This is a genomic window from Mycobacterium sp. NGS51 (assembly GCF_059812525.1).
Map to the genome: position 1 here is coordinate 1 of NZ_JCALCV010000024.1, position 57671 is coordinate 57671.

Consider the following 57671-nt stretch of genomic DNA (forward strand, 5'->3'; position numbering starts at 1 on the left):
TCCCGACAAGGTGTTGCAGCGATCACTTGAGCCTGAGCGGCGTGTCGGCCGGGAACACGCACGCTCGCGGGAGGGTGGGGCTCCAGTAAGCTGGCAAACCGTGCAAAAGCGCCGCCGCAGGCTGGGAGTCATGGGTGGGACATTCGATCCCATCCATAACGGCCACCTGGTCGCGGCCAGCGAAGTTGCCTACCTGTTCGATCTCGACGAAGTGGTGTTCGTGCCGACCGGCCAGCCCTGGCAGAAGAGTCGACAAGTGAGCGCCGGCGAAGACCGCTACCTGATGACAGTCATCGCCACCGCGGCCAATCCCCGCTTCTCGGTGAGCCGCGTCGACATCGACCGCGGCGGGCTGACCTATACCAAGGACACGTTGCGGGATCTGCACACGCTCAATCCCGACTCCGACCTGTTTTTCATCACCGGGGCCGACGCGCTCGCGTCGATCCTGTCCTGGCAGGACTTGGAGGAACTGTTCGCGATAGCGCGGTTCGTCGGAGTCAGCCGGCCCGGTTACGAGCTGGCCCGCGAACATCTCACCGACGTCCTTGACGGGCTGCCGGACGACGCGCTGAGCCTGGTCGAAATCCCGGCACTGGCAATCTCGTCCACAGACTGCCGGCGGCGCGCGCAGGAGTCCCGGCCGCTGTGGTACCTGATGCCCGACGGCGTCGTGCAGTACATCTCCAAACGCGAGCTCTACCGCAAACCCCAGGACCAGTCATGACTGCCAGCCAAGAAGCCATCGACATGGCCACAGTGGCCGCCGGCGCCGCCGCCTCGAAGCTCGCCGACGACGTCGTCGTCATCGACGTGTCCGGCCAGCTGGTCATTACCGACTGCTTCGTGATCGCCTCGGCGTCCAACGAGCGACAGGTCAACGCCATCGTCGACGAGGTCGAGGAGAAGATGCGCCGGGCGGGCTACAAGCCGGCGCGCCGCGAAGGCACCCGCGAAGGCCGCTGGACGTTACTGGACTACATCGACATCGTCGTGCACATCCAGCACCAGGATGAGCGTGACTTCTACTCACTGGACCGCCTGTGGCGGGACTGCCCGGTGATCACCGTGGACTTGGAGAGCACACCGTGAGCGTGCGCCGGCTGGTCATGCTGCGCCACGGGCAAACCGAGTTCAACGCCGACACCCGGATGCAGGGCCAGCTGGACACCGAACTGAGTGAACTCGGCCGCGCCCAGGCTCTCGCCGCGGCCGAGGCGTTGGGCAAACGCCAGCCGCTGCTGATCGTGTCGTCGGATCTGCGGCGCGCCTACGACACGGCGACGGCATTGGGGGAGCAGACCGGTCTGCCGCTGCGCGCCGACAATCGGTTACGGGAAACCCATCTCGGCGACTGGCAGGGGATGACCCACGCCCAGATCGACGAGATCGCGCCAGGGGCCAGATTGGCGTGGCGCGAAGACGCTTCCTGGGCGCCGCACGGCGGGGAAAGCAGAGTCGACGTCGCCGCGCGCAGTATGCCGCTGGTGGCCGAATTGGTATCCGGTGAACCGGAATGGGGCGCCGACGAGCGTCCGGTGGTACTGGTCACCCACGGCGGTTTGATCGCCGCTCTGACGGCAGCATTGCTGGGGCTGCCGGTTGCCAACTGGCCGGCGTTGGGCGGAATGGGCAACGCCAGTTGGACGCAACTGTCCGGCCATTCGAGCGACGACGGCATCAGCTGGCGCCTTGATGTGTGGAACGCTTCGGCACAGGTCGCGGGCGATGTCCTCTGAGCCCGCTCCGGTATTGCTGATCTTCGCCGATTCGCTGGCCTATTACGGGCCGACCGGCGGTCTACCCGCCGACGACCCCCGCATTTGGCCCAATATCGTTGCGGCGCAACTTGGGTGGGACATCGAGCTGATCGGCCGCATCGGCTGGACCTGCCGAGACGTCTGGTGGGCGGCCACCCAGGACCCGCGGTCCTGGGCGGCGCTGCCCCGCGCAGGCGCAGTCGTCTTCGCCACCGGCGGGATGGATTCGCTGCCGTCGCCGCTGCCGACCGCGCTGCGCGAGCTCATCCGCTATGTACGCCCGCCGTGGCTGCGACGCTGGGTGCGCGACGGCTACGGCTGGCTGCAGCCGCGGCTATCCCCGATGTCACGGGCCGCGCTACCCCCGCGCCTCAGCGCCGAATACCTCGAATTGACCCGCAGCGCAATTGATTTCAATCGACCGGGTATTCCGATCGTAGCGTCGCTACCGTCGGTGCACATCGCCGAGACGTACGGCAAGGCCCACCACGGCCGCGCAGGTACCGCCGCCGCGATCACCGAATGGGCCCAGCAGCACCACATCCCGCTCGTTGACTTGAAAGCCGCCGTGGCCGAACACATCATGAGCGGCCGCGGCAACCCCGACGGCATCCACTGGAATTTCGAAGCTCACCAGGCGGTCGCCGAACTGATGCTCAAAGCACTGGCCGAGGCCGGTATCTCAGGCGAGAAGCCGCGCTAAGCCCATGGCTGTCGTAGTGGTTACCGACTCGTCGGCGCGGCTTCCCGACGACGTCCGCCAAAAGTGGGCGATCCGCCAAGTGCCGCTGCATATTCTGGTCGACGATGCCGATTTGCGCGACGGCGTCGACGAGGTGCCCGACGACATTCACCTGCACGGCGGGGCAACCACTGCCGCGGCCACCCCCGCCGAATTGTCCGAGGCGTACCAGCAGGCACTTGCCGACAGTGGTGGTGACGGCGTAGTGGCGGTACACCTTTCGGCGGCGCTGTCTGGAACCGTCGGCGCCGCCGAAGCCACGGCAGCCGGCCTCGGCGACGGTGTGCGGGTCGTCGATTCGAAGTCCACCGCGATGAACACCGGTTTCGTCGCACTGGCCGCGGCCCGAAGCGCAGCCGACGGCGCCGATCTGGATGCCGTTGCGCGCGCCGCTGCTGCGGCGGTGCGCCGCAATCACGGATTCATCGTCGTGCACCGATTGGACAACCTGCGTCGCAGCGGACGCATCGGCGGCGCTGCCGCCTGGTTGGGCACCGCACTGTCCCTCAAGCCGCTGTTACGCATCGACGATGGCAAACTGGTTCTGGCGCAACGGGTTCGCACCGCCAGCAAGGCGGTGGCAACCATGATCGACCGCGTCTGCGCGGTGGTCGGGGAGCACTCCGCAGCCATCGCCGTGCACCATGTCGCCAACCCCGACGGCGCCGCCGAGGTGGCCGCGGCACTGGCCGAGCGGCTGCCGTCCTGTGAACCGGCGATGGTGACCGACCTGGGGCCGGTACTGGCGCTGCACGTCGGCGCCGGCGCGCTGGCGGTGTGCGTCGAAGTAGCCGAGGAGCCGGCTTAACGCTGTGTCTGCACAGCCAACGGCGCGGTATCGTCGCTGAGCCGGTCCGGGGGTGGCCGCCGCCGCGCATTGTCGCCGCGGGGATGCACGATCTGCGGCCACCAGAACCAGCGTCCGAGCATGACGGCGACCGACGGCATGAATAGCGCGCGCACCACCAGGGTGTCCATCAGCAGGCCGAGGCAGACGGTGGAGCCGAACTGGCCGAGCACCCGCAATTCGCTGCCCAGCATCGCTGCCATCGTGAATGCGAACACCAGGCCCGCGGCGGTCACCGTGCCGCCGCTGCCGCCCATCGCCCGGATATACCCGGTCTTGAGCCCGGCGTGGATCTCCTCTTTGAACCGGGAGACCAGCAGCAGGTTGTAGTCGGATCCGACGGCCAACAGGATGATGATGGACAGCACCATCACGATCCAGTGGATGTGGATGCCGAAGAGGTCCTGCCAGATGAGCACGGACAGTCCGAAGGCCGCGGCGATCGAGCTTCCCGCGGTGCCCACGATCACCAGCGCGGCGACCAGGCTTCGAGTGATCAGCAGCATGATCATGAAGATCAGCGTGAGCGCCGAGACCACCGCGATCATCAGGTCGTATCTGGCGCCGTCGTGCATGTCCTTGAACGTCGCGGCGGTACCGCCGAGGTAGACCTTGGCATCCGACAGCGAGGACTGCTTGAGCGCTTCTTGCGCCGCAGTGCGCACCGGGGCAACCCGTTCGATTCCCTCCGGGCTCATCGGATCACCCTGGTGGGTGATGAAGAAGCGGGCGGATTTGCCGTCCGGCGACAGGAACTGCCGGAGCCCGACCTGGAAGTCCGGGTTGTCGAACGCTTCTGGGGGCAGGTAGAAGAGGTCGTCGTTTCGGGAGTCATCGAAGCTCTGTCCCATGACGATCCCGGTGTCGCTCAACGCCTCCAGCTGGTTGATCATCGCGGTGAAGGTGCTGTGCAGTGTCAGCGTCAGCGAGCGGGTGGTTTTCAGCGATTCGATCTGCGGCGGCAGCACCGTGAGCAGCTCTTGCGTCACGGCATCGAGGTCGTCGAAGTCGTCGGCGAGCGTGTGGAACTTTTGATCGAGTTCGTCGATGCCGTCCAGCGAGTCCCATATTGACTTCAACGAGAAGCAGATGGGGATGTCGAAGCAGTGTTTCTCCCAGTAGAAGTAGCTGCGGATCGGCCGCCACATGTCCTCGAAATTCGCGAAGTTGTCCCGCAATTCATCGGTGATCTCGGTCAGTTCATGGGTGTCGATGTTCGTGCGGTGCGTCGCCGCACTGAGCCGGGTCTGGATCTCCAACGTCTTCTGCAGATAGTCGATGGTGATTCCGAGTTGATCCGAAATCTTCAGCACGTCGGCCAGGCGATCTTTGAGGTAGTCCATGTTCTGCATGAGGGTCTGGCCCTGCACGCTGTTCTGAAATGCAATGGAGCTGTGCTGAATCGGAATCCCCAACGGTCTGGTGATGTCTTGGATCATCGCGATGCCCACGGTGCGGATGACGTTTCGGGCTACCTTGTCCAACACCAGCATGTCGGCCGTATTGCGCATATCGTGGTCGGCCTCGACCATCAACATGTCGGGGTTCATCCGGGCCTGCGAGAAGTGCCGGTCCGCAGCCGCGTACCCGAGGTTGGCCGGGGCTGATGTCGGCAGATAGTGGCGGTCGTTGTAACTCGTCGAGTAGCCGGGCAAGGCGACCATGCCGATGAGCACGACCACGCCGCTTGCGGCCATAACCGCGCCAGGCCAACGCACGACCGCGGTGCCGACCTTCCGCCACAGCTTGCTCTTGGCGGGCCGCTTGGATTCGAAAAGACCGAACCGGCTGCCGACGAAGACAACAGCCGGTCCCAGCGTCAGACCGGCCGCCACCACGACCAGCATTCCGATCGCCACTGGCGGCCCCATCGTGGAGAACCAGGGCAGCCGAGCCAGGCTCAGGCAGTACGTCGCTCCGGCAATGGTCAGACCCGACCCCAGCACAACCGGGGCTACTGAACGAAATGTCGTGTAGTAGGCGGTTTCCCGATCCTCGCCGGCCCGGTGTGCTTCCTGATAGCGGCCGATCAGGAATATTCCGTAATCCGTTGCGGCCGCGATCGCCAGCATGGTGAGGATATTCGCGGCGAACGTGGTCAGCCCGAATGCGTTGGCGTTGCCCAGCACCGCGATAATTCCCCTGGCCGCGCTCAACGCGACAAAGGTCATAAACAGCTGGACCAGAGTGGTGACGAACGAGCGGTAGACCAGCAACAGCATGAGCGCGATCGCGCCCAGGGTGAACAGCGTGATCTTCGCCAGGCTCTTGTTCCCGATGATGTGCATGTCGTCACTCAGCGCCGCCGGGCCGGTGACGTAGCCCTTCACTCCTGGTGGTGCGGGTGTTTTGTCCACCACCTCACGGACGGCGTTGACGGAGTCATTGGCCTCTGTGGTGCCCTGGTTGCCGGCGATGTTGATCATCACGTAGGCGCTCTTGGCGTCGGCGGACTGCACGCCCGCTGCCGTCAGGCGATCGCTCCAGAAGTCCTGGATGTGCTGGACATGCTCGGGGTCCTGCGACAGTTGGCGAATGATGTCTTCGTAGTAGCGGTGCGCGGCATCACCGAGCTTGTCCTGGCCTTCCAGGACGACCATGATCGTGCTGTTGGAATCGAATTCCTTGAAGTTGTGGCCGAGCCGCATCATCGAGACCATCGACGGCGCATCCATCGGCGCCATCGGTGCCGAGTGTTCCTCGCCCACCACTTCCAGTTGCGGGACCGCGACATTGACGACGACGGTCAACACCACCCAGCCCAGGATGATCGGCACCGCGAACAGGCGGATGAAGTGCGGGATGACCGGTCGACGGGGGCGCGTGTCAGTTGTCTGGGTCATGCGGACTTCACCAGGCAGAAGGTCTGGGCCTTGACTCCGTGGACCGTTTTCTCCTCCCGGACCACACCGTCAACGGTGATCCGGCAGCCGATTCGATCGCCGTCGCCCTGCGCCACGATGTTGGCGCTGACCGAGGGCAACGTCGTGGTCACCGTGTACGACCACGGCACCGGCGCGCCGTTGATTTGGTGGGTGTTCGCCTCGGCGTCCCAGTAGTTGATGTTGGCGGTGGTCCCGGCGGGGCCGAAGACCTCGTACTTGACGTCCTTCGGATTGAACTGCACGATCTCGATCCCGGCGCCGGCACCCGCGTTGAGGTCCTCGGAGCCGAAGATGCGGTGCAGCCGTAACACGATGAGTCCCGAGACGGTGAGCACGACCACCAGGACCAGGGGTATCCACGCGCGTTTGGCCATGTTGGCGATTGGAATCGCTCTCACCGAATCTCCTCCCGCTCACCGATCAGCGACCGTTCGCACGAGTTCTGTCGCCACAGCGCGGCTCGGCAGCAGGCTGTCCGACAGCGCGGGTGGTGCGATCCACATGCTCTCAGATGCGCTCGGTTCCGTCGGTTGTGACCTCCGATACCGCCGAACCTTCGCACGGCTAAGAATCGTAGAGGATACGGTACGGCAGCGTTCCGTCCCCCTCGCCGCTACACCGCGGCGCGACCGGTGACCGGTGGCAGGTCGGCCAGCGTCACAATCCCCGGCTTGGCCGCCACCACAGCAGGGACGGCGTTGGTGACCGGCATCGCTGTGTAGATCATGCCCAGACCCATGAATCCCGGCTCCGTCCAATCCTTGGGCGGCAGACAATGAATCACGGTGCGCATATTGGGCAGGCCGAAAACTTGAATGACATGCCCGTGCTCCAGTGGTTTCGGCGGTGTGACGTGGGCTCCCATGATCCAGTTGAATCCGACGCTGACGACGTTCTTGTTGCCGACCCAGCCGCGGTGATACCCATAGACGCTGCCGACCGTTCCGGCCGGAATCTTCATGAAGCCCAAATCGGTGTCGGCGGTGGCGGCGGTGAATTTGACGTCGAACGTCATCTTGTCCAGCGTCGCCCCGATCGCGTCGGCCATCATCGCGGCCGCCTCGGCGAACACTTCGCTTTCCCGGCGCACGCTTTCGGCCAGGCCCGGGGTGTCGGGATCTTGGGAGAAGCCCATGGCGGTCTGGGTGCCCGCCGATTCGTAGGTCGAGCAGTCGACCGATTCGGTGATGCGGATCTCGTCGACGCGCTCGCAGGACGCGCTGAGCACCATGCCCACCATGTTCGTCATCCCCGGGTGTGCGCCGCTGCCGAAGATCGTCGACCCACCCCGCTCGCAGGCGTCGACGATGCGTTGCCGGTCCTGTGGGGTTTGCTTGCCGCCGGTGATCCAGGCCGCGCTGGAGCACACGTTCACTCCGGCCTCGAGCAGGCGCACCAGGTCGTCGATGTTGGGCCACAACGGGTTATAGCAACAAGCATCGGGTTTCAGCGCGATTAGCGCGTCGACGTCATCGGTGGCCGTGATCCCGGTCGGCTGCGGCCAACCGGACAGTTCGGCGGCGTCGACACCGATTTTGTCCGGCCCGTGCGCATACACGCCGACCAACTCCATATCGGGTCGGCCGATGATGGCGTGCAGCGATCGTCGTCCGATGTTGCCGGTGGTCCACTGGATCACGCGCAGCGGTGCTGTCATCTGACTCCTCGGTGTGGGCAGTGCCAACGACGATATCCGGATGCGATGCGCAGGGGTTTGTGGCACCGTCGAACCTCGTGAACGACGCCGCACCTCCCGGACTGACCTTGCGCAGCGCCACCGATGACGACTGGCCGGCTATGGGGTTGTTGGCCGCTACTGGTTTCGGTGATCACGGCGGTCCCGGCTCGTTGACGCTTTGGCGGACCCTGCTGGCCCGCGACGGCATTGTGCTGATCTGTGACGACTTGCTGGAGCAGGCCGTCGTCGGCATGTCGCTCTATCTCGACCTGCAGTTGACCGTGCCGGGCGGAGCGGTGCTTCCCACTGCCGGGGTCAGCCTGGTCGTGGTTGCACCCACACACCGCCGACGGGGGTTGTTGCGGGCGATGTACACCGAATTGCATCAGCGCATCGCCGATGCGGCGTATCCGATCGCGGCGCTGACGGCCAGCGAGGGCGGCATCTACGGGCGGTTCGGCTACGGCCCGGCCACGATCAAACACCAGCTCTCGGTCGACCGCAGCCGCGTCGGCTTCCACGCTGACGCCCCGGACCCGGGCGGGGTTCGGCTGGTCAGGCCTTCCGAGCATCGCGACGAATTCGCCGCAATCTACGAACGATGGCGGCTACAGACTCCTGGCGGGCTGGCGCGCCCGCAACCACTCTGGGATGAGCTGCTGGCCGACCGGGAGGGCGCCCGCCGCGGCGGAACCCCCTGGTTCGGGCTGCTGCACCCCGACGGATATGCCCTTTACCGCGTGCACGACGACAATCAGCGAGTGGCTCGGGTAGCCGAGTTGAGGGCCGCGACCAACGACGCGCACGCCGCCTTGTGGCGGGCACTGCTCGGTCTGGACCTGATGAAGTCCGTCGCCACCGCCACCCATCCGGCCGACCCGTTGCCCTACCTGCTGACCGACACCCGGCTTGTCCGCACCACCGGGGGCCAGGACGACTTGTGGCTGCGGCTCATGGACATTCCGACCGCGCTGGCAGCCCGTAGTTACCAGACCGACCTTTCTGCGGTGGTTGAGGTCGCCGATGGATTCCGCTGCGACGGCGGACGATTCGCGTTGGATATCCGCGACGGCCGGGCGCGCTGTACGGCCAGTGACGCCCCGGCAGACATCGAGATGGATCTTGATGTGCTGGGCAGCCTCTATCTGGGTGTGCATCGCGCGCCGGTGTTGGCGGCGGCCAACCGGCTGCGCGCTAAGGATTCCGAGCTGATCGGTCGCCTCGACGCGGCGTTTGTCAGCGATGTCCCCGCCGAGTTGGGCTTCGGCTTCTGAGCGGGGCGCCGCTGTCAGTCGGCGATGTTGAATGCGGCGACGACCTTGGTGGGGCGCACGCGCACCAGCAGTTCGCCGGGAACGGCGTTGCGGCGGCCGAACTCGATCGCGCGATGCGTTCCCATGTAGCGTCCGCCGATCCGGGTGGCGATGTCGAGTAGCTCTGCCGCATCTTCGGTGACGCCGGCAACCCCTTGCACCTGCACGAACGAATAGGGCGGATGCGGGTCGTCCACGCAGATCACGACACGTGAATCACGCTGCAGAGCACGACCTTTGGCAGTGTTGCGGCCGGTGTTGAACACCAGCTCGCCGTTGTCGACGATGAACCACACCGGGGCCACCAACGGTCGACCATCGGATGCCGCGAATCCCAGCATCCCGGTGCGGGTGCCTGCCGACAGGAATTCGGTGACTTCCGAGGAGAATTCGGTCATGCCTACAGGGTGACGATGTCGTAGTCGCCGACGTGGTCGATGAGGACGTGCAACTGGTCCTGTGACGAGCCCAGCGTGCGCTCGATCGCCGTGAGCCGGGCCGCATAGTGGCCGACCGGATATTCGGCGGTCATGCCGATACCGCCGTGCAACTGGATCGCTTCTTGGGCGATATGCCGCCCTGACCGACCGATCTGCAATTTCGCCCGTGCCCCGATCAACGGGTCGAGTGTGCCGCCGGCGATCGACATCGCGGCATAGAAGTTCATGCTGCGAGCCAGTTCCAGTGAGACGTACATGTCGGCGGCGCGCTGGGTCAGCGTCTGGAAAGTGTTCAGGGTGACGCCGAATTGCTTGCGCGTCTTGAGGTAGTCGGTTGTCAGCCGAAGCGCTTCCTCCATGGCGCCGACCGCCTCGGCGCACAACGCCGACTGGATGCGCACGATTGCATTCTGGATGGCCGCCGATGCGTCGACCGCATCGCCGAGCGGCTCGCCGGCAGCCTGGTCCAGGTCGATCTGGGCACCGCGCGCACCGTCGAACGTCTGGTACGGCCGTCGGGTGACGGCCCCGTTGCCGTCCACATCGGAGACCAGGAACAAGCCGGTTCCGCCGTCCGGCAAGGCGGCGTTGACAATCAGGGTGTCGGCGCAGTCGCCGGCGAGAACCGGGTTCTTCTGCCCGCTCAGTAGCCATGAGTCACCTTGTTGCACAGCGGTTGTCGCAGTCCCGGTCCTGGGCTCGAGGTGAGCGAACGCCAGCAGCCTTTCACCGGACGCGACGTCGTCCAGCACCTGCTTTTGGGTATCAGTGCCCAGCTCGGCGATGATCGCGCCGGGCCCCAACGCAGCGTGCACGACCGGTTCGGGAGCCAGCCGGCGCCCAATTTCGGTGAGTACCACCATGATCTCGATCTGGCCCGCCTCGGCTGGATCGAATCCCAAGCCGAGGATCCCGGTGTCGGCCAACTGGCTCCACACTTCGCGGCTCCAGCCCAAATCGGTGCCGACAACCTTCAGGCGGCTCTCCGGGTCGTAGGCTCGGGACAGCAGGTCGCGGGTGGTGTCGCGGAGCAGCGTCTGCTCGTCGCTGAGTTGAAAGTCCATGACAACCTCACAATCCCAGGATGGTGGACGCGATGATGGTGCGCTGCACCTCGTTGCTTCCGCCGTAGATCGACGTCTTGCGGTAGTTCAGGTAACGCGGTGCACTCCCTTGCGCCCACCCGGGTGAGGCGATGCCGTCGCCGGCATTGAACGGCAACGCATCCGGCCCGGCCACCTCCATCAGAAGTTCGGTCGTGGTCTGCTGTAACTGGCTGCCACACAGTTTCAGCACCGACGATGCCGGGTTGGGCTTACCGCCCGACGAGCCCGACGCCACCCGCATCTGGGTGAGCTCCAGTGTCAGCACCTCGTTTTCGGCTTCGGCGAGACGGGCCGCGAATAGCGGATCGTCGAGCAGACCGGTCTCGGTAGCACGCTGCTTGACCTCGGCGAGGCGAACTTTGGTCCGGCCCACCTGCGCGATCCCGGTCCGCTCGTTGCCCAACAGAAACTTCGCATAGGTCCAGCCCTGGTTTTCTTCTCCCACCAGCTGATCGGCGGGCACCCGGACATCCTCGAAGAACACCTCGTTGACTTCGTGGCCGCCGTCGATCAACTTGATCGGCCGCATCGTGATGCCCGGGGTGTCCAAGTCGATCAGCAGAAACGAGATCCCGGCCTGCTTCTTGGGGGCCTGCGGGTCGGTGCGTACCAGGCAGAAGATCCAGTCCGCGTACTGGCCCAGGGTGGTCCAGGTCTTTTGCCCGTTGACGACATAGCTGTCACCGTCGCGCACCGCAGTGGTGCGCAGCGACGCCAAGTCGGAGCCGGCTTCGGGCTCGGAAAAGCCTTGACACCACCAAATGTCCAGGGCCGCGGTCGGCGGCAGGAAGCGCTGCTTGGTCTCCTGGGAACCGAACTCGGCGATCACCGGCCCGACCATTTTGGCGTTGAAGTTCAGCGGCTCGGGTACCGAGGCCAGCTGCATCTCGTCAAGCCAGATCTGGTGTTGAGCCGGCGTCCAGTCCTTGCCGCCCCATTCCACGGGCCAGCTGGGCACTGCCAGGCCGTGATCGTTGAGGATCTTGTGGCTGGTGGCGAGATCATCGCGGCTGGGCGGTAATCCCAGGCGGCTCCGCTCCCGAATGTCCGCGGGGATCTGCGTGGTGTAGAAGGTGCGAAGCTCGTCGCGGAATGCGGCTTCGTCCGCTGTGAGCGCCAATTGCACGGGTGTCTCCATCTGTTGGGAACTCTGTTCAGCACGTTAGCCGGTGGCCTCCTAGCGCTCTGCTGCGCCCGCGCCCGGCTCTCAGAGTGACTCCGCGAGTGCCTGCAATGTTTGGGCCGACGTGTACCGCGGTGTCCAGCCGAGCTGGGTTTTGGCCTTGTCGGTGGCCATCACCACCGATGTGCGGGCGATGTGCAGCCATTCCGCGGCCGAGGGAACGAACGGCAGTCGGGCGATCACCGTCGACGCGGCCGTCGCCGCAGCGGCGGGCACCCGCACTGGTCGGCCGCCGAGCGCCGCGGCCAGCTCGGAGACCGACAGCACTCCGTCGCCGGCGATGTTGTAGGCGCCGGGCGGAGCCGAACTGGTGGCGGCCAGCACAATGGCGGTGGCGACGTCATCGTGGTGGACCAGTTGTAACGGGTTGCCCGGGTCGGGAACCGGGGGTTTGAGCAGGGGCATCCGCCGGATCGCAGCGCCGGCATACGGAATGCGGTTCCACGGCATGGCGTCGACCAACGCGTGCGCCTGCGGGCCCGCGACGATGCAGGGCCGCAGAACGTAGACCTCCAGCGGTGTCCCTGCGGTGATCTCGTCGAGCGCGGCTTCGCAGGCCGCCTTCTGCTGGGAGTAATAGTGCTCGGGTGAGCCCCGCGCTGGTACGTCTTCGGTCAGCGGGACGGGGTTCTCGCCGTGATAGCCGTAGGCGGCTACCGACGAGCTGTACACCAGACGGCGCGGCTTCTCGGCGGCGGCCCCGGCCGCGCAGGCTTCGAAGACATTCCGGGTGCCTTCGAGGTTCACCCGTTCACTTTCCTGGCGGGATCCCATGATGATGAATGCCAAATGCACCACCACGTCAGCCTCGGCGACCAAGGCGTCCACCGCGTTACGGTCCAGGATGTCGCCTTGCAGATAGATCGTCTTGGACCAACCCCGCGACGACGGCTCGAAGGGCCGGCGCGCCATGCCGACAATGCGGTCGACGGCCGGGTCGCGCTCCAGCGCCGTCACCGCCGAGGTGCCGATTTCGCCGGTAGGTCCGGTAACCGCGACAGTGAGTCCCACGTCAGCTCCGGTGGCGGCCGGATCGCTTGCGCCACCAGATAATCCCGACCACGCTGACACCGGCGACCGAAGCCACGATGGCAACCGGCGGCTTGACTGCCGCCTTCTTCCTGTCGAGCTTGGTCGTCAGCGCGCCCACGGTGTCGCCGAGCTCACCGCGGGTGTGGTCGATATCGGCCTGGATCTGGTCGATGCGGGCGTCGGGTCCCGGCTCAGCTGGAGTCACGGGCGGCTTCCTTTACGGGCCGCGCGCCGGATGTTCAAACCCATAGTCGCCCGGCTACCCGCATGCTCGATCGCCAAACCTGCCGGCGACGGTTGTGCACAGTTCCGGCTTACTCCACAGTGGGTCCTCGGCAGCGCTGCGACGGCGCTGCGCCGACGGTCGGCGCACCTACCGTCGGCGCATGCGAACAGAATTGCCTGCCGAGCGGCTGCACCGGCGACTCGGCGCCCGGCCCGACACGGAGCCTGATGCGACCGACGACGGCGACGACGACCCGAATTCCTTGCTGCCGCGCTGGGTTCCGGACAGCACGGCACACAACGCCGGTTTGTTGGCCCGGATCCGCGCCGATCCCGGTCGTGCCGGCGCCATTGCCCTGGCGGTGGTTGCCGCGATCGCGGTACTGGTCACCGTGTTCACCCTGGTACGCGACCAGCCGGTGCCCGTGGTGTCGGCCAAGCTGCCACCGGTGGAGATGGTGTCGAGCCGCAGCCCGAGCGCCACCGCAGCGGCCGGCCCGGCCCAACCGGTGATCGTCAGCGTGGTCGGTCTGGTGCACACGCCCGGACTGGTCACATTGGCGCCCGGCGCACGGATCGCGGACGCGCTGAAGGCGGCGGGCGGCGCGATGGACGGCGCGGACACCATCGGGTTAAACATGGCCCGACAGGTCGGCGACGGCGAGCAGATCGTGGTCGGTATCGCCCCGCCCCGCGGCCAGCCGACCGCGTTGGGCAGCTCGGTCAATCCGGGTTCGGCGCCGGCAACGCCCGTCGCACCCGGGAAACCATCCGGGGCGACATCGGCCAAGTCCGGTGAGGTTATCGATCTGAACACCGCGACGGTCCAGCAACTGGACACCCTGCCAGGCATCGGACCGGTGACTGCCGCCGCGATCGTGGCGTGGCGTGAAGCCAATGGCAAGTTCAGCAGCGTCGACCAGCTCGCCGAAGTCGACGGTATAGGGCCGGCGCGGCTGGACAAGTTGCGCGCGCTGGTCCGTGTCTAGCGCCCGTGCAGCATCCGTTGTTGGCCGATGTGCCGGCCGCGCGGCTCGACGTGCGTTTGGTGCCCGCTGCACTGGCCGGGTGGGTAGTCACCGCCGCCGGGATCGTCTGGCCGATCGGCAATGTCGTTGCCGCACTGTGCGTGGTGAGCGCTGCCTCGGGAGCACTGCTGGCGCGCAAGCCACACCTGCGGACCGTCGGCATCAGCCTGACCGCAATTGGGGTCGTGGGCGCGGGGTTCGGCTTCGCAATCGCATTACGCGCAGCGGCAGTCGCTCACCACCCAATTACTGCGGCGTTCGGGACGGCCGCGAAAGTGACGGTCATACCGAGCGAAAGCGCGCTGCCGCTGGGCCGCGGCCGGCTGATGTTCCGCGCGAAGCTGCAGCGCTTCGCGGGCGACGAGATATCCGGTCGGGTAGTCGTTTTCGCGCCGGCGCACGCGTTCGGCGAGGTGATGGTGGGCCAGCCGGCGCAGTTCCGGGCGCGGATCACCCGTCCCGCCCGCCATGACCTGACGGTGGCGGTGCTCAACGCGATCGGCGAGCCGACCATGGGGCGTGCCGCGCCGGTGTACCAGGCTGCGCATGGCGTGCGCGCTCAGTTTGCCGGCACAGCGCGCCGAGTGTTGCCGACCGACCAAGCGGCGATGTTGCCCGCCCTGGTCCTCGGCGACACCTCGCAGGTCACCCCTGCGACGAGCCGAGAGTTCCGGGTGGCGGGGCTGACGCATCTCATGGCGGTATCCGGGGCGAATGTGACGATCGTGTGCGGCGCGGTGCTGTTTTCGGCACGCCTGATCGGGCCGCGGTCAGCGGTGGCCCTCGCCGCTTGTGCGCTGGTGGTGTTCGTCGTCGTGGTGCAACCCACTGCCAGCGTGTTGCGCGCCGCCGTGATGGGCGCCATCGCGCTGGTGGGTGTGCTGTCGAGCCGGCGGCGCCAGGCGATTCCCGCACTGTCGGCCGCCGTGCTGGTGTTGATGGTTGCCGCTCCTCAGTTGGCGGTCGACGTTGGTTTCGCGTTGTCGGTGGTGGCGACGGCGGCGCTGGTGGTCATTGCGCCGGTCTGGTCGCGGCGGCTGGTGTCGGCCGGCTGGCCTAAGCCGCTGACCGACGCGATCTGTGTGGCGTGTGCGGCGCAGCTGGTGACTGCGCCGCTGGTCGCCGGGATCTCCGGCCAGGTCAGCCTGGTATCCGCAGCAGCCAATCTCGCGGTGGCGGCGCTGATCGCGCCGATCACCGTGATGGGTAGTGCCGCAGCCGCGCTGTGCCTGCTCTGGCCGGCCGGTGCACAGCTGCTGATCCGGTTCACCGGTCCAGAGCTGTGGTGGGTGTTGCACATCGCGCACTGGGCGGCCGCGGTACCGGCCGCCAGCGTGCCGGTCCCGGCCGGGTTACAAGGCGTCGTGCTCGTCAGCGCCCTCGCGGTGCTGACCGTGGTGCTGTGGCGCTGGCGGTGGTTTCGGGTGGCGGCTGCGGTCGGCGCCGTGGGCCTAGTGGCCTGGTCGCTGTCGGGCTTGGTGCCGACGGGGTCGCTGTCGGCCGGGCGTGACACGATCGAGTGGTGAGCCAGGCGTTGCACCTCGTACTGGGTGACGAGGAATTGCTGGTCGAGCGCGCCGTCGGCGAAGTGCTGCGTGCCGCGCGGCAGCGGGCCGGCACCGACGACGTGCCAGTGAGCCGGCTGCGGGCCGGCGAAGTCGACACTTACGAACTCGCCGAGCTGCTGAGCCCGTCGCTGTTCGCCGACGAGCGGGTCGTGGTCCTCGAAGCCGCCGGTGAGGCCGGTAAAGATGCCGCTGAATTGATTGCCGCCGCTGCCGGCGACGTCCCGTCCGGCACGGTGCTCGTCGTCGTGCACTCGGGTGGCGGGCGGGCAAAAGCGTTGGCCACTCAGTTGCAGTCGTTGGGCGCGCAGGTGCATCCGTGTGCGCGAATCACCAAAGCCGGCGAGCGTGCCGATTTCGTCCGCAACGAATTTCGCTCGCTGCGGGCCAAAGTCGACCAGGATACGGTCACCGCGCTGCTCTACGCCGTTGGCTCTGATGTGCGTGAACTCGCCTCGGCCTGTTCACAATTGGTGGCCGATACCGGAGGTCGCGTCGACGCCGCCGCGGTGCGCCGCTATCACAGCGGCAAAGCCGAGGTGAAAGGTTTCGACATCGCCGACAAGGCGGTGATCGGCGACGTCGAAGGTGCCGTGGAGGCGCTGCGGTGGGCGATGATGCGCGGCGAGCCGCATGTGGTGCTGGCCGATGCGTTGGCCGAGGCCGTACACAGCATCGGGCGGGTGGGCTCACAGTCCGGTGATCCTTACCGGCTGGCGGGCGAACTCGGGATGCCGCCCTGGCGAGTGCAGAAGGCGCAGAAACAGGCCCGGGGTTGGTCACGTGACATGGTGGCGACGGCGATGAGGCTGGTTGCCTCGCTGAACGCCGATGTCAAGGGCGCGGCGGCCGACGCAGATTACGCGCTGGAAGCCGCGGTGCGGACGGTTGCCGAATTAGCCGCCGGTGACGACGCGGGCCGGTCGGTCCGGAGTGGAGGTTCCGGCCGGTTACGGGGACAAGCCGGATAGTTGTGCAGCGCTACCGCCCGGAGCGGTAGTTCAGAGCTTGTTGAAGGCGCGGGCCAGCGCCGACTTCTTGTTGGCGGCCTGGTTCTGGTGGATGACGCCCTTGCTGGCCGCCTTGTCCAACTTGCGGTTGGTCGACACCAGCAGTTCGGCAGCCTTGTCCTTCTCGCCGGCCTCGGTGGCCTCGCGAAACGCGCGGACAGCCGTGCGAAGCGACGACTTCACCGATTTGTTGCGCAGCCGGCGGCGCTCATTGGTGCGGTTGCGCTTCTGCTGCGACTTGATGTTGGCCACGCGTTAGTTCCTTCGTCGATCTCGATGGGGGTTCAGGCTCCAGGTGCCGGGCAGCTGGGCAGCGAATGACCAGGTTATCAGCCGATGGGCCGCTCTCCCAAAGCCGAGCCCAGCACTGCGCGACCAACGCTACCGCCACGATGCGCCGGTCGACAGCTCGCCCACGTCGATCTCACCACTACCGCGGGCCAGATCACCGGCGCTGACCTGCTAAAACGCTGCCGCGCTCGGGTGCCGCGCCGGGTGAACCGCGCCGGCGCGGCCGCACGTCAGCCACCCGGCCCGACGTCGACGCGGTGTAGGTCGTCGCCAAGCTCGATCCGGCCGTCGAACTCCGTTGCGGCCAGTGCCCGCCACTGGTCTTCCTGCCCCGGCCCGATGGCCGGCACGTAGTGCGTCAGCACCAGGGTGGCGACCCCGGCGCGCTTGGCGGTGGCGGCGGCCTGCTCGACCGACGAGTGGTAGTCGCAGATGTCCTTGATCCGCTGCTGTGGCAACTGCATGATGAGGTCTTCGCGAATCACGGTGTGCACTAAAGCGTTAGCACCAGAGCTCAGCTGGTCGAGGCTTTCACAGGGCACCGTGTCCCCGGCCAGCACGACCGACGCACCGTCGGATTCGATCCGAAACCCGATAGTGGGCGCCACCGGCCGGTGATCGGTGGGAGCCACCCGGATCGTGACACCGTCGTGGGCCCACACCGAGCCTTCGGTGTGCTCGTGTACCTCGACCGGCGGCGGCGCGGTCAGATCGGCGTGGTGGGCGATCCGGTACCCGATGTCGTGGCCGAACGCTTTCAGGGTGGCCTCGACGACCTCTGCGGTGCCCGGCGGCCCGATGATCGGCAGCGGCGCTGGTTCGGAGCCGAAGGTGCTGACCCAGCGGGTGATCAGGACGTCGCCCAGATCGGCGATGTGGTCGCTGTGCAGGTGGGTGAGCAGTAACGCCGATAGCGCGTTGGCGCCCACGCCGACTGCCGCTGCCCGCTGCAGCACTCCGCGCCCGCAGTCTGTCAAAAACAGCTGTCCGCCGGCTCGCACCAAGGTGGCGGGCCCGGCTCGGTTGGGGTCGGGGATAGGGCTTCCGGTACCAAGCAGCGTGATCTCGATCATGACGTCAGGTATGTCACACATTCCGGGCGTTCGCCCTCGTAATCGAGGATTTGCCTGTGCCGCTTGCGATTTCAGTTGTCATCGTGCGCTCGACACATCACCTTGGATCCCGGGCGGATTCCAATCCGTGCGGCGGCGGCCAGCTCGCACCGCGCGGTCGGCGTCGCTCTGCGGAGCGGGTTCGTGTCTGGTCGCTGGCGGTGATTTTCGCCGGTCGCTTTCGCACCGACGGAGATGTCCGTAGCCTGGTGTGAACCGGATCACAACGCGGGAGGCCTCGATGCGGATTGCAGATGTGTTGCGAAACAAAGGTGCGGCGGTGGTCACCGTCAACCCCGACGCGCCGGTGACCGAACTGCTTGCAGGGCTGGCCGGGCACAACATCGGCGCAATGGTGGTGGTTGGGCCAGACGGCGTCGCCGGCATCGTTTCCGAGCGCGACGTCGTACGTCAGCTGCACACCCACGGCGCTTCGGTACTTTCTCGGCCGGTCTCGAAGATCATGACGGCCGTCGTCGCCACCTGCGGCAAGGCAGACACTGTGGACAGCATCAGCATGCTGATGACCGAAAACCGGGTGCGGCACGTGCCGGTACTGGACAACGGAGAGCTGATCGGGATCGTCAGTATCGGTGATGTCGTGAAGACCCGGATGGAAGAACTCGAGGCCGAGCAGGCCCAGCTGCAGTCCTACATCACCCAGGGCTGACCGGCTCGCGTCAGCTCCACGAATAGTCGGCCCGCAACCGGGCGGCCACCACATCGAAAGTGTCGCGCTGCAAAATGGCGCCCTCGCGACGGATTCCCTCCTCGGGTACGTCGAGCACCCGATCCAACCGGACCCAGCTCTCCCGGCCTTCGTCGTCCCAGCTCCCGCTGCCGATGCCGACCCAATCGGGATCAGCGGCGTGCCGTTGCTGGCTGGACATCATCAGTCCGAGCAAGGTGCGACGGTCGCGGCCCACCACCAGCACCGGGCGGTCCTTGCCTCGGCTGGGGTCGTCCTCGTAGACCACCCAGGTCCACACGATTTCGCCGGGATCGGCCCGCCCGTCCAAATCGGGGGCATAGACCAGCTTGCGGGCCCGGTGCGCGGTCGGGACGCTGTTATTGGTCACTGGGCGGCCGAGGGTGATCTCAGCCGGTGGCGATGACTCGCCGCCGGCGAAGACCTCCATGCCGATCCTGAGGCCTTGCTGAATGCCGCGCTGCATCGTCGGCGACCTCTGCAGCTGGCGGATGAACTTCGGTGCTTCGTTGAACACCAGGTTCTCCGCGAAGCGCTGCAACGTCTTCCACTGTGGCTTGCGTGGGGACGCCATGTTCGCAGCATAGGCGAGAGCGGCCCGGGCCGACCGGCTCGTCGGAACCGTGGGCCTCCTGAGCAGGCCCACGTGGGTCTCCGCCACGGCCGCAGCATTCAGCGGGTTTGCCCGACGAAATTGTACGTGCGTCCAACAAATGGCCACACCCTGCCTCCCCAGCCGACGATGAGATCCCGGCACGAGTTTTCTCACGAATCTTCGATATTCCTCTCAGCTGACTATTAGGCTCATGCGCGGTTGGTAACCAAACCTTTGTGCACTGAGGGTTGGCCTTATCTGTTGAGGTGAGGCAGTGAAGTGGGTTGCTCGGCCCCCGCGCAGGGGGCGCGGGAGGGAGGGGGTCGGGCAACGCATGTCCGGCGGTTTGCATCGCCCGTAACCCGCCGGACGGGGGTCTCCGGCCCCGGCCGCGTTCGCGCGACCGGGGCCGGAGTTATTTCCGCCTCGTCACGTCGGTGCGAGCGGCGCCCGGCGCGATTGTGTCTCGACCTGGTTGCCTCGATACCCTGGATGGACGCCCACGTATGAGTCCACCAGGAGATTCCCATCAGCAGTTTCGCCGACCAAACGTTCACCGCGCCGGCGCAGATTCGGAACTTCTGCATCATCGCCCACATCGACCACGGCAAATCCACGCTGGCCGACCGGATGCTGCAGCTCACCGGCGTCGTCGATGAACGGTCGATGCGCGCGCAATACCTGGACCGGATGGACATCGAGCGCGAGCGCGGAATCACCATCAAGGCGCAGAACGTGCGGCTGCCCTGGCGGGTCGGCGACACCGACCACGTCCTGCATCTGATCGACACCCCGGGCCACGTCGACTTCACCTACGAGGTGTCCCGGGCGCTGGCCGCCTGCGAGGGAGCAGTGTTGCTGGTCGACGCCGCCCAGGGCATCGAGGCGCAGACGCTGGCCAACTTGTATCTGGCGCTGGACCGCGACCTGGTGATCATTCCGGTGCTCAACAAGATCGACCTGCCCGCCGCTGACCCCGACCGCTACGCCGCCGAGATCGCCCACATCATCGGCTGCGACCCCGACGACGTGCTCCGCGTTTCCGGCAAAACCGGTGAAGGGGTGGCGGAGCTGCTCGACGCCGTCGTCAAGCAGGTCCCTCCGCCCACCGGCGATGCCGAAGCACCTACTCGGGCAATGATTTTCGATTCCATCTACGACATCTACCGCGGGGTGGTGACCTATGTGCGGGTGGTCGACGGCAAGATCACCCCGCGCGAGAAGATCGCGATGATGTCTACCGGCGCCACTCACGAACTGCTGGAAGTCGGCATCGTCTCACCCGAGCCGAAAGCCACCGCCGGTCTCGGCGTCGGGGAGGTGGGCTATCTGATCACCGGTGTCAAAGACGTGCGCCAATCCAAGGTCGGCGACACCGTGACCACCGCGCGCCACGGCGCCGCCGAGGCGCTGACCGGCTACCGCGAACCCAAGCCGATGGTGTATTCCGGCCTGTATCCCGTCGACGGCTCCGACTATCCCGTTTTGCGTGACGCGCTGGATCGATTGCAGCTCAACGACGCCGCGTTGACCTATGAACCGGAAACGTCGGTGGCGCTGGGTTTCGGGTTCCGGTGCGGGTTTTTGGGCCTGCTGCACATGGAGATCACCCGCGAGCGGCTGGAGCGTGAGTTCGACCTCGATCTGATCTCGACCTCACCCAACGTGGTCTACCAGGTGGTCGTGGAAGGTGGGGCCGACGAGCGCATGGTGGTGACCAACCCGTCGGATTGGCCGTCGGGCAAGATCCGCACCGTCTACGAGCCTGTCGTCAAAACCACGATCATCGCGCCGAGTGAGTTCATCGGCACGATCATGGAACTGTGCCAATCTCGCCGCGGCGAGCTCGGCGGCATGGACTATCTGTCACCAGAACGGGTGGAGCTGCGCTACACGATGCCGCTGGGTGAGATCATCTTCGACTTCTTCGACTCGTTGAAGTCGCGCACCCGCGGCTACGCCAGCCTTGATTACGAGGAAGCCGGCGAGCAGGAGGCCGACCTGGTCAAAGTCGACATCCTGTTGCAGGGTGAGGCCGTCGACGCGTTCAGCGCGATCGTGCACAAGGACGCCGCGGCTGCCTACGGCAACAAGATGACTACCAAGCTCAAGGAACTCATCCCACGTCAGCAGTTCGAGGTGCCGGTGCAGGCCGCAATCGGGTCGAAAATCATTGCGCGGGAGAACATTCGCGCGATCCGCAAGGACGTGCTGTCGAAGTGCTACGGCGGTGATATCACCCGTAAGCGCAAACTGCTGGAAAAGCAGAAGGAAGGCAAGAAGCGGATGAAGACCATCGGCCGGGTCGACGTGCCGCAGGAAGCTTTCGTCGCGGCGCTGTCGGCAGACGCGGCGGGGGACAAGGCGAAGAAATAGCTTCGGGCCGTCGGCTTCTCGTTCAGATTGCAATGAGGGTTGCAGTCGAGCACCGGATCACGACCCTGGATGCAATCTCAGTGAGCCTCGCGCGCCACGACACGCATTTGGCTCGCGGAAAGCAACGCCGGGTTTCCACCGATTTCTGGGACGGCGCGTTCGTCGAACGGTACGGTGCGCACGTAATCGATGATGGTCGGCAAGGAACAACCTTGGTTGCTGGTTGGGGAGAAGGCTGACGGCATTGGAGCAGGCGTCGTTCGGTCGCTACCGGTTGCTGGAGTTACTGGGCCGCGGCGGTATGGGTGAGGTTTACCGCGCGTTCGATTCTGTGACCAATCGGGTGGTGGCGCTGAAGGTTCTGCCGGCGCACCTGGCGCGGGACGAGGGATTTCAGGCGCGGTTCCGTCGGGAGGCGTTTGCTGCGGCGGCTTTGAATGAACCGCATGTGGTGCCGATCCACAATTTCGGCGAGATCGAAGGCCGGCTATACGTGGATATGCGGCTGATCGAGGGCAGCGAGTTGGCGGCGTTGCTCGCTGGTGGGCCGATGAGTCCGAGCCGGGCGGTGTCGATTGTGGAGCAGGTGTGCGCGGCGCTCAATGCCGCCCACAAGGTGGGTTTGGTCCATCGCGATGTCAAACCATCGAACATCCTGGTTGGGGAGTCCGACTTCGCGTATCTGATCGATTTCGGGATTGCGCGTGGGGCTCATGAAAAAGGTTTGACGAGTGCAGGTTTCGCGATTGGGACGTTGGCATATATGGCGCCGGAGCGGCTTACTGCCGGCCAGGTGGACCCCCGCTCGGATATCTATGCGTTGAGTTGTGTGCTTTATGAGTGTTTGACGGGTTGCCGACCTTATCCAGGCGAAGTGGCGGAGCAGTTGCTGACTGAGCATTTGCTGGCCCCGCCGCCGCGGCCGTCGCTGACGGGGGTGGGCGTCCCGTCGGCGTTTGATCAGGTGATCGCCACGGGCATGGCCAAGGACCCGCAGCAGCGGTATCAAAGTGCCCTGGACTTGGCGCGGGCCGCGCGTGCTGCGCTCGATTCCCCAGTCGGCGGTGTTCGCGTCGCCTCCCCGGTGTCGACTCCGCCTTCCGGCCCGCCGGAGAGGCGCAAACCCACCGCCTTCTGGCGGCGTAAGGCCATCGTGGTTCCGGCCGCGATCGCGACGGTCCTCGTCGTCGCCCTCGGTACAACGCTTGCTATCACTCGGCACGGGTCAGAAGGCGCAGAACCCGCCGCGGCACCACCATCTGATGAACACCAGCTGTCCGGGTCGGATGTCGACCAATTGCTCCTCACACCGCAAGGGGTGGGTGGCATTGTCAACGCGACTGAAATGGTCATCCCTAGTAGCAACATATCCGGCCACGAGTCGAACACGGCGTGTGCCGGTGCATTGATCGTCGCGGACCCAAAAGTGTATGAGGACAGCGGATGGACGCACGTCCGCAGCCAAATGCTGGCGCCCTCCATGCAAGCGTCACCTCCGCCACTTCCTCAGGTGAACCAGGCGGCCGTGTTGTTCTCGTCGCCGGGCCAGGCCGGCAAGTTCCTCGGTAAGTCCCGCGATCAGTGGACACGTTGCAGCGGTACTTCCTGGACGCGCGAGTTCACTGATACTGCTAACGCGACGTGGAAACTGGGGCAAGTCGCTGATGTGGGTGATGACTTGATCACCCAGACCCGGACCAGCGACGACACCGGCGGAGTGGTTTGCCAACATGCGATGGGCGTGCTGTCGAATTTGATTGCGGAGTCGCTCGTGTGTGGCCAGGGCATCACGGACGAGGGCCAGCGGATCGTCGCGAGAATCGTGACCGCAGCTAGGGAGTGACGCGCGCGCAGGAAAGCGCGAGCGTGCGTGTTCCCGGGTCCTGCCCCGGAGTGTCGGCCGGGGACACGCACGCTGACCGGAAACCATCGGGCCTACATCGGGGCGTTGGCGGGCTGGAATCCGCCGGTGGAGTCGGCTTCTTCCTCGGCGCGAATCACGTGCACCACGGCATTGATCAACGCCAGGTGGGTGAACGCCTGCGGGAAGTTACCCAGATGCCGGCCGGTGCGCGGCTCGATCTCCTCGGCGTAGAGGTGCAGCGGGCTGGCGTAGGACAGCAGCCGTTCGCACAGGTGCTTAGCGCGGCTGACCTCGCCGATCTCAACCAGCGCCGACACCAGCCAGAACGAGCAGATGGTGAAGGTGCCTTCCTCGCCGGTCAGGCCGTCGTCGGTCTCCTCCACGCGGTAACGCAACACCAGACCTTGTTCGGTGAGGTTATCGGCGATGGCCAGCACGGTCGCGCGCACCCGCGGGTCATCAGGCGGCAGGAACCGGGTCAGCACCACCTGAAGCAGTGACGCGTCCAGCGCGTCGGTGTTGTAGTGCTGGGTGAACACGCCGCTGGAGTTCACCCCGTGCTCGAGGATGTCGGCCTTGATCTCTTCGGCAACGGCCCGCCACTGCTGGGCGTAGCTCTTCTCGCCCTGCCGCTCGGCCAGCTTGGCGCCGCGGTCCAGCGCCACCCAGCACATGACCTTTGACGAGGTGAAGTGCTGCGGTTCGCCACGGACCTCCCAGATGCCGCGGTCGGGCTCACGCCAGTGTCTTGAAGCTTCTTCGACTTGCTTTTTCAGCACGGGCCAGAGCGTCTCTGGGATCTGCTCACGGGATCTGGCGTGCAGGTAGAACGAGTCGAGGATGGCACCCCAAATATCGTGCTGCGCTTGGTTGTAGGCGCCGTTGCCGATTCGGACCGGACGCGCATGGTCGTAGCCGGACAGATGGTGCAACTCTTCTTCGACCAGGCTGCGTTCGCCGCCGACGCCGTACATCACTTGCAGCGGATGGCGTTCATCGTTGTTGGCGCCGGACACGTCGGCGATGAACGCGAAGAAGTCGTCGGCCTCGCGATCCAAACCCAAGGTGTAGAGGCCCCACAATGCGAATGTGGAATCGCGGATCCAGGCGTAGCGGTAGTCCCAGTTACGTTCGCCCTGAGGTGTTTCCGGCAGTGAGGTGGTGCTGGCAGCCAGTAGCGCGCCGGTGGGCGAATACGTCAAACCTTTCAGCGTCAGCGCGCTGCGCTGTAGGTAGGCCCGCCACGGGTGGTCCGGGAAGTTGCCGATGTTGATCCACTGCCGCCATGACTCGGTGGTCTGCCACATTTTGTCGGCGGCCTCTTTATAGCTTTGCGGCGCAGGGTGCTTGGACCAACTCAACGCGACGAACACGTCGTCGCCCTCTTTCAACCGCGTGCGTGCTCGTGCCTCGCGGCCCTCCAGTCCGATCCGCAGGTTGGTGGTCAGCCGCAGCGTCGGATACGCGTCGGGGTTGTGTTTGGTCCGAGCGATGGCTTCGCCGTAGGCATTGGCCGAGTATTCCCACGTCGCCCCGACACGGTGGTAGTCGAACGCCGGCTCGCAGCTCATCATCAGCTCGACGGTGCCGGACACGCAGCGCACCGTGCGCAGCAGAATGTGCTCGGCGTCCCAGTCCATCGGGGTACGACGATGCGTGCGCGACCGTCGCTCGATGTCATGCCACGGACCCATCACCAGCGCATCGCGCACGATCAGCCAGCCGGTGTGGGTCTGCCAGGTGGTCTCCATGATCAGGCTGCCGGGCAAGTAGCGCCGAGCCGACGGCACCGAGACCCCGTAGGGCCCCAACCGGAAGTGGCCGGCGCTCCGATCCAGGATCGCGCCGAACACGCTGGGTGAGTCCGGCCGCGGCACGCACAACCACTCGACCGAACCGGCCGGCGAAATCAGGCACGTCGTCTCGCAGTCGGACAGAAACGCGTAATCGGCGATCGGCGGGAACGGGTTCCGCAACGACCCGGTCGGCGTGAAGGGCACCGGGGACGTGACGGTGAACGGGGGGACCTCCTCGGAAGCTTCCTCGGTCGAATCGGCGTGCAAAACCATGCCGCCATCATCATCTGTGGACCTGTCCGGCGTCTACTCGGGGCCGCCCAGTGAACCAATCAGGCCCGATCTCCACCCGCTGGCCAGCCGCTGATCCTGACACGTTGGATTCGTGAGAAGCGGGGCATAGGGTAAGCCCGGTGAACGGGTTCCTCAGCTGGTGGGACGGCGTCGAGTTGTGGTTGTCGGGGCTCGGGTTCGTCCTGCAGACCGTCGTGGTGATGCCGGTTGTGCTGGCCTTGGCCTACCTCGCTGCCCTGGCGCTGGACACCATGCTGGGCGGGGGGATCGGGCTGATGCGCCGCGCCCGGCAACCCTCGGATGGCCCGGTTCTCCCCCGCAAGCGGGCGGTACCCCCGCCTCGCGCTGTTGTTCCACGGCGCGCATCGTCGCCGGGCGGCGACGAGGGGCCCCGATGACCGGTATGCCCCGATCGCAGGTGACGTTGGTGTTGGTTCTGCTGGTGGTGCTGGTCATCGTCATGTGGTGGCTGACGCACTGAGAGTTGCCGGCTAACCATGCCGGTGCAGCGGATTCTGTTAGGCTTCGCGGCATGCGCGCAGCGTCCGGCAACCGAGAGTGCTATGTCTTGGCACTCATTGCCGTGGGTGATTCCGCTGTGGCCGATGTGCACTGTCGCCGCTGAACCAATACGCGCGCGGTCTGGCGTCGGTGTCGGTGCAACTGACGAGTGCTGGTCACTGAACGACCCGAGGCCTTTCCGTCGCGGTGATTCGATTCCCGCAGCCCGAAAGGTCACCGATGCTTAACCACATCAGGGGATGGCGTGTCGTCGCCCTCGCGATGGCCGCGGCCGTCGCGGCCGCCTGCCACGGTGGTCCCAGCGACGTGGTCGGAGGCAGCGGCCCGCGCAATGCGCGGGTCAGCATCACACTGGTTGCCTACTCTGCTCCAGAACCCGGCTGGAGCAAGGTGATTCCCGCGTTCAACGCCTCCGAAGACGGCAAGGGCGTTCAGGTGGTCAGCTCATATGGGGCCTCCGCGGATCAGTCACGTGGCGTCGTCGACGGCAAACCGGCCGATGTCGTGAATTTCTCGGTCGAACCCGACATCACCCGCCTGGTCAAGGCCGGCAAGGTTTCCAAGGACTGGGACAAGGACGCCACCAAGGGCATCCCGTTCGGCTCGGTGGTGACGCTGGTGGTGCGCCAGGGCAATCCGAAAAACATCAAAGACTGGGATGACTTGGTGAAGCCGGGTGTGGAGGTCATCACCCCCAGTCCGCTCAGTTCGGGCTCGGCGAAATGGAATCTGCTGGCGCCGTACGCCGTCAAGAGTGGCGGAGGACGAAATCCCCAAGCCGGAGTGGATTTCGTCAACAAGCTGGTGGGCCAGCACGTCAAACTGCGTCCGGGGTCCGGGCGCGAAGCCACCGATGTCTTTGTCCAGGGCAGCGGCGATGTGCTGATCAGCTATGAGAATGAGGCCATCGCCACCGAGCGGCAAGGCAAGCCGATCACCCACGTGAACCCGCCGCAGACCTTCAAGATCGACAACCCGCTTGCGGTCGTGACCACCACCGCGCATCTGGACACCGCGACCGCGTTCAAAAACTTTCAGTACTCCGCGCAAGCCCAGAAGTTGTGGGCGGAGGCGGGTTTCCGGCCGGTGGACCCGGCCGTCGCCGCCGATTTCCGTGACCAGTTCCCGGTACCGACGAAGCTGTGGACGATTACTGACCTAGGCGGCTGGGACACCGTGGACCCGCAGTTGTTCGACAAGAACTCCGGCAGCATCACCCGGATCTACATGCGGGCCACCGGATGACGGCCACGATTGCACCCCACCTGACTCAGGCGCGCCGCGGCAACACCCCGCTGCGGGTCGGTATGGCGACGGTGTGGTTGTCGGTGATCGTGTTGCTGCCATTGGCCGCGATCGCCTGGCAAGCAGTCGACGGCGGCTGGCGCGCATTTTGGCTGGCGGTCACCTCGAATGCCGCGCTGGAGTCGTTTCGGGTAACGCTGACGATTTCGGCCGGGGTCACGGTGCTCAATCTGGTGTTCGGCCTGATGATCGCCTGGGTGCTGGTGCGCGACGATTTCCCCGGTAAGCGGCTCGTCGACACGATCATCGACCTGCCGTTCGCGTTGCCCACCATCGTTGCCAGCCTGGTGATGCTGGCCCTCTACGGGCCCAACAGCCCCGTCGGGCTGCATCTGCAGCACACCGGGTGGGGTGTGGGGGTGGCGCTGGCGTTCGTCACGTTGCCGTTCGTGGTGCGCGCCGTCCAACCGGTGTTGCTCGAGATCGACCGCGAGGCTGAGGAGGCGGCCGCGTCGCTGGGCGCCAACAGCGCGACGATCTTCACCTCCGTGGTGCTGCCGTCGCTGACACCGTCGTTGCTAACCGGTGCGGGCCTGGCGTTTTCGCGTGCCATCGGTGAGTTCGGCTCGGTGGTTTTGATCGGCGGTGCGGTGCCCGGGAAAACCGAAGTCTCCTCGCAGTGGATCCGTACCTTGATCGAGAACGACGACCGCACCGGCGCGGCCGCGATATCCATTGTGTTGTTGAGCATCTCGTTCGTCGTGTTGCTCCTCTTGCGCACTGTCGGTTCACGCGCCGCCAAACGCGAGGAGTTGTCGGCATGACGACCTCACCGCGCGTTCGCTGCCTCGTCCGTTGCATCGCGCTGGGCTATGTCGCCGTATTGCTCGTTGTTCCGGTTGCGGTGATCCTGTGGCGAACCTTTTCGCCCGGCATCGGCCAGTTCTACGCCTATATCAGCACGCCCGCGGCGATCTCGGCACTGCAGTTGTCGTTGCTGGTCGTGGCGATTGTGGTGCCGCTGAATGTCGTGTTCGGTATTCCGACGGCATTGATGTTGGCGCGCAACCGGTTTCGTGGTAAGGGTCTGCTGCAGGCCATCATCGATCTGCCGTTTGCCGTTTCGCCCGTCATCGTGGGTGTGGCGCTGATCGTGTTGTGGGGGTCGGCCGGCGCGCTGGGCTTCGTCGAGAGAGATTTAGGGCTCAAGATCATCTTCGGTCTGCCCGGGATCGTGCTGGCGAGTGTCTTCGTCACGCTGCCATTCGTGGTCCGCGAAGTGGAACCGGTGCTGCACGAGTTGGGGACCGACCAGGAGGAGGCCGCCGCAACGCTGGGTTCGACCTGGTGGCAGACCTTTTGGCGGATCACGCTGCCGTCGATCCGGTGGGGCCTCACCTACGGCATCGTGTTGACCATCGCCCGTACTCTCGGCGAATACGGCGCGGTGCTCATGGTGTCGTCGAACCTGCCGGGGAAATCACAGACGTTGACGCTGTTGGTTTCCGACCGCTACAACCGGGGCGCTGAGTACGGTGCCTATGCCTTGTCGACATTGCTGATGGGGGTGTCCGTGGTGGTGCTGATCGTTCAGGTCTTGCTCGACATCCGACGTTCCGGCAAGGAGGCCGCATGACTGCCAACTCAGGGACAGACGCGATCATCGTACGGGGCGCCAACAAACGCCACGGCGACTTCGTCGCACTCGACGACGTGGACTTCACGGTGCCCGCCGGTTCGCTGACGGCGCTGTTGGGCCCTAGCGGGTCGGGCAAGTCGTCGTTGTTGCGTGCCATTGCCGGACTCGACCGGCCTGACACCGGAACCGTGACGATCAACGGCCTCGACGTGACCCGGGTGCCACCGCAGCGGCGGGGCATCGGGTTTGTGTTCCAGCATTACGCCGCTTTCAAGCATTTGACCGTCCGCGACAACGTCGCATTCGGGCTGCGGATTCGCCGGCGGCCGAAGTCGGAGATCAAGAAAAAAGTCGACAATCTGCTCGAGGTGGTGGGGCTCAGCGGTTTTCAGAACCGCTACCCCAACCAGCTCTCCGGTGGTCAACGGCAGCGTATGGCGCTGGCCCGCGCGTTGGCGGTCGACCCGCACGTGCTGCTGCTCGACGAGCCGTTCGGTGCGTTGGACGCCAAGGTCCGCGAAGATCTGCGGGCCTGGCTGCGGCGGTTGCACGACGAGGTGCACGTCACCACGGTGCTGGTGACGCACGACCAGGCCGAGGCGCTCGATGTGGCCGATCGGATTGCAGTGCTCAACAAGGGTCGTATCGAGCAGGTCGGATCCCCGGCCGACGTGTACGACAGTCCGGCGAACGCCTTCGTGATGTCGTTTTTGGGCGCGGTGTCCTCGTTGAACGGCACCTTGGTGCGTCCGCACGACATCCGGGTCGGGCGCAATCCCGACATGAAGATCGCCGCCAGCGACGACGCCGCCAAATCCGCCGGCGTCATCCGCGCCACCATCGACCGCGTGGTGATGCTGGGCTTCGAGGTCCGGGTGGAGTTGACCAACGCCGCCACCGGCGGCCCGTTCACCGCGCAGATCACCCGGGGCGACGCAGAGGCACTCGGTCTGAAAGAAGGCGACACCGTCTACGCGGCCGCCACCCGGGTGCCCGATCTCCCCTTGCCGCGAGCGTGCGTGTCGCCGGTCGACACGCCGACTTAATTCCCGGGTCTGCGCACCCTCGCGCCAGAGATGGTCAGGCCGCAGCCTGCTCCGTCAGCGCCGCATCGAAGCGGTCCAGCACCGTCTGAGCCACCAGCGGATGCGCGCCCAGCGGGGCCGCCATGGCAATACCGCGATCGTGCGCAAAGTCAGCCACTCGATCGGTCAGCCGTCCCGGCGCCAGGAACCAGGGCGCGATCACCAGCCGCCGGGCGCCGGCGCCCCGCAACCGGTCTGCGGCCTCGGCCAGCGAGCCGGCCGCGGTCGCAAACGCGGTCGTCGCATCGGCCCAGCGGGTGCCGGCCGCCAACCTGACGGCCACCGTTGCGGTGCGCGCGTTCGCCGCGGCATCGCTCGAGCCGATCGCCACCACCAGCACACCGAGATCGCGGTCGAGTCCGGAAACAGCCAGTTCGCGCAGTCTTTTGTGCAGTACGGCAATCAGCCGCTCGTCCTCCCCGAGCACCGCCGCCTGTCGCACCCCACGGTGCCCCGCGATCTGTCGAGGAATGTCGATGCGAGCGTGGTAGGCGTCGGCCAGCAAAAACGGTGTCACCACCGAACCGGGAGTGACCACGTCGGCCAGCATCGGCGAGTTCTGCTCGCAGAAGGCAACCCGCACATCCAGGCCCGGGCGCATGCGTCGTAGCCGACCGGCGACGGCCTGCGCATTGGCGGCCGACCGTGGATCCGCGCTGCCGTGCGCGGTGAGCACCAGCGGCGATCGCAAACTCGGCGGAGCCGAGTGCAGCGGGTCGGCGCCAAATGAACCCAGCGTCATGAGGCGTGCAACCCGCATTCGACCTTGCTTATCCCTTGCCAGCGTCCGCTGCGCGGGTCGGCGCCCTCAGCCGGTTTGGCCGTGCAGGGGGCGCAGCCGATCGACGGATATCCTTCGTAGACAAGCGGATTGACCAGCACATCGTTTTCGGCGATGTAGTCGTCCATGTCCTGATCCGACCACGCCGCCAGCGGGTTGATCTTCACCAGCTTGAACGCTTCGTCGAAACTGATCAGCGGGGCGTTGGCCCGGGTGGGCGCCTCGACCCGGCGCAGCCCGGTGACCCAGGCGGAGTAGCCGCGCAGCGCTTTGGACAGCGGCTCCACCTTGCGCAGCCGGCAGCATTCGTTGGGCTCGCGGGCGAACAGGTCCTTGCCCAACAACGAGTCCTGCTCGGCCACCGTGTGCTCAGGCGTGACGTTGAGCACCCGGATGTCGTAGACCGCCTCGACCGCGTCGCGGGTGCCGATGGTTTCGACGAAGTGATAACCGGTGTCGAGGAACAGCACCGGAACGCCGGGCCGCACCTTGGCCGCCAAGTCCACCAGCACCGCGTCCTGCATGTTGGACGCCACGACGTAGTTACAGGTTGCTGCACCCCGCGGGCCGTTGACGCCGCCGAAGTGCTCGTCGGTCCAGCGCAGCAGGTCGGAGGCGTTGGCGTCGGCCAGTTCCGCCGCGCCGCGGGCGGCAAGGTCTCGAAGCTCCGCCTCCGTCGCACCGCTCATCGCAGATCCGCCTCGTCGGCGCGGGCCGCCCAGGTGGCGAACCGCTCGCCGTCGTCGCGTTGTTTGACGAAGTTGCGTACCACCCGGTCGATGTAATCGCTCAGCTCGCTGCTGGTGACTTTGTGCTGGCGCAGCTTGCGGCCGAAACCGCTGTCCAGCCCGAGGCTGCCGCCGAGGTGGACCTGGAAGCCTTCGACCGAGCCGCCGTGGCCGTCGTCGACCATCTGGCCCTTGAACCCGATGTCAGCGACCTGGATGCGCGCACACGAGTTCGGGCAGCCGTTGATGTTGATCGTGATCGGCACATCGAGCCGGGCGTTGATGTCCTCCAACTGGCGCTCCAACTCGGGCACCAAAACCTGCGAGCGACCACGGGTCTCGGCGAACGAGAGCTTGCAGAATTCGATTCCGCTGCACGCCATCAGGTTTCGCCGCCAGTGCGACGGCTGCGATTGGAGGCCCAATGCGTCCAGCCCGGCGATCATCTCGTCGAGTCGCTCGTCGGGCACGTCGAGGATGATCAGCTTCTGATAGGGCGTGAAGCGCGCCCGATCAGATCCGACGCGCTCCATCAGGTCGGCCACCGCGGTCAAGATGGTCCCGGAGACCCGTCCGGCGATCGGGGCCACCCCGACGGCGTTGCGGCCGTTCTTCAGTCGCTGTACGCCGACGTGGTCGATCGGGTGCTTGACCGGTTCGGGGGCCGGGCCGTCGATCAGCTTGCGGCCCAGGTATTCCTGTTCGAGAACCTCACGAAACTTTTCAACGCCCCAATCTTTGATGAGGAACTTCAGCCGGGCCTTGGAGCGCAGCCGCCGGTAGCCGTAATCGCGGAACACGCACGTGACGGCCTCCCACACGTCGGCCACCTCGTCCAGCGGCACCCAGACACCGACCCGTTTGGCCAGCATCGGGTTGGTGGACAATCCGCCGCCGACCCACAGATCCAGACCCGGACCGTGCTCGGGATGGTTGACGCCGATGAAGGAGATGTCGTTGATCTCATGCGCGACGTCCTGCAGGCCCGAGACCGCGGTCTTGTACTTGCGCGGCAGATTCGCGTACTCCGGCTTGCCGATGTAGCGCCGCACGATCTCGTCCAGAGCAGGGGAGGCGTCGAGCACCTCGTCGAGCGATTCCCCGGCCAGCGGCGAACCGAGCATGCCGCGCGGGCAGTCACCGCATGCTTCGGTGGTCTGCAGGCCGACGGCGTCGAGTCGTCGCCAGATCTCGGGAACGTTTTCGATCTCGATCCAGTGGCATTGCAGGTTCTGCCGGTCGGAGATGTCGGCGGTATCCCTGGCGAATTCAGTCGAGATCTGGCCCAGCGTGCGCATCGCGGCGACCGACAGCGGCTTGCCGTCGCAACGCACCCGCATCATGAAGTAGCTGGCCTCGAGCAGGTCGGCGTTCTCGTCGCCGGTCCAGGTGCCGTCGTAACCCTGTTCGCGCTGGGTGTAGAGGCCCAGCCAACGGAACCGCCCACGCAGATCGGTCTTGTCGATGCTGTCGAAACCACGCTTGGCGTAGATGTTTTCGATACGGTCCCGCACGTTGAGGGGCGCGTCGTCGACCTTGAGCTGTTCGTTGGGGTTGAGCGGTTCACGCTCGCCGAGCGCCCACTGGCCTTCGGTGCGACCTTTGGCGGGGCGGGGGGTCGTCATTCGGCGATCTCCTTCGCGGAGGGCCGGCTGGGAACGCGCACATCACCGGTTAGCTGTCCGGCGGCGCAGATCCGCGGCCAGCTGCAAGGACAGGGTGGGCGGGTCTACGACATCAAGGCAGACAGCGACAGCTGCAGACACGCTTGAGATCGATATGCCGGCGCGCCACCAGGGCAATACGGAGCTGGCTGCGGTGGGCGGCGGTCACCCGGCCATTGTGCCACGGATTGCGAAAACCCGCCCGACCGGGTCGAAATTGCGATCACCGTGAATAAAAGCCCGAGGACCGGTGTGTCGGTCCCTCAGATGCAGGCGCCGCTGGGCCAAACTACCTGGGCGCACGCCATCCGGCGCGGGCAGGCAGGCGGTTGAGATGACTGACACGGAACCTTCGCAATCCGGCGTTCGTGACGAAAACCACAACGCCGCGCCGGCGTCGCCGCGCGCGTATCGCCGCTGGTTTGCCGTCGCAGCGCTGGTGGTCGTCCTGGCCGGAGCAGGCGGCTATGTGGGGTGGCTCCAATACGAGCGGCACCAGACGGCGATAGCCACCCAGCAGGCGGTCGCCGCGGCAGTGAAATATGCCGTCGCGCTGACAAATTTTGACAGCCAGGCGATGGACCGCAACATCGCGACGCTACGCGATGGCGCAACCGGCGAGTTCAAGCAACGCTACGACAAATCCAACGGAACGCTGCGCACGGTGTTGCTCGACCACCAGGCAGCAACGCAAGGTCGCGTCGTCGAATCGGTGGTCAAGTCCGCCAGCACCGACCAGGTCGAGGTTCTGCTGTTTGTTGAGCAACTGGTGACCAACACCGATGATCCCGACTCGGAGACCGACTACAGCCTCGTCAACATGACCATGGACAAAGTCGACGGCCAGTGGCTGGCCAGCAAGGTGCAGTTGCGATGAAACGTGGGTGCGCGCTGGCGGCAGTTGCGATCGTGGCGGCGTCGATTAATCCGATCAGCAGCATCGCGTCCGCCGAGGTCAACTGGGACGCGCTTGCGCAGTGTGAATCCGGTGGTAACTGGGCGGCCGATACCGGTAACGGTTTTTACGGCGGCCTGCAGATCAGCAAGGCCACCTGGGAGGACAACGGCGGCGTTGGTTCACCGCAATACGCCTCACGTGCCCAGCAGATCCAGGTGGGGCAGCGGATCATGGCGACCCAGGGGCCGAAAGCGTGGCCATCATGCGCTTCTGGTGGTGGTGCTAGTCGTAAGGCAGCGCCGGTGGGCTCGCTGAATCATTTGTTGAACTACATGTTCGACAAACTCAACGGGTCCTGATTCGAAACAGCTTGCGCTCGGCTCGCCATGGGATGATGGGGTGCCGTGACACCATCTCTGCCCGACGTGCAGCTGGCTCCGGGCGCCCCGTTCGGCGTGTACGTTCACGTGCCGTTCTGCCTGACCCGCTGCGGGTACTGCGACTTCAACACTTACACGCCGGCCGAATTGGGCGGGGTCAACCCCGACGCCTGGCTGCAGGTGCTGGCTTCGGAGCTCGAGTTGGCGGCCGCCAAGCTCGGCGCGCCATCGGTCGCCACCGTGTTCGTCGGGGGCGGGACGCCGTCGCTGCTGGGCAGTGCGCGGCTGTGTGCAGTCCTCGACATGGTCCGCGAGCGCTTTCCGCTGGCGCCGGATGCCGAGGTCACTACCGAGGCCAACCCGGAGTCGACGACGCCGGAGATGTTCGCGGCGCTGCGCGCAACCGGCTACACCCGGGTGTCGCTGGGCATGCAATCGGTGGCGCCGCGGGTGCTGGCCACTCTCGACCGGGTGCACTCCCCGGGGCGGGCGGCGGCCGCGGCCGGCGAGGCGTTGGCGGCCGGTTTCGAGCACGTCAGCCTCGACCTGATCTATGGCACGCCCGGGGAATTCGATGACGACGTGCAACGCTCAGTCGATGCAGTGCTGCAGACTGGCGCCGACCACGTGTCGGCGTACGCGCTGACCGTCGAAGAGGGCACCGCATTGGCCCGCCGGGTGCGCAGTGGCGAGCTGGCCGCTCCCGACGACGACGTGCTGGCGCATCGCTACGAACTGGTGGATGCGACGCTGCGCGCCGCCGGCCTGGACTGGTACGAGGTATCCAACTGGAGCCGGCCCGGCGGGCAGTGCCGTCATAACCTCGGCTACTGGAACGGCGGCCAGTGGTGGGGCGCCGGGCCCGGAGCGCACAGCTTCGTCGGCGCCACGCGATGGTGGAATGTCAAGCACCCCAACACCTATGCGCAGCGGCTCGCCGACGCGTCGCTGCCGGTGGCCGATTTCGAGGCACTGCCAGCCGACGCATTGCACACCGAGGACGTGATGCTGCGCATCCGGCTGCGGGAGGGCCTGCCACTCGACCTACTCGATGCCGCCGAGCGCGAACGTGCCGCGGTCGCCGTCGCCGACGGTTTGCTGGCCCATGAGGGCGCCGACCGGGTGGTGCTCACCGATCGCGGCCGGCTCCTGGCCGACGGCGTGGTGCGCAACGTGCTGGGTTAGGCCGACACCCTCTTCATCCCGGCGCCCTTGACGCGGTGAGTCACCGATCCCCATGCCGAGGGCGAGAAATGGGTGGTGACTTCCTCGAAACCGTCAACCCGAGTAACAGTGAGGACGCCCGTGTCGTGGTTGATCGATAGCTTGTCGCCGTCGTTGGCGTGGACTTCGTCACCGTCGCGAAGCCGGATTGTGAACACGGTGGTTGCCCCTCTCGAATCTGTTCGGTTGTGGTCGGCTGCGGATCTGGTCACCGGTCGGGCCGAACGTGATGCTACGAATGACCCGCAGCGAGCCGCGATCCATTGCGGGACTACGGATTGAACGTTGTGGAAACGTTCGATGACCAGCCAAGCACGGGAACTGTCCGACGACCCGAAGCGTGCGGCGCCCACGGGCGTCGTCGGTGGTCGATTCGACGGTTCAGGCCGTGATCACGGCCGGTGCGGGGCAGTCGACGGCAGTTAAAGTCAGGACTACTTAAATGGCCGACCGCGCACTTTGGCCCGGAGCCTCCCACCTGTTCTGAGGTTAGGCTAGTCTTACTAGCCGTGACCGAAGTCCAGACTAGCTCCGTAGACGCCGAGTCACTGTCATGTCGGTTACCCGCCGATATCGCCCCCGCCGACCTGGCAGCCGAGCTGGTTGCCGCGTTGCCCGAGTGCGACGGCGAGGAATATCTGCTCTACGAGCACGACGGCCAATGGGTGCTGGCCGCTGGGGTGCTGGCGATGGTCGAGCTGGACTGCAATGAGTTGCGCGTCACCCGGGACGGCGTCACACGACGGGAATCCTGGTCGGGGCGCCCGGGACCGGTCCTCGGCGAGGCGATTGACCGATTGTTGCTGGAAACCGACGAGCTGTTCGGGTGGGTCGCCTTCGAATTCGGTGCCTATCGTTTTGGGCTGCAGGACCGGCTGGCCCCGAATACGCCGTTGGCGCGGGTGTTTTGGCCGCGCACCCGAATCGTGATCACTGACGAGACGGTGCGGCTGCTCGACGCCGGGCCACGCCACCGCGATGCGGTCGACGGGTTGTTGCGTGATGGTTTGAATGCCACGCCGTCCGCGTCCGCTCTCGACGTGGCGACTGATAACACCGGCTACCGCGGTCGAGTGTCAGCGGCGATCGAGGAAATCAACAGCGGCGGCTATCACAAAGTGATCCTGTCCCGCTGTGTCGACGTGCCGTTCCGGCTCGACTTCCCAGCGACGTATCGGCTGGGCCGTCGGCACAACACGCCAGCGCGGTCGTTCCTGTTGCGACTGGGTGGTTTCCGCGCGGTCGGTTACAGCCCCGAACTGGTCGCGGCGGTCCGCCGCGACGGGGCCGTGATCACCGAGCCGCTGGCCGGCACTCGGGCGCTGGGGCGGGGGGAGGCACGGGATCGCCAAGCCCGCGACGATCTCGAATCGAACTCCAAAGAGATCGTCGAGCACGCCATGTCGGTCCGGAGCTCGCTGCTGGAGATTACCGAGGTCGCCGAAGCAGGCAGCGCCGTAGTCACCGATTTCATGACAGTGCGCGAACGCGGCAGCGTGCAGCACCTGGGCTCGACGGTCAGCGGACGGCTGTGCACGTCGAAAAACCGGATGGACGCGCTGGAGACGTTGTTCCCCGCCGTCACCGCGTCCGGCATTCCCAAGGCGGCCAGTGTCGATGCCATCCTGCGCCTCGACGAAAGCCCGCGCACTCTGTATTCCGGTGCGGTGGTGAAGTTTTCCAGTGACGGTGGGTTGGACGCTGCGCTGACGTTGCGGGCGGTCTATGAACACGACGGACGAACGTGGCTGCGTGCCGGAGCCGGCGTCATCGGCGCATCGAACCCTGAGCGCGAATTCGAGGAGACCTGCGAGAAGCTGACAACGCTAGCGCCATATCTGGTCGCGAGGTCCTAACCCTTTTGCGCGAGCGTGCGTGTTCCCGGCCGACACGCCGTAGCAGAACCCGTTTTTGCGCACGCTCGCGGAGATGGGTCAGGCGTTCTCCATGTAATCGCCAAGGATCTTGCTGACCAGTGATTCGATCGTCGTTTCGATCGACGACGCCAGCGTGGCGGTGACCGAGGCGACGGCCTGGGTACGGAACCGGACCAACATCGTGATCAGCTCGGCGATTTCGGTGTCGGCGGGCAGCGCCTCGCCTGGTTTGAGCCGGTGGGCGACGTGCTCGGCGCCGGCGCGTACCAGCATCTCGCTGATCTGGTCGATCAGCGGCACGATCTGCTCGTGCAGGTCAATCATTTTGGCCAAGCTGACGCCGTAGCTGCGGATCTCGTTGAACGCGTCGATCAGTTTGGGCCGGGTGATCGTGGCCCGTGGGCCGTCGACGCGGATCACACCCAGGCCTACCAGCCGCTCGAAGGCGAGCGGGTCGTCGATGCGTCGACGCGCGTCGGCGAGCGGCATTGTCTCGGACTTTTCGGTGGTCCAGGTGCCCACGATCGCGGTCTCTAAGCCCAGCACGTCGCCGAGGTTCTTGCCTTCCTCCCACGCGCTGAGCATTTCCCGTACGTGCGCAATGTTGTATCCGCGGTCGAGCATCGACGTGATTAACCGCAGTCGGGTCAGGTGGGTGTCGTTGAACAGCGCGATGCGCCCGACGCGCAACGGCGGCGGCAGCAGACCGCGATCGCGGTAGACCCGAATATTGCGGGTGGTGGTGCCGGCCAGCCGCGCCAGGTCGTCGATGCGGTATTCCCCGGACATACCGTGGGGCTGACGTGCCGCCGCGTCGAATAGCTGTGCCACCGCAGTGTCGATGACCTCGCGTGACTGACGCCGAACGCGTTGCGGTGCGCGTCGTAGGTTGGCCAGCACTGCGGCGATGGTGCCGGTCTCTGGTCGTACCGCTCGGTCGGGAGCCATCGGCGGATCAGGCCGCCTGGTAGTCGGCGAACCGGAAGTCACGCATCTGTCGAAGATACTGGGTGGCGAATCCGGGATACATCGACGCGTTGAACCCGTCCTTGGTCAGATACCAGCTGCTGCAACCCGACATCCAGGTCGTCTTAGTCAGGCGCTGCTGGATGCGTTCGTTGTAGCGGCGCTGCACGTCTGCGCGTACGTCGAGGTAACGCAGGTCGTTGTCGAGGATGGTGGTGATGGCGCGCACCGCGTAGTCCAGCTGGCCTTCGATATACACCAACAGCGAGTTATGGCCGGGCCCAGAGTTGGGTCCGGTCATGAAGAACAAATTCGGATACCCGTGTGCGCTGGCGCTTTTGTAGGCCTGCGCGCCGTTGGCCCACTCTTGGGTCAGCGACCGGCCGCCCAGCCCGGTGACCGGGAACGGCGGGCCGGTCAGGTGCACGTCGTAGCCGGTGGCGAACACAATGCAGTCCAGATGATGTTCGATGCCGTCACTGGTGCGGATCCCCACCGGGCTCAGCGTCGCGATCGGCCAGTCGATGAGCTTGCAGTTATCGCGCTGCAGGGCGGGGTAGTAGTCGCTGGAGACCAGCATGCGTTTGCAGCCCGGCGCAAAACTGGGCGTCAGCTGCCGGCGTAGCCACGGGTCTTTGACGGCCATCCGAAGATGTGCGCGCCCCAGTTGAGCCACCAGAGAGGTCAGCGGCGTGTTCCACACCAGCGCGGTCGCGCTGGCCTCATGACCCCAGAACAGTGCTTGTCGAGCAAGCTCTTGGGCGGCAGGCACTTTCGCAAACATGGCCTGCAGCGCCGGTGGGGTGGCCACGTCCAGGCGGGGGAGTACCCAGCCTGGTGTGCGCTGGAATACCTTGACGAACTCGGCGTGCTTGACCAGTTCGGGAATGATTTGGATGGCGCTGGCCCCGGTGCCGACGACGGCGACGCGCTTGCCCGCGAAGTCGTAGTCCTGATCCCAGCGGGCGCTGTGGATCTTGTGACCCTGATAGGAGTCGATGCCGCGGATGTCGGGAAAGCTCGAGTCCGGCAGCGGTCCGGACGCCAACACCACCGTGCGAGCGCGAAATCGCTTACCAGTTGCGGTGGTTGCGGTCCAGACACCGGCGTCGTCATCGAACGACAATCCGTTGACTTCGCTGCCGAATTCGATGCGGCGACGGATGTCGAACCGGGTGGCCATGTCCTCGATGTGGCGACGGATCTCCTCGGCGGGAGAGTATGTGCGCGACCAGCCCGGGTTTTTGACGAACGAGAACGAATACAGCAGCGACGGGATGTCGCAGCTGGCGCCCGGGTAGGTCGTGTCGCGCCAGGTTCCGCCCACCCGGTCGCTACGTTCCAGGATGACGAAATCGTCGACGCCGGCTTCGGCAAGCTTGATCGCGGCGCCCAGTCCGGTGAAGCCGGCGCCCACAATCAGCGCGGCGTGGGTGTGGTTGCGCGCCATCGCTTAAGCCGCCGGCTCGTGGGTGACTTCTCTCACCCAGCTCGGTACCGACGGCAGCAGGGGCCGTGGATACCGGTCGGAAAGCCACACCATCGAGTTGGCCAGCAGGTGGTAGGGGTGGCGCGGGTTCGTGACCACGCCGGCGTAGCGCCGCAGGAATCGATACGTCGGTACCCGCCCGGTGTGTGGACCGCGGTCGCCGAGCTCTTTGAATCGTTTGACGGCTTTATATAGCCGCTCGGGCTCCATACCCATGGCGGTGATCTCGTTGCGGATTCTGTTGATCAGCGGCGCGCCCATGACTGCGCCGATGATCAGGCCCGGAGTGGCATTGCGACCGACGAAGTCGATCAGCAACCGTCGGACCTTCGCGTGGCCTATCATGTCGAGAACTTCGAAATCGACGACCAGATGGCGTGATTCGTCATTGTTGATCTTCTCGAACACCTGGTGACAAACCGGGTCGTGCACCTCGTCGAGGAGGAACTTCAACAGGGCGCCGTCCAGGGCGACTTCGAGCATCGGGATGACGGTGCCGAGCAGAGACAGCGGCATGTCGTCGGCCCAGCGGTCCAGCCAGTCAATGGCCAGCCTGATGTTCACGTTCGGCTCGGGAACCTCATTGTCCTCGAGCATGCCCCAGCGCTTCATCAGTGCCAGTTCGGCGTTGGCGTGGCGTTGCTCTTCGGCGTGGAAGTAGCGGTAGATCTCGGCGATGGTGGGGTTGGGCGCCTTCTTGGCCAACGCGGCAAAGCCGCGGGCACCGATGTTTTCGATCCAGCACAGGTCGGCCATAAAGGCTTTCAGCTTGGGCCGGAACTCGTCGCTGATGGTTTCGGCGCCGGGCGCGTCCCAGTCGATGTCAGCCAGTGCCCATTGCCGGTCCTTGATCTTGGCCAACATCATGTCCATGTCGATGGTCATCTGCGCCGCTCCTTCGCGATCTTCAGTGCAGCCCGCCGCGCGACACCAGCCCGACCGTTCGGGTGTAGGTCGTCGGGGCGAGACGTTTGACGTTCCAGCCGATTTTGGCGTCCAGCTGCGGCATGCAGTACAGCTCGCCGCGATCGTGGGCATCCAGACAACTGCGTGCGACTTTGGTGGCCGAAAGTCCGGTCCAGCGCATCAGCTTGGCCGCCAGTTCGGTCGACTGGGCGCTGATGCGGCCGGATTCGACGATGTTGGTCTTGACGAAGGTGGGACACAGCGCCGTGACTTTCACGCCCGCACCGGGCAATTCGGCAGCCAGGGTCTCCGACAGCGACAAGACGCCCGCCTTGCTCACGTTGTAGGCGGCCATACCGGGGGCGGCGCCGAACGCTGCGGCCGAGGCGACGTTGATGATGCCCCGCGGCTTCTTGGCAGGCTCGGCCGCCCGCAGGATCGGCGCGAACACGTGACAGCCGTGGATGGGGCCCCACAGGTTGATGCCCAGGGTCCAGTGCCAATCGTCCAGAGAGACTTCGCCGATGGGTGCCCCACCGGCGCCGACGCCGGCGTTGTTGATCACCAGCGTGGGCGCGGCGCCGAACCAGGACTCTGACCGTGCTGCGAGGTCGGCGACGTCGTCGATCTGAGAGACATCGCAGCAGATCGCGGTGGCGTGGCCGCCAGCTGCGGTAATCGCTTCAGCAGTTTGGGCGGCGGCGGCTTCGTTGATGTCGCTGCACACCACCGCGCCGCCCCGACGGGCGAGTTCGACGGCGAACGCCGCGCCGATTCCGCTGCCGGCGCCGGTGACCACTGCAGACGCGTCGTGGCTGGTCTTGTTTGCGGCGTGGGACAGTCCGGGCAGGAGGGGGATGCCGATCACATCATTGAGTCAACAGCCAATGGTGACATTAGTCAATGGCAACGTCGCCGTAAGTTTGCTGCGAGCGTGTCGCCCGTTCGCCGCGAGCGTGCGTAGAAACGAGTTTCTAGTCGGCGTGTCGGCCGGCGACACGCACGCTCGCGCGGATGGCGGTCTTGTCGATTTTGCCGATGGCCGTCACCGGCAGCGACGTCATCGCCACCAACGTGTCGAGCCGGGTATGGGTGGCCACTCCGCGGCCGTCGAGGTAGCGATTCAGCTCGGCCAGCGTCACCGGCTGGTCATCGAAAATCACGGCGGCGCAGATCTTTTCGCCGAGGTATTCATCGGGCAGCGGCACCGCGGCGGCCTCCCGGATCGCCGGATGGGTCAGCAGGTGCTCTTCCAGGTCCGCAGCGGCTACGGTCTCGCCGGCGCGGTGGATGACATCTTTGACCCGACCGGTCACCTCGAGATAGCCGTCGGCCGAACGGCGGACCCGGTCGCCGGTGCGGAAAAACCCGTCGGGCGTGAACGACCGCTGGTTGACGGCGTCGGCGCGAAAGTAGCCGTTCAGCGTGTAGGGTCCGCGCACCAGCAGCTCGCCCTCGGCGCCGTCGACGACATCGGCACCCGCCTCGTCGACGATCCGTAACTCGTCGCCATCGCACAACGGCCGGCCCTGGGTGTGGTCCACCACCGCCACCGGATCGTCGAGGCGGGTGTAGTTGACCAAGCCTTCGGCCATCCCGAACACCTGCTGCAGGCCGGGCGTCAAGGTGGCGCGGATCCGGCGGGCATCCTCGGCGGCGAGCTTGGATCCGCCGACCTGCAGCAGCCGCAACGAGTCCGGCGTGACCGGCTCCCAGTCGCAGGCTTGGGCCCACAGCGTGGCCAGCGCCGGTACCAGCGCGGTGACCGTGACGCCGTGGCGCGCGATGGTGGCAAAAGCCGCTTCCGGGCTGGGATCGGTGGTGAACACGGTGGTGGCGCCGACGGTCATCGCGCCCAGCAGGCCAGGGCAAGCCAGCGGGAAGTTGTGCGCCGCCGGCAACGCCACCAGGTACACATCGTCACCGGTCAGCCGGCACAGCTGGGCGCTCGCCGTCGCGTTGTAGCGGTAGTCGTCGTGGGTGCGCGGAATCAGCTTGGGCAGTCCGGTGGTGCCTCCCGACGCCAGCAACAACGCCGGAAGGGTGGTATCGGTGACCGTCGCGGGCGGCCCGCCCGACGGTGCGCCGGCAAGCAACTCGGCAAACGAGCTGAAGGGCCCGGGGTCCCCGTCGACGACGACGTGACGCAGCGCTGGATATGCGGCGACCAATTGCTCGGCCAGTGGGCGGTAGTCGAAGCCATTCGCCGTCTCGCCGACGATCAAACCGACCGCTCCACTCACCTCGGCAAAGTGGCTGAGCTCGGCCAATCGATGCCCGGGCAGGCACATCACCGGGATCGCCCCGGCACGCAGCAGACCGAACAGCGCAATGGCGAACTGGCCCGAGTTGGGCAAATCGAGCAGCACCCGGTCAGCCGGTGCGATGCCGCGTCGGGCAAACGCTGCTGCGGCGCGGTCGACGAGTTCGTCCAATTCGGCGTAGGTATGGCTGCTGACCGCGTCGACGACACCAACGCGGTCTGGCCATGCTGTCGCGGCCTGCCGCAGAATCGCATCGAGGCGCTGCCCGGTCCACAAGCCGGCGGCGCGATAACGGGCTGCCCGATCCGGCGGGAACGCAATGAATCCGTCCAACGCGGATTCGGGCGGTCCGACAGAGGCGACCGGCACTCGGCAACTCCTTTGGACGGGTGTGTGCTGGACATCGAACATCGTGTAGCGTACCGAAAGTTAGGACAGCCTGGGCTAATCAATCGGAGGGTAGTCGTGGGTGATGCTCTCGGTCTCGGCGGGCGTTTTGTCGTAGCCGGTGGCCGCGTCACCACCGATCTCGTACGGCCGGGCCGAACATGAGTAAGACCCTGGCGATCGTGGGGGCCGGTGCCAAGGCGGTGGCGCTGGCGGCCAAGGCGGCGGTGCTGCGCCAGATGGGCGTCGACACCGTCGACATCATCGCCATCGAACGCTCCGGGGTGGCGGCCAACTGGCGGGCCGGGGGCGGCTGGACCGACGGCCGGCAGCGGCTGGGCACCAGCCCGGAAAAGGACGTCGGTTTCCCGTACCGCTCGGAGCTGCTGCCCGGCCGCAACGCCGAACTCGATGAACGGCTGATGCGGTGGAGTTGGCACGCCTATCTGGTTGCGACCGACCAATTCGTCGGCTGGGTCGATCGGGGTCGGCCGGCGCCAACTCATGACACCTGGGCCCAATATCTGCGCTGGGTCGCCGACGAGGCGGGGCTGAACGTCGTTCGCGGCGAATTGGTCAAGATCTCGATCGACGGGCTGCAGTGGGCGTTACACACCCGCGACTCTCGGCTGTCCGCTGATGCGCTGATGATCACCGGACCGGGTCAATCGGAACGCTCCATGCTCTCCGGTGATCCGCGGGTGTTGTCGATCGCGCAGTTCTGGCAGCGTGCCGCATCCCAGGACCGGATCGTCGCGCAGAACGTCGCAGTCATCGGCGGGGGAGAAACCGCTGCATCGATGCTCAACGAGCTTTTCCACCACCGGATTTCAGCGGTTACCGCGATCTCGCCGCAAGCGACGCTGTTCACCCGGGGCGAAGGCTATTTCGAGAACTCGCTGTTTTCCGATCCCACCAAATGGCGCAGCCTCACCCACGCCGAACGGCGCGACTGCATCGCCCGCACCGACCGCGGTGTTTTCTCTGCGCGGGTTCAGGAGTCGCTGCTTGCCGACGAACGGATCAGACATCTGCGCGGGCGAGTCGCCGACGTCGCCGACCGCGACGGCCGTATCTGGGTCACCATGTATACCGACGGTGGTGGTAATGAGCGGGTCGAGTCATTTCATGGCTTCGATTTGGTCATCGACGGATCCGGGGCGGACCCGTTGTGGTTCCTGTCGCTGCTGAGCCAGATTGCTCGCGACAGCCTGGAGCTATGGCTGGGCGGTCCCCTGACCAGCGAGCGGCTGGAAGAGTCCATCGGTCATGACCTTGCGGTTCAGGGAACGGCTCCGAAGCTGTTCCTGCCCAACCTGTCCGGGCTGAATGAGGGCCCGGGCTTTCCGAACTTGAGCTGCCTGGGGCTGCTGTCCGACCGGGTCCTTGGTGCGGACTTCGCCGTCACCGAGCCGTCGATCAAGACAAGCGCCGCCTACCAATCCGTGTGAAGATGGATTTCGCAGCTAGCGCCGCACGCCATTGAGTGTGAATCCATGGTGGGATTTTTGCGCTCAGCCCGCCATCAGTACACACTCGAATACCGTGGGATCACCCGCCCAGTCGTACCAGGATGTCGGCGATAGACGCCCCGCCGAGCAGGTCCGCCACCTCTAGCTCGTGATTGAACTCGGTTTTTACGCGACGGTGAAACTCCAGCGCCTGCAATGAATCCAGGCCGATCGCGACCATGGGGGCCGTGGCGTCGATCGCATCGACAGCGTCGACACCGATGGCGCCGGCCAGCAGACTCATCAGCCGTTGCTCGAGATCCACCTCATCCCCACTGGCCGGAGCCGGGGCCGCAGCGGGCGGAGAAGTCAACTGGGACAACAACGGACCGTAACCGTAGGCCGCCAGCACCGGCTGTGCGCGATCCACATCGAATGCCGCGACGACGGCGTTTCCACCACGCCAGGGCATTCCCACCGCCAGCGCATCAGCGGGACGCATCGGGACGACACCGGTCGCGGCCACCTTCGCCCACCCCGAGGGGTCGAGATCGACAACCGTCCACTGACCCCACTGCACCGAAACACAATCCAGGCCCTCGGCCCGTAGCCGGTGCGCCATCGCGTCGAGCATCCGGTTGGCCGCCGCGTAGACGATTTGACCGCGACCACCGATGGTCGCCGCCACCGAGGAACACAAGACGACGCGGCACCCATCGGTGCGTGGGAATGCGCCCAGTATCCGCCAGATGCCGACGACCTTGGCGCGCAACGCATTGTCGACCGTCTCCGCGGTGATGTTGCTCAACTCGACATCCGAATACGCCATGGCGGCATGAATGATCAGATCGGCAGGCGCGTCGGTGTGCTCGGCGGCCAGGCGCCTCACGGCAGCCGGGTCGCCCACGTCGCAGCTGGCGGCATCGATCCGCGTTGAGGTGGCCGACCGGATCTTCCGCAGTCGAGCCGCCACCGCGGCGGTCTCACCCGATCGGCTCACCAGGGTGATTCGCCGCGCACCGCGGCGCGCGAAGTGTTCGCAGAACTCCAACCCGAGATTTCCGGTCCCACCGACGATGAGCACATGCTCATGCACATCGGCGTCGGAGTCGGCGACGGAGCTGTCGGCCTCGACGATCCGTTTGGCGTACAGACCACCGGTGCGCAGCGCGAGCTCCGACTCTTCCTTGGTGTGCAGCGCAGACAAGATTGCGGACCCCGATTCCGACGACGTCGATCCGGCCGGCAGATCGAGGTGCCGGAATCTGACCTTGGGATATTCGGTGCCGATGCTGCGGAATCCGGCGCTGGCGGCCGCGTGCACCAGATCCGGTGACGCGTCGTCGTCGACGACTGCCTCGCCGCCCGTCGTCACCAGCCAACAATCGGAGAGTGTGTCGGTTAGCGCCGGCCACCAGGTGCGGTGACCAAAGAATTCCGAAACTTCGGTTGCCGCGGCACCGTCATCCAGCTTCGGCGACGGCGGAACGAGGATGACGTACGTATCGAGACCCGCTGCGGGCCCGTCGCTTTGGGTCGAGGTGTCGAGGACGTGTGCGACAGCGCCGATATCTCCGGCCGCAGCGCACAATGCGGCGGTGAGCTCGGAGCACGCTCCAGTCCGATCGACGACGCCGATTGCTCGTGGTGGCACCAGGGCGCGCTGCGACAATCGAACCCACTTCTCGACCAAAAGGCGCGGGGCCGGCCCGGCCGCCGGAGTTGCAGCCGGCGTTCGACTGTCGGGTTTGGACTCGGCGCCGTCGTAGGGCAACCACAGCAGTTTCTCGTCCATGCGAGTGTTGGGGAAATCGGCTAGCGGTAGCGGGGCCGGACCGGCGGCGTTGGTGCGCAGGCGCTCCCACGGGTAGTGCAGGTCATGGACCGCCAACCGCGCGAGGTTGCGGGTGAAATCGCTGAGATCGGTGGCCGCCCGGTTAGACGTGCCCACCACCAGGGTCTGGTCGTCCTTCGTCGAGGCAGCGAGATTTTCTTCGATCGCCAACTGCAGCGTCGGATGTGCGGCCAGTTCGACGAAGGTGTCGACGCCCAGCGGTAGCGCAGCCGCGACGGCCTTGTCGAATCGAACGGTGTTGCGAAGATTCCAGAACCAGTACTGGTCGACGGGCAGGTCTTGGGTGATCGGGCCGCCGAGCGTGGCACCAAGGCAAGTGATGTCCGTGTCGAGGAACGTCGGATTCTGCAGTTGACGGCGCGCGGCCGCACGTACCTTGTCACCCAGCGCATTGATCGCGCTGGTGTGCGCGGGGTAGTGGACGCGAATGACGCGCGCGAATACGTCGCGCTCGGTCAGTGTGTCCACGATGCGCTGCACCGTCTCGCGTTCACCCGAGATTCCGGTCATGCCGGGCGAATTGATCACCGACAGCTCGGCCCACCCCGAGCAACGCGCGAGTTCGTCCTCGCAGGTGTCGCGGTCAGCGGCGACAACCGCCATCGCGTAGTCGTCGGACATGAACTCGTCGGCGGCACGTGCGCGGATCCCGACGACGTGGACGGCGTCTGCCAGGCTGATCGCGCCGGATACGTAGGCGGCGGCGATCTCGCCTTGGCTGTGTCCGATCGTGACCGCCGCTTCGACACCGAATGAGCGCCACGCGGCGGCTAGCCCGGCCATCTGGGCCAACAACGCGGGCTGGACGGTGCTTGCGGTGTCGTTAACCGAAAGACGTTCGTCGAGAAGGTAACTCAGCGGCGACTCGTCCAGAAGGGTGCCGAAAGCGTCGGCGCAGCGATCTACTTCGGCTTGATAGGCAGGAATCGACTCGTAGAAGACACGGCCCATTCCAGGTTGTTGCCCACCTTGGCCGGGGAAAACATAGGCGAGCCGGCGAACTGCCGCGGCCGCGTCGGTGCGCACTACCGCGACATGTTCGCGGTCGTCGATAATTGCCGGCAGGGCGCCGAGCAACTCGTCGCGGTCAGTAACCATCGCCAGCGCGCGATGCGGGCGGGCAGCCCTTGTCCGAAAAAGCATTTCGCTGATCTCTTCCGGTGCCACGCCGGGATGATCAGTGGCATAGGTAAGCAACGCGCGGGCCTCGTCGTGCACCAGGCTGCGGCTTCCCGCGGATAGCAGAACGGGGACGGTGCCATCGGGAAGCCGGTAGCTAGGAATGGTCACTGGTCTCACTCACGGGCATAGCGATGATTGCGTGCGCATTGGCACCCCCGGCGCCGAATGATGATGCGGCACCGTAGCGGACGTCATCTTTGGGCTCCCACGGATGTAGTTTGGTGGCCAGTCGCAGACCCACCAGATCCCAGTCAAGCTTCTTGGTCGGGTTGTCCGAGAACAGCGTGGGCGGGATGTGGCCGTGCCGCCCGGCGAGCAGCAGTTTGATCAGCCCGAGGATTCCCGACGCGGCTTGTGCATGACCGGAGTTCGACTTGATCGAGCCGAGCAGCGCTGTGCTTCCCGCGGCACCGTATGTTGTGAACAGGGCCAGCAGTTCCACCGGGTCGCCGGCGAGGGTCGCGGTGCCGTGACCCTCGATCATGCCCACGTCGGCGGCATCGATTCCCGCCGCGTCGAGGGTTTTACGAATGAGCTGCTCTTGGGCCCGCACCCGGGGAACGAGGATGGGCTTGCCTTTGCCGTTGTGGTTGGTGCGGATGGCCAGAATTCGCCCGTAGACCGCATGGCCCAGTTGGCGTGCCCGCGACTCGCGTTCAACGAGCACCATGCCCGCGCCTTCACCCCAGACAGTGCCGCTGGCGTCGTCGGAGTACGCGCGGCAATGACCATCCTCGGAAAGCGCATTGAGCCTGGCGAACTCGAAAAACGCGCCGGGAGAGCCCATGACGCATACCGCACCGGCAAGTGCCCATTCGCACTCGCCGGTCGCGACCGCGTTGGCGGCCAGCTGCAGTGCGGTCAACGACGACGCGCAGGCCGAATCGACGCACATCGACGGCCCGGTCAGCCCAAGGCTGTGTGAGATCCGGCCCGCGGCGCCCAGTTGCCCCAAGCTGGCGATGCGATGGCCGCTATGCGCGTCGGCGACAGCTGCACGCGGTCCGTATTCCATGGGCGACATTCCGATGAAACAGCCGCCCTCGTCGCCGGCGAGCGTTGCCGGGTTGATGCCGGAGTTCTCCAGCGCCTTCCAGGCCAGCCGTATCGCAACCCGTTGTTGGGGATGCATCACCAGGGCCTCTCGGTGGGTGATGCCGAAGAAGGGCGCGTCGAACATCGCGGCATCCTCCAGGAAGCCGCCCGCATCGTACACGCTTCCCCAACCGTCCAGCCGGGACACCGAGAGCAGGTCATCGATTGGCCAGCCGCGGTCCCGTGGGAATGGGCTGATCAACTCCCGCGATTCGGCCACAGCCGACCAGAGCGCGGCGGGGGTGTCGATTCCGCCGGGCGCCTCGACGGCCAGTCCGGAGATGACGATCGGGTCGCTGGTGTTCACGCGGTCTGCTCGTGTCGCCCGGGCGGCGCCAACAACTCCGCGACCGCGCCGAGGTGATCACCGAGATAGAAATGCCCGCCGTCGAACATCGTGACGTTGAGGCGCTCGGTGTGCTTACCCCAGCCGTAGAGGTCGCCCAGCGTGACGAACGGATCCTGCTCGCCGCCCATTGCCTGGATCGGGGCGGCTACTTTCACGTCGTCGGCGCAGTTGTAGGCATCGAAGGCCTGGTAGTCGGCCTTGATGACCGGCAGGGCCAATCTCATGACCTCCCGGTTGGCGAACACACTGGTGTCGGTGCCCTCCAGCGTGGCCAGGTGGTTGAGGATGTCCTCGTCTTCCTTGGGATGGGACGGCTTGGCCGCGGCGTGACAGGGCGCAACCGCCGCGGAGACGTTGAGTTGGCCCACAGTGATTCCCGCGGCCTCGGCTAACCGTACGAATTCGAACGCGACCAACGCTCCCATGCTGTGACCGAACGTGATGATCGGGCCGCCGCGGTGGTGCTCGGACCCAAAGAATTCGTCGAACGCACCCGCGGCGATCGCAGGCAGGGAGAGCAATGACGCCTCGCCTGCCCGGTCCTGGCGCCCGGGGTACTGAAAGACGATGACGGTGAACCTCGTGCTGAGGGCTTTCGAGAAGTCGCGGTAGGCCGACGCACCGGATCCCGCATGCGGAAACACCAGCAGCGGCGGGTTCTCGGCCGGATCCGCACGATGGAACTGCCTGATCCAGCCCAGGGTGCGTGGCATGGGCACAACCTCTCGCTCGCCTAGTTCCGCCTGGCCTGGAGCCATGCAACTTAGCGAAGGCTAACATAAGCTCCCGGGCCGGAACGGGGTCGTTGGCGGGGGCGCAAACGCGCTTATTGCTGCTCGCGGTCGCGGATCATCAGGGCAGCCCGCTTGTCTGGCAGGTCGATGTCCGCGGCGCGGCGGAACCCGGCATGTTCGCATATCCGGATCACCCGCGGGTTGTTGACGTCCGGCTCGCCGACGACTCGCTCCGTGCGGGGATCCGCATCCAACAACCAGGTGGACACGGCCCGCAGCAGATCCACCGCGAGCCCACGGCCGCGACATTGAGCGGGCCCCAACAGCAGATGAATGCCGGCATCGTGCTCGCGCGCGTCGTAATAGTCGGCCAGCGGATCAAGATCGGCGCGGTAGAGCTCCCAGTAGCTGATCGGGACACCGTCGAGTTCGCCCAGGTATGGCGTGGAGTGTGCGCTGTCGTCCTGCTGGCGCAGATATGAGCCGATCCGATCGCGGGGCCAAGGCTTCCGCCAAAACCTGGCCACCTCGGGATCGTTCATCCAGGCATGCATCACGTCGAGGTCGCGGGTCGGGTCAAGCCGCCGCAGCGAAAACTCTCCGGAGAACCCCGGATGGTCCAGGGCAATACGGCGATGCTGCAGATCCAGCCTGTCCACCCCCGTACCTTCTCACTGCCGGGACAGATGGTTGAACCACCCCGCGTTCCGGGCAGTTAGCATAGCCTATGCTAAGCCAGTGTTGCGGCGATGCCTGCTTTCCTGGGTCGGCCCGCCGGCCCTGGGCCTGGCTGGTCGGGCCGGCCGCCGCCGAGCGACGTTCGACCTAGCGTCACGACGGAAACTGCCCCAGCCGACTGAATGTCAGAAGTGAGACGAGGCGTGACAGACACTGCCAAGACCGTTCAGGACCGCCGCCGGGAACTGTTGCGGACCCGGATCGCCCAAAGCGGCGTTGCGGCGCGCGAAACGGGCGAGCTTCGAAGCCTGCGCGCCGGGGAACGTTACCGGCTGTCGACCGGCCAGCGCCGGATGTGGTTTCTGCAGACCATGGATGCCGCTGATTCCACGCTGAACATCTGTGTCGCCTACCAATTGACCGGCGTGCTCGATGAGCCGCGCTTACAAGCCGCGTTGCGCGAAGTCGTTGCGCGCCACGCTATTTTGCGAACCACCTATGGGGTTGCCGGCGACGGCGAGCCGTATCAGGAGTTCCGTGATGATGTCGAGATCCCATGGGACATGCACGATTTTGCCGACGTTGCAGAAACGGATCGGCAGCAGCGCATCGCGGCGCTGACCCGAGCCGAGTTCGGCAGGCCGTTTGATCTCGCGAACGAACTCCCGTTGCGGGTCACTCTGCTACGGACCGGCCCGGACGAGGCGGTGCTGCTTCTCGTCGTGCACCACATTTGTTGGGACGACGACTGTTGGGATCTTTTCTTCAACGAATTGAGCGCTGCGTATAACGATCACCAACTCGGCAGCGCACCGCCACAATACGTCGCCGTCGAGGTGCTCGAGGACCCAGCCGAACCGGGCGAGGATGACATCGAGTATTGGCGAAACTCGTTGCAGCCGTTGCCGGAACCGGTCGAGCTTCCCGGGCCTGTTGCCGCCGACCCGTCGCGTCGCGCGGAACGTCGAACCCGAGCCGTGCCGGCCGGCCTGTTCGAGCGGGTCGAAACATTTGCTCGCCAACACTCGACATCGCCGTTCACGGTGTTGCTGGCGGCTTTCGGTGTGCTCACTCGACGTTACAGCGGCGCCCCAGACTTTCTGATCGCCGTCCCGGTTACCGACCGCCGCGCAGCCGCCCGGCATGCCATCGGTTACTTCGGGAACACGCTGTTATTGCGGATCGCTCCACGGCCGCACGGTGATTCGTTCGGCTCATTCGTCGACACGGTCCGCGAAACGTGTCTCGGCGGCTTCGCGCACCAGTCCGTCGGTATCGACCGCGTGGTCAGCGAGGCAAATCCGGAGCGGACGGCGGGACGCGACGGGATGGACCATCTGGTCCGACTCGGCTTCAGCATGCGCAAAAGTGCAGGCGGCTTCGCGCTGGACAACGTCGTTGTGCGACAACTCGAGCTCGGCGCGGTCACCGCGCCCGTCCCGCTCGCCATGACAATCGTGGTCGAGCCCGAGGGCGTGTTGAGCGAGATCGAGTATCAGGCCGATGTGCTGTCCGACGCATTAGTCGATCAGATGCTGACCCATTACCTACGGCTGCTGGACAACGCGCTGAACGAGCCGGCGAATCGCGTCACCAGTCTGGACATGCTCGGCCCGGGCGAGCGGGCTGCCGTGCTGGCGCAATCGCACGGCGAGCTTGTCGCCACGCCGCCCACCACGATCGTCGCCATGCTCGAATCGCCTGCCGCTGCAGCGCCCGACGCCGTCGCATTGGTTTCCGGCGACGCCGAGCTGAGCTATGCCGAACTGCACCGGCGCGCGAATCGCTTGGCGCGCTGGCTTATTGACAAGGGAGTCGGCGCAGAAGACATCATCGGTTTGCGGATGGGCGCATCGATCGAGTTCATCGTCGCGGCGCTTGCCGTCCATAAGGCCGGCGCGGCGTATCTGCCTATCGATCCGGCCTACCCGGGTGACCGCATCGAGTACCTCACCACCGACAGCTGTCCCCGCATGGTTCTCGGGCAGCAACAGCTTCTCGCTGCCGAGGCGGCCGCTGCGCAATTGTCGGACGCCACGATTACTGACGCAGAGCGGGTTTGCCCGCTGCACCCCGACCAGTTGGCTTATGTCATCTACACTTCCGGCTCCACTGGACAGCCCAAAGGCGTGGCTGTCTCACATCACGCGATCGCCGACCACATCGCCGGCTTTATCGCCGAGTGGAGCATGACCGGCGACGACCGGCTGTTGCAGTCGTCGTCGGTGAGCTTCGACGCGTCACTGCCGGAGATTTTCATGACGTTGTCGGTTGGCGCCCGGCTGATTGTGCCCCGGCCCGACGCCTTCGGAGACATCGATTACATCGCCGATCTGATTGCTCGCCACCGCATCACGGTCGTACACATGGTGCCCTCCCTGCTCAGCACGCTTCTGCTGCTGCCGCAGGCCACACAATGGCGCCAGTTGCGTCACGTCCCAGTCGGAGGTGAAGCACTGCCGGGGCAGGTGGCCGACGAGTTCGCCACCTACTTCGACGCCGAACTGCGTAACCACTACGGCCCGACCGAGGCGGTGGTCTGCTCCACGCACAAACTGGTAGACCGGTCGTACGGAACCGGCGTGGTACCGATCGGCGTGCCGAACCGCAATGTCTACACCTATGTACTCGATCACGAGTTGCAACCGGTGCCCGCCGAGGTGGTCGGCGAACTTTACCTCGGTGGTGTCCAACTCGCCCGCGGCTACCTTGGGCGAGCGGGCTTAACGGCCCAACGGTTCATCGCCGACCCCTTCAACCCCGGGATGCGGCTGTATCGAACCGGCGACCTGGTCCGCCGCAACATCGCCGGAGAGCTGGAGTTCGTCAGCCGGGCCGACGAACAGGTCAAGGTGCGCGGTTTTCGTATCGAACCCGGCGAAGTCGAGTCCGCCATCGCGTCGCACCCCGCGGTGCAACAGTGCCTCGTCCTCGTCACCGACACCGAACAGGGGCCGGTGTTGGCCGCATACGTGGTGCCACGAGTCCAGCTCAACCTCGACGAGCTGCGTGCACACGCCGCAAAGCTGCTGCCGGAATACATGCTGCCCAACGCGTTTGCGCTAATCCCGGAAATCCCGGTAACCGTGAGCGGAAAGCTGGACAAGCGTGCGCTACCGCCCCCGACGCCGATTGCGGCGCGCGCCTACCGTGCGCCGGCCACGCCCACCGAGCGCCGCATCTGCGCGATCTTCGCGGGATTGTTCGGCTGCGAGCGAGTGAGCGCCGAAGACTCGTTCTTCGAATTGGGTGGCCACTCACTGCTGGCGGCCCGGCTGGTCGCCCAGATCCGGGCGGAATTCGGCGTGGAACTCGTCGTCCGCGCCGTCTTCGACACCCCGACGCCGGCCGGGCTGGCGGCTCGGCTGGTGGAGCAGTTCCGTGCGGAGTTCGACATCGACCTCGACGCGACGGATTTCGACGACACGCTCGATGATGCGGCGCCGGCATCGCGTTCGGGACGCCCGGAGCTTGTCGCATCGGCGCGCCCGCAGCGGATTCCGTTGTCCTATTCCCAGCTCGCCGCGTGGTTCCAATATCGGATGGACGGCGCGCGTGACGCTTTCAACATGCCGTTCGCGCTGCGCTTCAGCGGTCCACTCGACACCGCCGCAATGGCGGCGGCGCTCAATGACGTGGTGGCCCGCCACGATGCGCTGCGCACGAATTTCGCCGAACACGACGGGGTTCCCTACCAGTTCGTGCATCCCACCGTGCAGCTGGAATTACCGATCCGCAACGTCGGAGCGGAGCAGCTCGACGACGTGATCGCTGAGCTGCGCCGCGACGTGCTGTCACCGGAGACCGGGCCGCTGCTGCGGGCTATCTTGGTGCGGATCGACTCGGATACCCACGTGCTGTTCGTGATCATTCACCACATTGTCAGCGACCACACATCACTGGGCGTCATCTACGACGACCTCGTCACGGCCTACCGCGCTCGGGTGGGCGGCCAGCCGCCGCAATGGACGCCGTTGCCCATCCAGTTCGTGGACTACGCCCTGTGGCAACGGCAGGCATTCGATGCACCGAGTGAGTGGGGACAGACCGAGGTCGACTATTGGCGCGGCGCCTTGGCCGGCTTGCCCGACGAGATGGCGATAGTGCCCGACCGGGAACGTCGGCCGATCCTTGGAAAGCCGGGAGAGGTCGTGACTTTCACGCTGTCGGAGGCGCAGCGTTCGGCTCTTACCCGGCTTGCCGAGCAGAACGGCGCCACCGAGTTCATGGTGTATCAGGCCGCGATTGCGGTGCTGGTGCACAAGCTCGGCGGCGGCACAGACATCGCGCTGGGCAGCCCGGTCGCGTCGCGAGTCGAAGCGGCCACCAGCAACCTGGTCGGTCTCTTCGCCAATATGGTGGTGCTGCGCAACGACCTGTCCGACAATCCGAGTCTGCGCGCGATGGTCGCCCGCAGCCGCGATACGGTGCTCGATGCGTTCGCGCATCAGGAAGTCCCCATCGAACGCCTGGTTGAGGCGGTGAAACCGGTGCGCACCCGTTTCCGGAACCCGTTGTACCAGAATGCGGTTCATTTCCGTGGCGAGGATTGGGCACTGACTCCACGCCACCTGACCGACGCCGGGCACACCACCGTGGTAGCGCTTCCGATGGATTTCGACGTCTCGCTGCTGGATCTCGACATCGGCATGACCGTGACGACGTACGGGGAACTCGATGTGCGGGTGGTCGCCAACGCCGATCTTTACCAGCCGCAAACCGTTCGGCTCATCGCCGATGCGCTCAAAGCTGCGCTTGAAGCCTTTGCGACGACGCCGGATTGCCCGGTATCGACCGTGGAGTTGCTGCCGGCGGCTGCTCTGGAGAAGCTCCTCGCGCCACCGATCGCCGCCGCCACCGGTCCATCCCAACCGGCCATCGGCGGCTCGGAGGAAACCGAGCGGCTGTTGATCACGCTATTGGAGGAGTTGCTCGACATCACCGGCGTCGACCGCGACGACAACTTCTTTGCGCTCGGGGGTGACAGCATCATTTCCATCAAGTGGTCGGCCCAGGCGACGGCGCAGGGACTGGCTCTGACACCGGCAATGGTGTTCGAGCACATGACCATCGGAGAGTTGGCCGCCGCGGTCGATGCCGCCACGCTCGCCGATCAGCCTGTGGCCCACGGCGAACCAGTGCAGAAGCGGGAGTACACGCCGATGAGCACGTCCGGGTTGAGTGCCGATGCGTTGGCCGAGTTGACGGCGGCGTGGCAAGAGCAATCGTGACGACCACGCCGCCGCAGATCGAGGACGTGCTGGCCCTCAGCCCGCTGCAAGAGGGCTTGTTCGCCTTGTACCGGCTGGCCGAGGACGGCGTCGACCTGTACAGCATGCAGTTCGTGGTCGACATCGACGGCCCGGTTGACGTCGCATTGCTGCGCCGCAGCGCCGCCGCCATGCTGGTTCGGCACCCGAACCTGCGGGCCGCATTCTGGGATCGGGGCGTGCCCAAGCCGGTGCAGATCGTGCCGGTCGAGGCGGAATTGCCGTGGTCGGAACGCGTTGCGCTGCCAACCGAATTCGAGTCGATTGCGCGATCCGAGCGGCGACGCCGGTTTGACCTGAGCCGGGGTCCGGCGCTGCGGATCGTCTTGCTCACGGTGCCGGGGGAGTCACGACGGCGGATGATCTTCACCGCCCACCACATCCTGGTGGACGGCTGGGCGCTGGCGGTGTTCTTCACCGAGATGCTCGCCGTGTATCGGGCCGGCGGATTGCTGGCCGCGCTACCGGCCGCGCGCCCGTATCGCGACTACATCGTCTGGCTGGCCGAGCAGGACAAGGCGGCCGCGTTCAACACCTGGTGTGAGTATCTCGCGGGGGTCTCCGGGCCACTCATGGTGGCCGAAGGCACCGTCGTCGCGGGTGATGCGGTGCCGGAGAAGGCAACCCTGCTACTGTCCGCAGCCGATACCGCGCGCCTGCGCCACTGGAGCAGCAGTTCCGGCATCACGTTGGGTACCGCGGTCCTGTTCGCCTGGGCCGTCGTCCTCGGCAGAATCACCGACCGCCGCGACGTCGTGTTCGGCACCGTCGTCTCCGGACGTCCCGAGAACTTGCCCGGGGTGGACACCATGGTCGGGCTTTTCATCAATGCCGTGCCGGTGGTACATCAGTTGCGCAACACGACATCCGTGGTCGAGCAATGCATCCGGTTGCAGCGCGAACTGTCGGCAATGCGTGACATCGGGTATTTCAGCCTCTCGGAACTGCAGCGCCAGTACGGCCAGGGCCCCCTGTTCGACAGCCTGTTTCTATTCGAGAATGCGCCCATCGAGGACGCCATCACAACGGTCACCGAAGCCGACGGCACCCGCTTTACCCCGGTGGAGATGGAAAGCCTGACCCACTATCCGTTGACCGTGGTGTCGCATCTGCACGACGACGCCCTGGTGGTGGTTGTCGAGGCGATTCGC

The 57671-nt window shown here is 65.7% G+C and carries 50 protein-coding genes and 2 pseudogenes (1 of these 52 running past the window's edge); 25 read left to right on the plus strand and 27 right to left on the minus strand.

The annotated features are described in order from the left end of the window. Nucleotides 1–130 precede the first annotated feature (130 nt). The 5 genes from nadD to AC5Y5W_RS22595 are packed head-to-tail and all read left to right on the plus strand — an operon-like array spanning nucleotide 131 to nucleotide 3310. Complete coding sequence (gene nadD / locus AC5Y5W_RS22575; RefSeq protein ID WP_500022627.1) at nucleotides 131–727, plus strand: nicotinate-nucleotide adenylyltransferase; 597 nt, start codon at nucleotides 131–133, stop codon at nucleotides 725–727. Beyond that, on the plus strand, nucleotides 724–1092 hold the full coding sequence (gene rsfS, locus AC5Y5W_RS22580) for a ribosome silencing factor (protein WP_499884359.1): 369 nt from the start codon (nucleotides 724–726) through the stop codon (nucleotides 1090–1092). The genes nadD and rsfS overlap by 4 nt, the downstream gene beginning before the upstream one ends. Further along, complete coding sequence (gpgP, locus tag AC5Y5W_RS22585; RefSeq protein WP_500012875.1) at nucleotides 1089–1739, plus strand: glucosyl-3-phosphoglycerate phosphatase; 651 nt, start codon at nucleotides 1089–1091, stop codon at nucleotides 1737–1739. The genes rsfS and gpgP overlap by 4 nt, the downstream gene beginning before the upstream one ends. Next, nucleotides 1729–2463, plus strand: coding sequence for a diglucosylglycerate octanoyltransferase (octT, locus tag AC5Y5W_RS22590; protein WP_500012877.1), 735 nt, complete (start codon nucleotides 1729–1731; stop codon nucleotides 2461–2463). Before gpgP ends, octT begins: the two co-directional genes overlap by 11 nt. Before the next feature lie 4 nt (nucleotides 2464–2467). Continuing rightward, nucleotides 2468–3310, plus strand: coding sequence for a DegV family protein (locus tag AC5Y5W_RS22595; RefSeq protein WP_500012879.1), 843 nt, complete (start codon nucleotides 2468–2470; stop codon nucleotides 3308–3310). On the opposite strand, the gene AC5Y5W_RS22600 is transcribed toward AC5Y5W_RS22595, so the two are convergent. The 3 genes from AC5Y5W_RS22600 to AC5Y5W_RS22610 all read right to left on the minus strand — a co-directional run bounded on the left by AC5Y5W_RS22600 (nucleotide 3307) and on the right by AC5Y5W_RS22610 (nucleotide 7891). Then, complete coding sequence (locus tag AC5Y5W_RS22600; RefSeq protein ID WP_500012881.1) at nucleotides 3307–6192, minus strand: MMPL/RND family transporter; 2886 nt, start codon at nucleotides 6190–6192, stop codon at nucleotides 3307–3309. The genes AC5Y5W_RS22595 and AC5Y5W_RS22600 overlap by 4 nt on opposite strands. Then, nucleotides 6189–6608: an MmpS family transport accessory protein gene (locus tag AC5Y5W_RS22605; RefSeq protein WP_499884645.1), complete on the minus strand. Its 420-nt coding sequence runs from the start codon at nucleotides 6606–6608 to the stop codon at nucleotides 6189–6191. Before AC5Y5W_RS22605 ends, AC5Y5W_RS22600 begins: the two co-directional genes overlap by 4 nt. Before the next feature lie 239 nt (nucleotides 6609–6847). Further along, the gene (locus tag AC5Y5W_RS22610) at nucleotides 6848–7891 is read right to left on the minus strand and encodes an NAD(P)H-dependent amine dehydrogenase family protein (RefSeq protein ID WP_500012882.1); all 1044 of its coding nucleotides are present in this window, start codon (nucleotides 7889–7891) and stop codon (nucleotides 6848–6850) included. Nucleotides 7892–7968: 77 nt separating this feature from the next. Here AC5Y5W_RS22610 and AC5Y5W_RS22615 point away from each other — a divergent pair, with 77 nt between their 5' ends. Beyond that, entirely contained in the window at nucleotides 7969–9186 is a 1218-nt protein-coding gene (locus AC5Y5W_RS22615; protein ID WP_500012884.1) for an enhanced intracellular survival protein Eis, read from the plus strand. Between the two features lie 14 nt (nucleotides 9187–9200). On the opposite strand, the gene AC5Y5W_RS22620 is transcribed toward AC5Y5W_RS22615, so the two are convergent. The 5 genes from AC5Y5W_RS22620 to AC5Y5W_RS22640 form a co-directional block, all read right to left on the minus strand. Further along, nucleotides 9201–9623 carry a PPOX class F420-dependent oxidoreductase gene (locus AC5Y5W_RS22620; RefSeq protein WP_500012885.1) on the minus strand — a complete coding sequence of 141 codons (423 nt, stop codon included), beginning with the start codon at nucleotides 9621–9623 and terminating at the stop codon, nucleotides 9201–9203. Between the two features lie 2 nt (nucleotides 9624–9625). Then, nucleotides 9626–10729, minus strand: a complete 1104-nt coding sequence (locus AC5Y5W_RS22625) for an acyl-CoA dehydrogenase family protein (RefSeq protein ID WP_500012886.1) — start codon at nucleotides 10727–10729, stop codon at nucleotides 9626–9628. Nucleotides 10730–10736: 7 nt separating this feature from the next. Then, the gene (locus AC5Y5W_RS22630) at nucleotides 10737–11897 is read right to left on the minus strand and encodes an acyl-CoA dehydrogenase family protein (protein ID WP_500012983.1); all 1161 of its coding nucleotides are present in this window, start codon (nucleotides 11895–11897) and stop codon (nucleotides 10737–10739) included. Between the two features lie 81 nt (nucleotides 11898–11978). Continuing rightward, nucleotides 11979–12965 (minus strand): NAD-dependent epimerase/dehydratase family protein, encoded by a 987-nt coding sequence (locus AC5Y5W_RS22635; RefSeq protein WP_500012887.1) that lies wholly within the window; start codon nucleotides 12963–12965, stop codon nucleotides 11979–11981. A gap of 1 nt (nucleotide 12966) precedes the next feature. Then, nucleotides 12967–13191 carry a DUF3618 domain-containing protein gene (locus AC5Y5W_RS22640; protein WP_500012888.1) on the minus strand — a complete coding sequence of 75 codons (225 nt, stop codon included), beginning with the start codon at nucleotides 13189–13191 and terminating at the stop codon, nucleotides 12967–12969. Nucleotides 13192–13372: 181 nt separating this feature from the next. Between AC5Y5W_RS22640 and AC5Y5W_RS22645 the strand changes: the two genes are divergently transcribed. The 3 genes from AC5Y5W_RS22645 to holA are packed head-to-tail and all read left to right on the plus strand — an operon-like array spanning nucleotide 13373 to nucleotide 16775. Then, nucleotides 13373–14200, plus strand: coding sequence for a ComEA family DNA-binding protein (locus tag AC5Y5W_RS22645; RefSeq protein ID WP_500012890.1), 828 nt, complete (start codon nucleotides 13373–13375; stop codon nucleotides 14198–14200). A 29-nt stretch (nucleotides 14201–14229) separates the two neighbouring features. After that, entirely contained in the window at nucleotides 14230–15765 is a 1536-nt protein-coding gene (locus AC5Y5W_RS22650) for a ComEC/Rec2 family competence protein (RefSeq protein WP_500012984.1), read from the plus strand. 8 nt (nucleotides 15766–15773) lie between these two features. Then, on the plus strand, nucleotides 15774–16775 hold the full coding sequence (holA, locus tag AC5Y5W_RS22655; protein ID WP_500012986.1) for a DNA polymerase III subunit delta: 1002 nt from the start codon (nucleotides 15774–15776) through the stop codon (nucleotides 16773–16775). Between the two features lie 30 nt (nucleotides 16776–16805). On the opposite strand, the gene rpsT is transcribed toward holA, so the two are convergent. Both rpsT and AC5Y5W_RS22665 read right to left on the minus strand, forming a co-directional pair. Then, entirely contained in the window at nucleotides 16806–17066 is a 261-nt protein-coding gene (gene rpsT / locus AC5Y5W_RS22660; protein ID WP_499884348.1) for a 30S ribosomal protein S20, read from the minus strand. 269 nt (nucleotides 17067–17335) lie between these two features. Further along, on the minus strand, nucleotides 17336–18178 hold the full coding sequence (locus AC5Y5W_RS22665; RefSeq protein WP_500012891.1) for a ribonuclease Z: 843 nt from the start codon (nucleotides 18176–18178) through the stop codon (nucleotides 17336–17338). A 280-nt stretch (nucleotides 18179–18458) separates the two neighbouring features. On the opposite strand from AC5Y5W_RS22665, the gene AC5Y5W_RS22670 reads away from it, so the two are divergent. Next, nucleotides 18459–18887, plus strand: a complete 429-nt coding sequence (locus AC5Y5W_RS22670; RefSeq protein ID WP_500012893.1) for a CBS domain-containing protein — start codon at nucleotides 18459–18461, stop codon at nucleotides 18885–18887. A gap of 10 nt (nucleotides 18888–18897) precedes the next feature. Here AC5Y5W_RS22670 and AC5Y5W_RS22675 read toward each other — a convergent pair whose 3' ends face one another. Then, nucleotides 18898–19500, minus strand: coding sequence for a type II toxin-antitoxin system PemK/MazF family toxin (locus AC5Y5W_RS22675; RefSeq protein ID WP_500012895.1), 603 nt, complete (start codon nucleotides 19498–19500; stop codon nucleotides 18898–18900). A gap of 527 nt (nucleotides 19501–20027) precedes the next feature. Between AC5Y5W_RS22675 and lepA the strand changes: the two are divergent. Continuing rightward, a pseudogene (gene lepA / locus AC5Y5W_RS22680) lies at nucleotides 20028–21897 on the plus strand (translation elongation factor 4). Nucleotides 21898–21974: 77 nt separating this feature from the next. Here lepA and AC5Y5W_RS22685 read toward each other — a convergent pair. Next, the gene (locus tag AC5Y5W_RS22685) at nucleotides 21975–22100 is read right to left on the minus strand and encodes a hypothetical protein (RefSeq protein ID WP_500012897.1); all 126 of its coding nucleotides are present in this window, start codon (nucleotides 22098–22100) and stop codon (nucleotides 21975–21977) included. Between the two features lie 41 nt (nucleotides 22101–22141). Here AC5Y5W_RS22685 and AC5Y5W_RS22690 point away from each other — a divergent pair, with 41 nt between their 5' ends. Next, complete coding sequence (locus AC5Y5W_RS22690; protein ID WP_500012988.1) at nucleotides 22142–23740, plus strand: serine/threonine-protein kinase PknH/PknJ; 1599 nt, start codon at nucleotides 22142–22144, stop codon at nucleotides 23738–23740. 92 nt (nucleotides 23741–23832) lie between these two features. Here the strand turns inward: AC5Y5W_RS22690 and AC5Y5W_RS22695 are convergent, their stop codons facing one another. After that, nucleotides 23833–25830 carry a glycoside hydrolase family 15 protein gene (locus AC5Y5W_RS22695; protein WP_500012899.1) on the minus strand — a complete coding sequence of 666 codons (1998 nt, stop codon included), beginning with the start codon at nucleotides 25828–25830 and terminating at the stop codon, nucleotides 23833–23835. A 140-nt stretch (nucleotides 25831–25970) separates the two neighbouring features. Between AC5Y5W_RS22695 and AC5Y5W_RS22700 the strand changes: the two are divergent. The 6 genes and pseudogenes from AC5Y5W_RS22700 to AC5Y5W_RS22725 form a co-directional block, all read left to right on the plus strand. Beyond that, nucleotides 25971–26159 (plus strand): annotated as a pseudogene (locus tag AC5Y5W_RS22700) (hypothetical protein); the annotation flags it as partial. A gap of 224 nt (nucleotides 26160–26383) precedes the next feature. Further along, entirely contained in the window at nucleotides 26384–26476 is a 93-nt protein-coding gene (locus tag AC5Y5W_RS22705) for an Ms4533A family Cys-rich leader peptide (RefSeq protein ID WP_419866436.1), read from the plus strand. 158 nt (nucleotides 26477–26634) lie between these two features. Next, nucleotides 26635–27618, plus strand: coding sequence for a sulfate ABC transporter substrate-binding protein (locus AC5Y5W_RS22710; protein WP_500012990.1), 984 nt, complete (start codon nucleotides 26635–26637; stop codon nucleotides 27616–27618). Beyond that, a complete protein-coding gene (gene cysT / locus AC5Y5W_RS22715; protein WP_500012900.1) occupies nucleotides 27615–28442 on the plus strand; it encodes a sulfate ABC transporter permease subunit CysT in 828 nt (275 codons plus the stop codon). The genes AC5Y5W_RS22710 and cysT overlap by 4 nt, the downstream gene beginning before the upstream one ends. Beyond that, the gene (gene cysW, locus AC5Y5W_RS22720) at nucleotides 28439–29254 is read left to right on the plus strand and encodes a sulfate ABC transporter permease subunit CysW (RefSeq protein WP_500012902.1); all 816 of its coding nucleotides are present in this window, start codon (nucleotides 28439–28441) and stop codon (nucleotides 29252–29254) included. Before cysT ends, cysW begins: the two co-directional genes overlap by 4 nt. Further along, nucleotides 29251–30303: a sulfate/molybdate ABC transporter ATP-binding protein gene (locus AC5Y5W_RS22725; protein ID WP_500012904.1), complete on the plus strand. Its 1053-nt coding sequence runs from the start codon at nucleotides 29251–29253 to the stop codon at nucleotides 30301–30303. The genes cysW and AC5Y5W_RS22725 overlap by 4 nt, the downstream gene beginning before the upstream one ends. A 34-nt stretch (nucleotides 30304–30337) precedes the next feature. Here AC5Y5W_RS22725 and AC5Y5W_RS22730 read toward each other — a convergent pair whose 3' ends face one another. From AC5Y5W_RS22730 to AC5Y5W_RS22745, 4 genes are all read right to left on the minus strand, one after another. Beyond that, the gene (locus AC5Y5W_RS22730; RefSeq protein WP_500012991.1) at nucleotides 30338–31084 is read right to left on the minus strand and encodes a sirohydrochlorin chelatase; all 747 of its coding nucleotides are present in this window, start codon (nucleotides 31082–31084) and stop codon (nucleotides 30338–30340) included. Next, a complete protein-coding gene (locus AC5Y5W_RS22735) occupies nucleotides 31081–31812 on the minus strand; it encodes a phosphoadenylyl-sulfate reductase (RefSeq protein ID WP_500012906.1) in 732 nt (243 codons plus the stop codon). The genes AC5Y5W_RS22730 and AC5Y5W_RS22735 overlap by 4 nt, the downstream gene beginning before the upstream one ends. Then, a complete protein-coding gene (locus AC5Y5W_RS22740; RefSeq protein WP_500012908.1) occupies nucleotides 31809–33476 on the minus strand; it encodes a nitrite/sulfite reductase in 1668 nt (555 codons plus the stop codon). Before AC5Y5W_RS22740 ends, AC5Y5W_RS22735 begins: the two co-directional genes overlap by 4 nt. Before the next feature lie 112 nt (nucleotides 33477–33588). Then, a complete protein-coding gene (locus tag AC5Y5W_RS22745; protein WP_500012909.1) occupies nucleotides 33589–33684 on the minus strand; it encodes an Ms4527A family Cys-rich leader peptide in 96 nt (31 codons plus the stop codon). Nucleotides 33685–33849: 165 nt separating this feature from the next. On the opposite strand from AC5Y5W_RS22745, the gene AC5Y5W_RS22750 reads away from it, so the two are divergent. From AC5Y5W_RS22750 to hemW, 3 genes are read left to right on the plus strand one after another with little or no spacing between them, the layout of a single operon-like run. Continuing rightward, entirely contained in the window at nucleotides 33850–34392 is a 543-nt protein-coding gene (locus tag AC5Y5W_RS22750) for an Rv1363c family protein (RefSeq protein WP_500012911.1), read from the plus strand. Further along, nucleotides 34362–34772, plus strand: coding sequence for a transglycosylase family protein (locus tag AC5Y5W_RS22755; protein ID WP_500012912.1), 411 nt, complete (start codon nucleotides 34362–34364; stop codon nucleotides 34770–34772). The genes AC5Y5W_RS22750 and AC5Y5W_RS22755 overlap by 31 nt, the downstream gene beginning before the upstream one ends. A 45-nt stretch (nucleotides 34773–34817) precedes the next feature. Further along, nucleotides 34818–35978, plus strand: coding sequence for a radical SAM family heme chaperone HemW (gene hemW, locus AC5Y5W_RS22760; protein WP_500012914.1), 1161 nt, complete (start codon nucleotides 34818–34820; stop codon nucleotides 35976–35978). Here hemW and AC5Y5W_RS22765 read toward each other — a convergent pair. Then, nucleotides 35975–36175 (minus strand): hypothetical protein, encoded by a 201-nt coding sequence (locus tag AC5Y5W_RS22765; RefSeq protein WP_500012916.1) that lies wholly within the window; start codon nucleotides 36173–36175, stop codon nucleotides 35975–35977. The genes hemW and AC5Y5W_RS22765 overlap by 4 nt on opposite strands. 351 nt (nucleotides 36176–36526) lie before the next feature. Here AC5Y5W_RS22765 and AC5Y5W_RS22770 point away from each other — a divergent pair, with 351 nt between their 5' ends. Then, nucleotides 36527–37873: a salicylate synthase gene (locus AC5Y5W_RS22770; protein ID WP_500012917.1), complete on the plus strand. Its 1347-nt coding sequence runs from the start codon at nucleotides 36527–36529 to the stop codon at nucleotides 37871–37873. Nucleotides 37874–37951: 78 nt separating this feature from the next. Here AC5Y5W_RS22770 and AC5Y5W_RS22775 read toward each other — a convergent pair whose 3' ends face one another. The 5 genes from AC5Y5W_RS22775 to AC5Y5W_RS22795 all read right to left on the minus strand — a co-directional run bounded on the left by AC5Y5W_RS22775 (nucleotide 37952) and on the right by AC5Y5W_RS22795 (nucleotide 43888). Continuing rightward, nucleotides 37952–38842, minus strand: coding sequence for a MerR family transcriptional regulator (locus tag AC5Y5W_RS22775; protein ID WP_500012918.1), 891 nt, complete (start codon nucleotides 38840–38842; stop codon nucleotides 37952–37954). Nucleotides 38843–38849: 7 nt separating this feature from the next. Further along, complete coding sequence (locus AC5Y5W_RS22780; RefSeq protein ID WP_500012919.1) at nucleotides 38850–40310, minus strand: flavin-containing monooxygenase; 1461 nt, start codon at nucleotides 40308–40310, stop codon at nucleotides 38850–38852. Nucleotides 40311–40313: 3 nt separating this feature from the next. Then, complete coding sequence (locus tag AC5Y5W_RS22785) at nucleotides 40314–41234, minus strand: ferritin-like domain-containing protein (protein ID WP_500012921.1); 921 nt, start codon at nucleotides 41232–41234, stop codon at nucleotides 40314–40316. Nucleotides 41235–41256: 22 nt separating this feature from the next. Next, nucleotides 41257–42114: an SDR family NAD(P)-dependent oxidoreductase gene (locus AC5Y5W_RS22790; protein ID WP_500012992.1), complete on the minus strand. Its 858-nt coding sequence runs from the start codon at nucleotides 42112–42114 to the stop codon at nucleotides 41257–41259. A gap of 115 nt (nucleotides 42115–42229) precedes the next feature. Further along, nucleotides 42230–43888 carry a (2,3-dihydroxybenzoyl)adenylate synthase gene (locus tag AC5Y5W_RS22795; protein ID WP_500012923.1) on the minus strand — a complete coding sequence of 553 codons (1659 nt, stop codon included), beginning with the start codon at nucleotides 43886–43888 and terminating at the stop codon, nucleotides 42230–42232. Between the two features lie 179 nt (nucleotides 43889–44067). Here AC5Y5W_RS22795 and mbtG point away from each other — a divergent pair, with 179 nt between their 5' ends. Then, a complete protein-coding gene (gene mbtG / locus AC5Y5W_RS22800; protein WP_500012925.1) occupies nucleotides 44068–45357 on the plus strand; it encodes an NADPH-dependent L-lysine N(6)-monooxygenase MbtG in 1290 nt (429 codons plus the stop codon). A gap of 100 nt (nucleotides 45358–45457) precedes the next feature. Here the strand turns inward: mbtG and nbtC are convergent, their stop codons facing one another. The 4 genes from nbtC to AC5Y5W_RS22820 form a co-directional block, all read right to left on the minus strand. Continuing rightward, nucleotides 45458–48502, minus strand: coding sequence for a nocobactin polyketide synthase NbtC (gene nbtC, locus AC5Y5W_RS22805; RefSeq protein ID WP_500012927.1), 3045 nt, complete (start codon nucleotides 48500–48502; stop codon nucleotides 45458–45460). Beyond that, a complete protein-coding gene (locus tag AC5Y5W_RS22810; RefSeq protein WP_500012929.1) occupies nucleotides 48489–49796 on the minus strand; it encodes a beta-ketoacyl [acyl carrier protein] synthase domain-containing protein in 1308 nt (435 codons plus the stop codon). The genes nbtC and AC5Y5W_RS22810 overlap by 14 nt, the downstream gene beginning before the upstream one ends. Next, nucleotides 49793–50551, minus strand: a complete 759-nt coding sequence (locus AC5Y5W_RS22815; RefSeq protein WP_500012931.1) for a thioesterase II family protein — start codon at nucleotides 50549–50551, stop codon at nucleotides 49793–49795. The genes AC5Y5W_RS22810 and AC5Y5W_RS22815 overlap by 4 nt, the downstream gene beginning before the upstream one ends. 113 nt (nucleotides 50552–50664) lie before the next feature. Next, nucleotides 50665–51231, minus strand: a complete 567-nt coding sequence (locus AC5Y5W_RS22820) for a GNAT family N-acetyltransferase (RefSeq protein ID WP_499884326.1) — start codon at nucleotides 51229–51231, stop codon at nucleotides 50665–50667. A 222-nt stretch (nucleotides 51232–51453) separates the two neighbouring features. On the opposite strand from AC5Y5W_RS22820, the gene AC5Y5W_RS22825 reads away from it, so the two are divergent. Together AC5Y5W_RS22825 and AC5Y5W_RS22830 are read left to right on the plus strand one after the other, a co-directional pair. Next, nucleotides 51454–56481: an amino acid adenylation domain-containing protein gene (locus AC5Y5W_RS22825; protein ID WP_500012933.1), complete on the plus strand. Its 5028-nt coding sequence runs from the start codon at nucleotides 51454–51456 to the stop codon at nucleotides 56479–56481. After that, nucleotides 56478–57671 carry the start of an amino acid adenylation domain-containing protein gene (locus AC5Y5W_RS22830; protein WP_500012935.1) on the plus strand. Its footprint extends 3372 nt past the window's final position, so 1194 of the gene's 4566 nt are visible here — the first part of the coding sequence; its start codon is at nucleotides 56478–56480; the stop codon falls past the right edge of the window. Before AC5Y5W_RS22825 ends, AC5Y5W_RS22830 begins: the two co-directional genes overlap by 4 nt.

Bases quoted from the DNA above. Each gene is read 5' to 3' on its own strand.
- AC5Y5W_RS22625 (WP_500012886.1), bottom strand. From the start codon at position 10,729: ATGGACTTTCAACTCAGCGACGAGCAGACGCTGCTCCGCGACACCACC.
- AC5Y5W_RS22595 (WP_500012879.1), top strand. From the start codon at position 2,468: ATGGCTGTCGTAGTGGTTACCGACTCGTCGGCGCGGCTTCCCGACGAC.
- AC5Y5W_RS22740 (WP_500012908.1), bottom strand. From the start codon at position 33,476: ATGACGACCCCCCGCCCCGCCAAAGGTCGCACCGAAGGCCAGTGGGCG.
- AC5Y5W_RS22725 (WP_500012904.1), top strand. From the start codon at position 29,251: ATGACTGCCAACTCAGGGACAGACGCGATCATCGTACGGGGCGCCAAC.
- AC5Y5W_RS22735 (WP_500012906.1), bottom strand. From the start codon at position 31,812: ATGAGCGGTGCGACGGAGGCGGAGCTTCGAGACCTTGCCGCCCGCGGC.
- AC5Y5W_RS22710 (WP_500012990.1), top strand. From the start codon at position 26,635: ATGGCCGCGGCCGTCGCGGCCGCCTGCCACGGTGGTCCCAGCGACGTG.
- cysT (WP_500012900.1), top strand. From the start codon at position 27,615: ATGACGGCCACGATTGCACCCCACCTGACTCAGGCGCGCCGCGGCAAC.
- AC5Y5W_RS22600 (WP_500012881.1), bottom strand. From the start codon at position 6,192: ATGACCCAGACAACTGACACGCGCCCCCGTCGACCGGTCATCCCGCAC.
- AC5Y5W_RS22605 (WP_499884645.1), bottom strand. From the start codon at position 6,608: ATGGCCAAACGCGCGTGGATACCCCTGGTCCTGGTGGTCGTGCTCACC.
- AC5Y5W_RS22775 (WP_500012918.1), bottom strand. From the start codon at position 38,842: ATGGCTCCCGACCGAGCGGTACGACCAGAGACCGGCACCATCGCCGCA.
- octT (WP_500012877.1), top strand. From the start codon at position 1,729: ATGTCCTCTGAGCCCGCTCCGGTATTGCTGATCTTCGCCGATTCGCTG.
- AC5Y5W_RS22675 (WP_500012895.1), bottom strand. From the start codon at position 19,500: ATGGCGTCCCCACGCAAGCCACAGTGGAAGACGTTGCAGCGCTTCGCG.
- AC5Y5W_RS22645 (WP_500012890.1), top strand. From the start codon at position 13,373: ATGCGAACAGAATTGCCTGCCGAGCGGCTGCACCGGCGACTCGGCGCC.
- AC5Y5W_RS22670 (WP_500012893.1), top strand. From the start codon at position 18,459: ATGCGGATTGCAGATGTGTTGCGAAACAAAGGTGCGGCGGTGGTCACC.
- AC5Y5W_RS22665 (WP_500012891.1), bottom strand. From the start codon at position 18,178: ATGATCGAGATCACGCTGCTTGGTACCGGAAGCCCTATCCCCGACCCC.
- AC5Y5W_RS22815 (WP_500012931.1), bottom strand. From the start codon at position 50,551: ATGCCACGCACCCTGGGCTGGATCAGGCAGTTCCATCGTGCGGATCCG.
- AC5Y5W_RS22785 (WP_500012921.1), bottom strand. From the start codon at position 41,234: ATGACCATCGACATGGACATGATGTTGGCCAAGATCAAGGACCGGCAA.
- mbtG (WP_500012925.1), top strand. From the start codon at position 44,068: ATGAGTAAGACCCTGGCGATCGTGGGGGCCGGTGCCAAGGCGGTGGCG.
- AC5Y5W_RS22705 (WP_419866436.1), top strand. From the start codon at position 26,384: ATGCGCGCAGCGTCCGGCAACCGAGAGTGCTATGTCTTGGCACTCATT.
- AC5Y5W_RS22620 (WP_500012885.1), bottom strand. From the start codon at position 9,623: ATGACCGAATTCTCCTCGGAAGTCACCGAATTCCTGTCGGCAGGCACC.
- AC5Y5W_RS22730 (WP_500012991.1), bottom strand. From the start codon at position 31,084: ATGACGCTGGGTTCATTTGGCGCCGACCCGCTGCACTCGGCTCCGCCG.
- AC5Y5W_RS22750 (WP_500012911.1), top strand. From the start codon at position 33,850: ATGACTGACACGGAACCTTCGCAATCCGGCGTTCGTGACGAAAACCAC.
- nadD (WP_500022627.1), top strand. From the start codon at position 131: ATGGGTGGGACATTCGATCCCATCCATAACGGCCACCTGGTCGCGGCC.
- cysW (WP_500012902.1), top strand. From the start codon at position 28,439: ATGACGACCTCACCGCGCGTTCGCTGCCTCGTCCGTTGCATCGCGCTG.
- AC5Y5W_RS22610 (WP_500012882.1), bottom strand. From the start codon at position 7,891: ATGACAGCACCGCTGCGCGTGATCCAGTGGACCACCGGCAACATCGGA.
- AC5Y5W_RS22695 (WP_500012899.1), bottom strand. From the start codon at position 25,830: ATGGTTTTGCACGCCGATTCGACCGAGGAAGCTTCCGAGGAGGTCCCC.
- AC5Y5W_RS22780 (WP_500012919.1), bottom strand. From the start codon at position 40,310: ATGGCGCGCAACCACACCCACGCCGCGCTGATTGTGGGCGCCGGCTTC.
- rsfS (WP_499884359.1), top strand. From the start codon at position 724: ATGACTGCCAGCCAAGAAGCCATCGACATGGCCACAGTGGCCGCCGGC.